We start from the raw sequence: 57,671 nt of genomic DNA on the forward strand, positions 1-57,671 counted from the left end.
GGGGTCGTCTGACTATAACGCGCCGGCGCCGGAGCTCCCTTCCGGCTTCAGCGAATTTTTTGTGGCGCGAGATGAGGATTCCGGTGAAATCTTACCTTTCAAACGCTATAGGATCACGACAAGTGAAGGCGATGTCTACGAAGGTTATACCGACGCTGAAGGAAAAACGGCCGAAGTATTCACTGCAATACCAGAGAAAATAAACATTGAGTTCATCTAATCTCTTCTATCAGAGTGATAAATACTATGACAGACAAGAAAATAACTTCTGGAAATACGGGAGCTAACTCAAAAGGCATCGATGCTCCAGCAGCAGGAGAAGACACTGTTTATTTTCATCCTGGAAGCGGAACAGTACTGATTGTGCCAGCAAAAGATAATAAAAATCTTGAAGCGGAGCAGAATCTGCTAAGCCGCCTGATGGAAGAGAAAATTGCTGCGCAAATTAATGTCGAAGAAGTGACTAAACAATGCTTGGCCTATTCTCGTACGGATAAGAACCGTGCGCAGACGCAACTGCAAGCGGCTTATGACAAGCTTAATTTGGCCGCTGAGAAATTACGGAATGAATTGAAAAATCTGACCCCGAATGTTAAAGAGGGCGAGCTCCTTGACGAAAGCGCAAAGGAGAGCGCCGTAGGGATGATGGAACTTATCCCCATGACAAAGAGGGGGGCGCATGGTTTTAAAATGACCTATGTACGCTCGGATAAAATTAAAAGCACATTCCGGCGTTACAAATTGAGCAGCGTGGATAACAAAGGAAATGAAGATAGTTTTCTTAAAAGTAATACACGCCAGGTCACGAACAGCAATGGTGAAACGAAAGAAAAAACCTACTACACAATCGATACGGAAAAATTGAAAAAACAGTTCGATGAAGTGGATAAATCGTTAAAAGCCGATCTGTCGGGCGGCGCGTTGGAAAAATATGATACGAATCTTATCATAGGTGAATGGGCTCAGGAGTTTAATAAAAGCATCTCCGATAAGCTGAAAGACATTAATTTTGATGACAACAATGTTGCTGGCGTTAGTCTTGATTCTCAAGCTCAGTTAATGCGTTTTTCCTCCGGCGTGGGAACCGAAGGAGAATTTAATCCACGCGATAAAAAAGTGTCTGCGAAAGGTAAGGCTCATGCCGGCTTTGTTCTTGCTGAAGCTAAGGCGGAGTTCAAATCTTATTTCCCTGACAGCGTAGGCTTTGAGTTGACGTATCCGAAACGAAAAATTTTACCTACCGATAGCGAAGAAGGAAGTCTCGGCTTTATTAAGGCGGCTTTAACATTAGCCGTTTCCGGCAATGTCGGCGCAAGCATAGGTATTGAGGCCGGTATAAATCTTGACTGGAGTACGGCCACGGCTCAGTCATATGGAATTAGAGGATCGAATCAGAAACTGAAAGTGAATCAGCTCCCGGGTCTTCGAAATACCAACCTTTCTATACCAGCCACGCCGGATGGGGAGTTGGGGGGAGAGCTTGGCGCGTTCGCCGGCCTTCAGGCCGGCGGCAGTATAGCCGGCGCTTTGCAATGGAAATCTCCCGAATATCAGCCAGAAGAAGGTCAGGATGACGACGGCTATAAGGATTTTGCCAAAATAGAACCTAAATTGCAGGTTCAAGCTGGCGCGGGCGGTACGGGTCATTTTTATATCACGTTCATTAATATGAAATTCCGTATTTATGTTAAGGCTGGCCTTTGCTGGGGCGTAGGTGCGAAAGGTTCGATAGGCTTTGAGGTGGATGCTAATCAGTTACTCAGTTTCTTCGAAATGTTTATTATTGCGCTTCGGAATGCAGATTACAAAAAACTACTATGCATGATTGAGTTTGAGGCATTCCAAACGCTAGCTAATATGCAAATATTATATGCTCAAGCAAAAAAAACAATTACTGAAATAGCTAATATGAGCTTGGAAGAACTGGGAGTAGAAGCTTTTCAAGCGTTAAAAGGGGCTGAAGACCGTGTAATACTTATGGAAAGTATTTTAAATAACCCCGATAAACTAAAATATTCTACTCCTGAAGCGAAAGGAGCAATTATAGCAAGCCTAATCGATATAAATATGATCGATAAAAATGACTTCCGGAACGAGAACTGGAACTTTTTAGAAGCTAATGCCTGGAAACGAGGCAAAATGAATAAACGAAAAAGGGCAGTTTTTAAATCTATGAAATGGATTCAATCAAAGGCCGAGTATCGAAATGTTCTTCAACATATGTCAACAACAGTTACTGAAAAGAAAACCAATTGGGAGGATCAACAGCGTAAGCTAATCAATTTTTTATCGATGAATGAGGATGGAGGTATTTTCAATCTCCCCCATACTAATTACGGAGAGAAAATACAACAGCTTTATGATGAATTACCAGAAAGCGTACCGGCGAATGAGCCTCTGAAACCAATACCAGATGCTAGGATGGATGAGTTCCTTGCTATGGTTGATAATGAAAAAATGACGGCTTACGCCTAAGGTGAAAGGTATAATATGCTAAAAATATTTTTACTATCTCCAATCGCACTGATTTTTATCGTAGGCTGTAACCCTTCTTCAGAAAGTAATCCAGAGGTTAAAAATTTAGTTGATAGATCCCTTAATAATATGGTTAGCGTACCCGGCGGTACCTTTGAAATGGGTGACTTTGGAACTAAGCTTAGTGAAAATCGGCCGCTTACTGGTGAGAATAACGATCAACCTTTACATAAAGTGACGTTATCTAACTTCAGTATCTCTAAATATAAGATAACCTATCAAGATTATGACATTTACACAGAAGCTACCGGAAAAAAGAAATTAGACCCTGGCGCTATTATTGAAATGTCTAATAAATTTCGTAACCCCGACGTAGCTGCGGCTTTGGATTGGCAACAGAGTCGGGATTACTGTTTATGGTTAGGAACTCAGGCCAATAAAAAAATTGATTTACCTACGGAAGCACAATGGGAGTATGCGGCTCGCAATCGAGGGCAATATGTTATTTATGCTACAGATAACGGTAAATATGAAGAAGGGCGCAATATTCCTAATAGCGAACAAAGAACAGCCTTGATCGGTTATAATTTATTCAATGTACCTATTGGTAACTATCCTCCTACGCCTTTAGGACTCTTTGATATGGCTGGGAACGGCACTGATTGGATGCTCGATTGGTACAGTGAAGATTACTATGCACGTTCGCCTGAATTTAACCCGCAAGGGCCCGACAGTGGCACAAGCAAAGTAACACGCGGTTTCCAAATAGGTGGAGGTGAGTTCTCTAACCAAACCGTTTTTCGCCAATATAGCGTGCCTAATATTAATGAAGGTAAAAATTACTCTATTCCCACAAAAAACGCGCGTTGTGTTGTTAATGAGTAACTATGGTTTTTCATGATTTAAGATATATTGTTATTAACTATAATGGGGAGGTTGTTATTGCCATTCTGAAATGATTTTCTGGGATATAGTGATTTTCCTTGTATGGCAATAATATAAAAATCTATTCCAGATGGTTATATTTTATATTTCTGAGTAAAGGATTCTACTGTGTTAAAAAAAAGCTTAATATCTTGTTTGGTGTTTTTAGCTTTGGCAGGTAGTCATCCATCAAGTTGCGCTGCTGATCGCAAAGACGTTGACATTTTAGTTAAGCGAACGCTGAGAGATATGGTGCCTATCCCTGGCGGTACCTTCGAGATGGGGGACTTTGGCAGCAAAATAGGGGAAAAACGACCTTTAACAGGAGAAACAGACGATCAGCCTTTGCATAAAGTGACACTGTCTGATTTTAGTTTTTCAAAATACAAAGTTACTTATCGAGACTACGATATTTTCACTGCGGCGACAGGGAAGAAAAAAATTGACCCCGGCGATACGCTTCTTATGTCCAAACACTTTCGCGATCCGGACATGGCGGCTGCGCTAGATTGGTATCAAAGTAGAGAATATTGTCAGTGGTTGGGCAAACAGGCGAATAAAAAGATGGATATTCCTACCGAGGCGCAATGGGAGTATGTTGCAAGAAATAAAGGAGAGTATGTCGTTTATGCCACTGATAATGGCGAATTCATTGATGGGCATAATATACCAACTAGCGATCAGAAAAGAAAATATACAAACTTTGGTGATTTGAACATTCCGATCGCTAAACTTCCGCCGACGCCCCTTGGCATTTTTGATATGGCGGGAAACGGCACTGACTGGGTGATGGACTGGTATAGCCCGGAATATTATAAAAATTCTCCTGAAAAAGATCCTCAGGGGCCCGCTGATGGTAACGAAAAGGTTATCCGCGGCTATCAGGCAGGAGGGGGGGCTTTCTCCAATCAAACGGTATTTCGCCAGCATGCTTTACCCGACGTGAATAAAGGTCAAGATTTCCTTGATCCTACGATGAACGCCAGATGCGTGATTAATGAATAACTTGATAATAAAAATATTCCCATACGCATTACGGGGAAAAAATACCACAGCGTTAAGGTGAATTATACAAAAGCGTACCGACGGATGGATCTCTGGAACCTCCAATACCAGATACTCGGATGGATGAGTCTCTTGCTATGGTTAATAATGAAAAAATGACGGCTTATGTTTAAAATGAAAGGTATAAAATGCTCAAATTGTTTCTATTATCTCCAATAGCACTGATTTTTATCGTAGGCTGTAATCCGTCAGGCCAGGCTGAAAATAATTCTGATATTAAAAATCTAGTGAAACGATCATTGGATAATATGGTAAACATCCAAGGTGGAAGTTTTGAAATGGGCGATTTTGGTATTAAAATCGGAGAAAAACTGCCTCTAACTGGCGATGTAAACGATCAGCCACTGCATAAAGTCACTCTTTCTGACTTTAGTATTTCGAAGTATAAAATTACTTATCGAGATTATGATGTATACACATCTGCAACCGGTAAAAAGAAACTGGATCCTGGCTCAACATTGGAATTATCTAAAAAATTTCGCGATCCGGATGTTGCCGCCGCGCTGAATTGGCAACAAAGTAGGGATTATTGTCAGTGGTTAGGAAAGCAAGCTAACAAAAAAATTGATCTTCCTACTGAGGCTCAGTGGGAGTTTGTCGCTAGGAATCGTGGGCAATACGTAGTTTATGCCACTGATAGTGGGAAATATGAGGAAGGTCATAATATTCCTACTAGTGAACAGAAAATGGAAATAATGGGGTTTAATGATTTTAATATTCCAGTAGGTAAACTTCCACCAACGCCATTAGGTATTTATGATATGGCTGGTAATGGCACTGACTGGGTTATAGATTGGTACGATGCGGATTATTATAAATATTCGCCGGAAAATGATCCTCAGGGGCCTGATAGCGGTAATGAAAAGGTATATCGTGGGTTTCAAATGGGGGCAGGTGCAATGGCTAACCAAACTATATTTAGGCAGTTTGCAGCACCAGATATCGATAAAGACAAAGATTATGTTGTGCCGACGCGTAATGCTAGATGTGTTATAAATTAATGAGTGAAGGAGAACCGAGATGCTCTTTACCCAGTGCCCATCTTGTTCTCAAATCAATCAAAGAAAATAAGGTATCTATGGCAAGGCCATAGATACCCTGAAATTGAAGTGCTGAGCAGTCGCATTCCTGTTAATGAGCCGAGAAAGCCAATTCTAGCGTCAAGACTAACTGAATATTTAGCTATGATCGATGTTTATGAAACCTATCGGAATATAGCCTATATGTAAGGGGTGGCCATGTTAAAACAATTCTTAATACCCAGCTCTATATTTTTAGTCCTGGCGGGTAATCATCCTGCAAGTCTTGCTGCTGATCGCAAAGACGTTGACATTTTAGTTAAGCGAACGCTGAGAGATATGGTGCCTATCCCTGGCGGTACCTTCGAGATGGGGGATTTCGGCAGCAAAATAGGGGAAAAGCGACCTTTAACAGGAGAAACAGACAGTCAGCCTTTGCATAAAGTAACACTGTCTGATTTTAGTTTCTCAAAATACAAAGTGACTTATCGAGACTACGATATTTTCACTGCGGCGACAGGAAAGAAAAAAATTGACCCCGGCGACACGCTTCTTATGTCCAAGCATTTTCGCGATCCGGATATGGCCGCTGCGCTAGATTGGTATCAAAGTAGAGAATATTGCCAATGGCTGGGTAAACAGGCGAATAAAAAGATGGATATTCCTACCGAGGCGCAGTGGGAGTATGTCGCGAGAAATAAAGGAGATTATGTTATTTATGCTACGGATAATGGAAAATATACTCAAGGGCATAATATACCAACCAGTGAACAGAAAAAAAATTATACAAATTATAGTAGTTTAAATATCCCCATTGCTAAACTTCCGCCGACGCCCCTTGGCATTTTTGATATGGCGGGAAACGGCACTGACTGGGTGATGGATTGGTATAGTCCGGAATATTATAAAAATTCTCCCGAAAAAGATCCTCAGGGGCCCGCTGATGGTAACGAAAAGGTTATCCGCGGCTATCAGGCAGGAGGGGGGCCCTTATCCAATCAAACGGTATTTCGCCAGCATGCTGTACCTGACGTTAATAAAGGTCAGGATTTTCTTGATCCTACGATGAATGCCAGATGTGTGATTAATGAATGATTCAATAAGCTTATTATCATAAGCGTCTTTTGCTATGACATAAAAAATTTGAAGATCGGCTTTTAACTCTATTCAAATTTTATTAATAGATGAGGAATACGGTATTTTTAATCTTCCCCATATGCATTACGGGGAGAAAATACCACTGCGTTAGGGTGAATTATACAAAAGAGTACCGGCGGATGAACCTCTGAAACCAATACCAGATACTTGGATGAATGAATTCCTTGTTATTATAATTTATAACTTACATTTCAATAAGCTAGAGAATATGATGTTTGCCGATGGCGGTGCGGCGATGTCGTCCAGGGCCGTGTGGCGGCGGATAACCGCGACTCGCTGATTTTCAGAGGATATGAGGGTTGATCCGCCCGTTGGAAAAAGCGAAAGTAACGCCCGGCGGCCGCTGCGCCGGGCGTTGATGAAGACGAGGGATAATCCTCGGGGTTGATACCGCTGAACATGCCGTCCGTATCCGAACTCGCCTCCTGCCTTCGGCATAATTGATAAGGATGCATACATAGATGTTGCAACAATTAATCACCAGCTGTTTCGGGCAACGCGACCCGCTGGCGGAAACCCGTAAATGGGTTAACGGCTGGCATCGTTGGCTGCAACCGATTGACGGCGCGTCTCCGGTGGGCGAAGACCCCGCTTATGATGACGATTTTCAGCGGATGCGCGATGAGGTGAATAAGCTTTCCGGGGTGGATACCGATCTGGTTTGTCAACTGGCCGAAACGCTGCTTACCACCCGCTGCAAAGACGTGCGCGTCGCGACTTACTATATCTGGGCGCGGCTGCATCGCGATGGCGAAGCGGGGTTGGCCCAGGGGTTGCTGCTGCTGGCGGGGCTGGTTTCGACGTTCGGCGAGTCTCTGCTGCCGACGCGTAAGAACAGCCGCCGTCTGGCGCTGGAGTGGTTAACCGGCGGTAAATTGCAGGATAGCCTCTATCTTTATCCGGAGGTCGCGGCGGCGGATTTCGAAAAAATAGTCGGCGCGCTGGCGCTGCTGGAGCATCTGTTCGCCGCGTGGAAAGAGGAGAATCGGCCGGCTTTGCAGGGGCTGGCGGCGGCGATGCACGAACGGCTGCTGCGTTCCGGCGGCGCGCCCTCCACCGCGCAGCCCGCAGGGGATCCGGCGTCGTCCGGCGAGCCGATGGTTCAATCGGCGCCCGCCCAGGCGGCGCACGGCACTCCGCCGCCGAGCCAGCGTATTCAATCCGGCCGCGATCTGCTGGATCAGGCGCGGGAACTGTCGCGCTACCTGCGCGATCAGCCGCAGGGGTGGCTGTCCAGCGCCCGCCTGATGCGGAGTTTGCGTTGGGATACCCTGCATCAGCTGCCGCCGCAGGATGCTTCCGGGCATACCCGCCTGATGCCGCCGCGCAGCGAACTGCGCGCCCAGCTAAAACGCCTGCATCAGCAGCAGAACTGGCTGGAGCTGCTTGAGCAGACCGAACGCATGTTTGCCGAGGGCGTTAACCATTTTTGGTTGGATTTACAGTGGTATACCTGTCAGGCGTTGAGCAAGTCGGGCCATCCCTATGAGCAGTGGGGAGATATCATCAAGCGCGACCTCGGTATGTTTCTCGAGCGTTTGCCCGACCTTGAACTGCAAAGCTATAACGACGGTACGCCCTTTGCCGATGAAATTACCCGTCAATGGATAGATCAGCACGTGCAGGGCAATCGGGTTCCCGTCGAGCCGGATCTTCAAGCTAGCGCATCCCATGACGATAACGATATTTTAGCGCAGGAGAATGAAGCGCTGGCGCTGGCGGAGAACGACGGCATCGATGCCGCGCTGGCCTGGCTGGGGGAACTGCCCGAGGTGAAGACCCAGCGTCAACGCTGGCTTCAGCGCCTGCTGATGGCGCGCGTGTCGGAGCAGGGCGGACGCGCGGACATCGCGCTGCCTTTGCTCAATGAACTGAATAGTTCGCCGCAGCCGTTGCAACTGCAACACTGGGAGCCGGAGCTGATTTTCGAGGTGCGGGCGAGATTATTGAAGATGTTGCGGGTGAAGATGCAGCGCAGCGAGGGGGATAAAGCCATGCTGGCGCAGCAGATCGATACGCTGATCGCCGGTCTGGTGGCTATCGACCCGGTTAAGGCGGCGTTGGTGTGCGGCCAATAGCTTCGCGCGCGGCGCTCCGTTAAAATATTTCATCTGCCATTATCGAGCGGGTAAAAATATCATGAGAACACCATGGATGATCTAACTCTGCGCTATTTTGAAGCTGAAATGCGCTACCTGAAAGAAGCGGCGAAGGAGTTCGCGCAGGCGCATCCGGATAGGGCGGCGATGCTCAATCTGGATAAAGTCGGCGATCGCGATCCCTATGTCGAGCGTCTGTTCGAAGGCTTCGCCTTTATGATGGGGCGGCTGCGCGAAAAGCTGGACGACGATCTGCCGGAGCTGACCGAAGGGCTGGTCAGTTTATTGTGGCCGCACTATCTGCGCACCATCCCGTCGCTCTCTATCGTGGAGCTGGCGCCGGCGTGGCGCGATATGAAAACCGCCGATGAGGTCAAGGCCGGGTTTGAGGTTATCTCCCGTCCGGTCGGCGCGCGCGGCACCCGCTGCCGCTACCGCACTACGCGTCCTCTGCTTCTGCATCCTCTGCATCTGGCTCAGGCCTCGCTGCATAGCGAGTCGGACGGGCGTTCGGTGATCCGCCTGCGTTTCGAGTGCAGCGGGCTGGCGGACTGGCGTGGCGAAGATCTGAGCCGGTTGCCGTTCTATCTCAACGCGGATGCTCCCATCAGTTCGGCGCTGCATCTGGCGTTTACCCGTCAGGCCCAGGCGATATACCTGCGTCACCCGGGGCTGGGCAGTGAACGCCGCCGCTTGAACGGACATTTTTCGCCCCAGGGGTTCGGCGGCGACGATCTGCTATGGCCGAAAGGTGACGCCGCCTTTAGCGGCTACCAGCTTCTGCTGGAATACTTCACCTTCCGTGAAAAATTTATGTTCGTCGAACTCAATGGCCTGGAGACGGTCGATTTTCCGGATAACCTCTCCTGGTTCGAACTGGATGTGGCGCTGAATACGTCATGGCCGCATGAATTGACGTTTAACCAGGAAAATATTCTGCTGCACTGCGTGCCGGTGATTAATTTATTCGAGCTGGATGCCGATCCTCTCACCATTTCCGGGCTGGAGAATGAGTATCTGCTGCGGCCGCTGCGGGTGCAGGACGGACATACGGAAATCTATTCCGTGGACAGCGTGCGTTCCTCGAAACGGGTAAAAGAGCAGGAATATGTGCCTTTTACCAGCTTCCGGCATCGCGGCGGCATGTTGCGCCATACGGCGCCCGAGCGCTATTTTCATACCCGCGTGCGGCGCGGGCCGTCCGGGCTGCACGATACCTGGCTGATTCTTGGCGGCGATGCGTTCGAAGCGGATAAGCTGTTCCCGGACGAAACCTTGTCGCTGCGTATGACCGGCACCAACGGACAGCTGCCGCGCAAGGCGCTGCGCAGCACGCTGTTGGACAGCGCGCTGCAATCGGCGCAGGTGCCGTTGCGCGTGCGTAATCTCTGCGCGCCGACCCTGCCTTGCTATCCGCCGGCGGAGGACCGTTTCCACTGGCGCGTGCTCAGCCACCTGGGGTCGAACTTTCTCAGCATGATGGATAACGCCGAGGTGCTGCGCGGTACGTTGGCGCTCTATGACTGGACCGACAGCGAGATGAATCGGCGGCGGCTCGAGGCTATCGTCGACGTGAAGCACCATTTGGTGCAGCGCTTCGAAAAAGGGTTTATGTTGCGCGGCGTGGATATTGAAGTGACGTTGAACAAGGAAGGATTCAGCGGGGAAGGCGATATTTGCCTTTTCGGCGAACTGCTCAATCGTTTTTTCGCGTTGTATGCCGATATTCACCTGTTCACTCAGCTAACGTTAATTTTACAACCGAACGGAGAGTGCCTGCGATGGAAAGAGAATCACAGTCAGCGCATACCCGGTTGATCGCTGTGTTGCAGGAGCGCCTGCCCAAGGCCAATTTTTATCGTTTTTGTCAGTTGCTTGAGTTCGCACAGGGGGACGCGCCGCCGCTGGGCTCTACGCTGACGCCTAAAGACGATCCGGTGCGTTTTCGGCCCCATCCGGGCATGGGATTCCCGGCCGGCGAGATCAAAGGGGTTGAGCGCGACGAACGGCGGCCGGATCTGCCGCCGACCGTTCGCACCACTTTCCTGGGACTGTACGGCGTCGACTCGCCGCTGCCGACCAGCTATCTTGACGATATCGCTCAGCGACGCGAGGGGCACGAGGCGCTGGAATCCTTTCTGGATATTTTCAACCATCGCATCCTGACGCAGTTTTATCGTATCTGGCGTAAATACTCCTATCCGGCGTCGTTTGAGCCCGGCGGGCGCGATAATACCTCCCAATGCCTTCTGGGACTGATTGGGCTGGGCGTGCCGGGCGCCGCCAAACACATCGCCACGCCGATTTCCCGTTTTCTGGCGCTGTTAAGCACTATGCGTATGCCGACGCGGAGCGCGGAAGGTGTCGTGGCGCTGGTCAAACTGCTGTCGCCCGAAACGCGCGCCGAAGTGCGGGCGCACTATCCGCAGCGGGTCGCCATTAACCAGCGCGTCGCGCTTGGCGGCAAGACGCCGGTGAATTTGTCTCAGCGCCAGGTGCTTGGCAAAAGCGCGATCGATGCGAATAGCCAGTTTGAACTGACGCTTTATCCGGCGACGCCCGAACAGGCCAAAGCCTGGATGGAGAACGGCCAGCTTCATACCGATCTGATGGTTCTGCTGCGTGTTTATCTTGGTTGGCGCTGCACCGCCAGATTACGTCTGCGGGTGCCGCGCAGCGTATTGCCCGCCGCCACGCTTGGCAGCCGCGAGGTGTTGCTCGGTCGCAACAGTTTGCTGAGGGTAAAAAAATCGCCGGGAGCGATTTTCCACAAAAACAACATTTCACAATCAGGGCTCCCGGAGGATGTTACAGTCCATCTGGGCATCTATCGCGGCCTGGAGCCCAATACCGTTAAACGAGAGGCCATTGATGGCGGTTATCACTTCTAAATTTAGTATCGCGCAGGCGGCAATACCTTTGATTTTGGCCACTACGCTCACCGGCTGCGGGTTAACGCAAAGCGTTTCCGACGGCACGGTTTCGATGACGAGGTCGCTGTTTTATAAGACCATAAAAACGCTGCATCTTGATTTTATCACCCGCAGTACGGTCAACGCCGATGACAATAACGCGCCGCTGGCGACGGTCATTCGCATCTATCAGTTACGGGATCGCAAGGCGTTCGATCGGGCGGATTACCAGACGCTGCTGGAGAACGCCAACGAGGCGCTCAAAGGCGATATTCTGGCGGAGCGCGATGTGACGGTGATGCCCGAAGGTTCGGCGGCGCTGGATATGCCGATGGAGCAGGACGCGCGTTATGTCGCGGTGCTCGGGCTGTTCCGCTCCCCGGACATTCAGGGGAATAGCTGGCGCGTGGTCCTGGAACGCAACGATCTGGATCCGGACGAAGCGCGGCGTATTCAACTGGAGAATGGCGGCCTGAAACTGTTGCCTGAGGACTAATGGCGCCATGAATCCTTCGCTGTATGAGATGCTGACCTTCAATTTTTCCGGCGAGTTGGATATCCATCAGGTAGACGAACGCCAGCAGGTGATTATGTCGGTGCTGGATAATATGCAGCGTATTCTCAACAGTCGCGCCGGTACGCTGGCGCACCTGCCGGATTACGGTCTGCCGGATATGAATGAGATCTTGCAGGGGCTGCCGGCGACGTCGCATCTGCTGATGGCGACCATGCGTCTTACGCTGCTGAAATATGAGCCGCGCTTAAAGCAGGTCACGCTGACCCTGCTGCCGGAAATTGCGCCGGGCCACCTGCGCTATACCATTGAAGCGGAACTGAAAGAGGTGGGGCTGGTACGTTTCGGCACCGAGTTTATTCCCGAGGGGCGCGTTCTGGTCCGGCATTTGCGCCAGCAAGGGCAAATGAGCTGACGCCGGCAAGCCGCGGGCGGCGATCCATGGCGCGGCGTCAATCAATCCTATTGCAGCAACGCAATCCGTGGCGTGCGGCGGCAGCCGCGGCCTACATAAACGGTCTGCGTCCCGTCGCCTACCAGCGGCCCGAGGCGCCGCCGCCGCCGCTGGAACCTCCGCCGCCGCCACTGGAGCTTCCGCCGCCTCTCGACGAGCCGCCGCGGGAAGAACCGCCGATGCGAAAGGTTCCGACCAGCTGTTTTCGCGTGATGGTGGCGGTAAATATAAACCAGAACACTAAAATAATGCCGGACATGGCAAAGACGAAAACATAGTTATTGGCCGGACTAAGTCCCTGTTCGCCGGCGGCGTCCAGCAGCGCGTCGCCGGCGGTAATCACCAGCGCGCATTTGGCGGCGCGGGCGAACAGCGTGCGCCGACGAAAGACCAGCAGCGGCAGCAGCACCATCGCCAGAAGCCAGAGACCGACGCCGGACGAGGCGAGGTAAATGGTATTTTTATTTTCGACCGGCGCCGGAGTCTCATCCGTATCGGCGGCGGACGGCGTCGCCGCGCCGGAGGAAATAGGCTGGCCGGTCGCCGCCAGCGTCAGATCGCTCACCCCCCGCAGAATCCCCTCGCCGTAGCTGCCCGCCCGAAAATATGGCGTGATGTTATCGCGGATAATACGCCCCGCCACCGCGTCAGGAATTGCCCCCTCCAGCCCGTAGCCCACTTCGATTCTCACGGCGCGGTCGTTGAGCGCCACGATAACCAATACGCCGTCGTTACGCTGTTTGTCGCCCAGTTTCCAAACGTCAAACACCCGGATCGCGTACTGCTCGATGCTGTCGGCACCGGTGGTCGGCAGCATCAGCACCGCCAGTTGGCCGCCGGTCTTCCGATCGAATTGACCGATAGCCTCGTCGATACGCTGTTGTTGTAGCGGCGAGAGTTGGCGGGTCAGGTCGATTAGCCGGCTGCTGAAGGGCGGCACCGGAACGGTGTCGGCCTGCGCCTGTCCGGCCGCGCCGCCTATCAGCAACAACAGCATTAGCCAAAACGTTCTCATTATGCCTGCCTCTTTCAAGGGCGCTGCGCGGCGCCGGTATCAAAGTTGACGATAGGCGCCTGTTTGACGGCGGCTTCGTTTTCCGGCTGGAAGTTGGGTTTGGGGCTGTAGCCCATCACTTTAGCGATAAGTACGCCGGGGAATTGGCGGATCTGCGTATTGTAGTGCTGCACGGCCTTCACATAGCGACCGCGCGCCACTGCGATGCGGTTTTCCGTGCCTTCCAGCTGTACCATCAGATCGCGATACAGTCCGTCCGTTTTCAGTTCGGGATAGCGTTCGCTGACGACCAGCAGACGCGAGAGCGCGCCGCTCAACTGCCCCTGCGCCTGCTGCCAATGCTGCAGCGCCGCCGGGTCGTCCGGCTGCCGGCCGAGCTGCTGGGTGGCGCCGACAACCTGGCCGCGCGCCTGCGTCACCTGAATCAGCACCTCTGACTCATGGCTGGCGTAACCCTTTACCGTCGCCACCAGATTGGGCACCAGATCGGCGCGCCGCTGGTACTGGTTGAGCACTTCGGCCCAGGCGGCGGTCACCTTTTCGTCGCTGCTTTGTATATCGTTGTAGCCGCAGCCTGAAAGCAGAAATATGCTGAGAACAAGCCAAAAAATACGCTGCATATCGCTATCCTTGAGCGTGGAAATAAAAGAGAAAGGGGAGTGTGCCGCCAGTCTATCGCACCCGAATGGTAAGGTTCAATAACCTGATGTTTTCGCTGCTATTTGAGAATAAGTAATCTTGGATCGCGCTTATTTGCGGTATGCGAACGCTATATCTTCCGGCATCGCCGCCCTCCCGGATTAAATTATTCAGTGCACATAATTATAATAATGATTATTATTTTCATCGCTTTTGTTTCTGTCTGCCGCCAGTATCCGCGCCGCCGAAGCCGTTTGCTGGGGGGCTGAACGTCAAGAGGCTGCCGCGGCAGCCTTACCGTTTTTAACCGGGTAACCGGGCCGCGTATCGCCGGTCCGGCAAAGATAGGGCTTATGCAGGACAACTACCATCATCGCGACGCAAGATTTACCTTGTCGGAGGTGAGCTTTTCCATATCGGACCGCATGCTGTTGCAGCCGTTGTCGCTGGTTTTTCCGCAAGGGAAGGTGTGCGGCCTGATCGGCCATAACGGTTCCGGAAAATCCACGCTATTGAAAATTCTCGGTCGCCATCAGGCGCCAAGCGCGGGCCAGGCGTTGCTGAACGAGCGGCCGCTGTCGCAATGGGGTGACAAGGCGTTCGCCCGCCATGTGGCCTATTTGCCGCAGCAACTTCCCGCCGCGGAAGGCATGACGGTACGCGAACTGGTGGCGGTCGGGCGCTATCCGTGGCATGGCGCGCTGGGACGTTTTGGCGCGGCCGATCGCCGGCGGGTTGAAGAGGCGATCGAACTGGTCGGTCTGCAGGGGTTTGCCGGCCGACTGGTGGACAGTCTCTCCGGCGGCGAACGGCAGCGGGCCTGGCTGGCGATGCTGGTGGCGCAGGACGCGCGCTGTCTGTTGCTGGACGAACCTACCTCGGCGCTGGATATCGCCCATCAGGTGGAGGTGCTGGCGCTGATCCGGCGTTTGAGCCGTCGGCATGGGTTGACGGTGATCGCCGTATTGCACGATATCAACATGGCGGCGCGCTATTGCGATCGCCTGGTGGCGCTGCGCGCCGGCGCCGTTATCGCGCAGGGCGAGCCGTTGGAATTGATGCGTCCCCCGGTGCTGGAGCAGATTTACGGCATTTCGATGGGAACGCTGCCGCATCCGCGCGGCGGGGCGCCGGTGAGCTTTGTCTACTGATGAATGAATATCCTTACTCTCCATTACGCCGCCGTCTGCTGACGGCGCTGGCGCTGTCTCCGTTTATCTACGCCGCGCCCTGCCGAAGCGACGCCGGCGCCGCGCCGGATTTATCCCGCATCGCCGCCCTGGAGTGGCAGACGGTGGAGTTGCTGTTCGCGCTTGATATCGTGCCGCTGGCGGTTGCCGATATTCCCAATTATAACCAGTGGGTGGTCTCTCCCCGCCTGCCGGCGTCGGTGATAAACATCGGGCAGCGTACCGAGCCGAACCTGGAGCTGCTGCTGCAGTTGCGCCCGTCGCTGCTGCTGCTGGCGCAGGGCTACGGCCCCTCGCCGCAGACACTGCGACCGATAGCGCCCAGCATGGCGTTCGACTTCAGCGACGGCGCCGGCAAGCCGCTTAGCGTCGGCAAACGTTCCATAAGACAGCTGGCGCAGCGCCTGGGAGTGGACGAGCGGGCGGAACGGCACCTGGCGCAGTTCGACGATTTTTTACAGCGGGCGCGCCGACGGCTACAGGCCTATACCGAACAGCCGCTACTGCTGTTTACGCTGATCGACGCCCGGCATGTGCTGGTCATCGGGCAAAACAGCCTGTTTCAGGAAGTGCTGGGCGAATTGGGCATTCGCAACGCCTGGCAGCAGGAGACCAGCTTCTGGGGAACGGCGGTGGTGGGGATTGAACGCCTGGCCGAAGTGAAACGCGCGCGCGCTATTCTCCTCGAACATCATGATCAAATGCTGTTTGACAACGTCAGCGCCACTCCGCTGTGGCGGGCCTTGCCGTTCGTCCGGGAGAATCAGTTCAGGCGGATGCCGGCCGTGTGGTTTTACGGCGCGACCTTATCCGCCATGCGTTTTTGCCGTATGTTGATGCAGGCGCAGGAGGTCGGCCGATGAACGCGCGTATGCGGATTTTCCCCCTGGCGACGCTGGGGCTGCTGCTGGCCGCCGCGCTATGCCTGACGTTTTATAACCTGTTGCAGCAGTTGCCGATGGCGCAGTGGCGGCAGGGCCTGTTTGCGCCGAATGTCGATAATATCGAGCAAATGTTATTTCACTACAGCCTGTTGCCGCGCCTTGTCGTTTCGCTGCTGGTGGGGGCGGGGCTGGGGCTGGTCGGCGTGCTGTTCCAGCAGGTGCTGCGCAATCCGCTGGCGGAGCCGGCGACGCTGGGCGTTTCCGCCGGCGCCCAGCTTGGCCTGACGGTCGCCACGCTGTGGCTGCTGCCGGGGGGGGAAGTCACCCGGCAACTGGCGGCGATGCTGGGCGCGTTCGTCGTTGGGGGGCTGGTGTTCGGCGTCGCCTGGGGCAAGCGCCTGTCGCCGGTGACGCTGATTCTGGCCGGGCTGGTGTTGGGGCTGTATTGCGGCGCGCTGAGCAGCCTGCTGGCGTTATTTCATTATGATGAGATGCAGGGCGTGTTTCTGTGGGGGACGGGGGCCCTGAACCAGCAAGGCTGGGGGACGGCGGCGTTTTTGCTGTCCCGGCTGCCGATCGCCGCGCTGTTGGCGCTGCTGCTGCTGCGTCCGCTGACGCTGCTCGGGTTGGATGACGGCGTGGCGCGTAACCTGGGATTGGGGTTGAATGCCGCGCGCGCGGGCGCGCTGGCGCTGGCGATTATTTTCAGCGCGATGCTGGTGAATGCGGTTGGCGTGATTGGCTTTATCGGTCTGTTCGCTCCGCTGATGGCGAAAATATTCGGTGCGCGTCGTTTATCGCAGCGGATGTTCCTGGCGCCGGCGCTGGGAGCGCTGCTGCTCTGGCTGACCGATCAGATAATGCTCTGGCTGACGCAGATATGGCGTGAGATCCCGACCGGCTCCGCGACCGCGCTGATTGGCGCGCCGCTGCTGTTATGGCTGCTGCCGCGCCTGCGCGCCGCGGCATCGCCGCCGGTGATGGCGCCGGCGCAGGAGACGCCGCCGGAGCGGCGCAGGCCGCTGATCGGGTATGCCGCGGCGGGCGCCGTGCTGCTGGCGGTCTGCGCGCTGGCGTTGGCGTTGGGCCAAAACGCGTCGGGCTGGCACTGGAGTCAGGGCGCCGAACTGGATGCGTTGATGCCGTGGCGCTGGCCGCGTTTGGCCGCCGCGCTGGCCGCGGGGATGATGCTGGCCGTGGCGGGAACGCTGATCCAGAAACTGACCGGTAATCCGATGTCCAGCCCGGAAGTGCTGGGCATCAGTTCCGGCGCGGCTTTCGGCGTGGTCGTCATGCTGTTTATGGTGCCGGGCGACGCCTTCGCCTGGCTCTTGCCGGCGGGCAGCCTGGGGGCGGCGGCCACGCTGCTGATTATTATGACCGTCGCCGGGCGCGGCGGTTTTTCAACCGAACGCATGCTATTGGCCGGCATTGCGCTCAGTACGGCGTTCTCCGCCGCAATGTATCTATTGCTGGCCAGCGGCGATCCGCGCATGGGCGGGCTTCTGACCTGGCTTTCCGGTTCGACTTACGCCGTCGACGCGCGGCAGGCGGCGCGTACCGCACTGCTTGCCGCGGCGCTGATTGCGCTGGCTCCGCTGTGCCGGCGCTGGCTGACGATCCTGCCGCTGGGCGGCGTGGCCGCTCGGGCCGTAGGGGTGGCGCTGACGCCGGCGCGTTTGGCGCTCCTGCTGTTGGCCGCGACCTTGACCGCGATGGCGACGCTGACCGTCGGGCCATTGAGCTTTATCGGTCTGATGGCGCCGCATATGGCGCGGCTGCTGGGTTTTCGCCGCGCCATGCCGCAAATGGCGATGGCGGCGCTACTGGGCGGACTGCTGATGGTGACGGCGGATTGGTGCGGGCGGATGGTGATGTTTCCGTATCAGATCCCGACCGGGCTGTTGGCGACGTTTATCGGTGCGCCTTATTTTGTTTACCTGCTGCGGCGCCAGTCGTTTTGAACGGCGTCGGCTCCGGCGATAGTCGCGCGATGCGATGGTTTTTTTCCGTTAACGCATTATTCCAGCCAGGCGCGCAATGCCGCGCGCGATTGCTGCAACACGGCAAGGGCGACCTGCGGAGGAACGGGCGTTTGCGCGCGCACCGGATAGCTGTCGGCGCGGCGATGCATACGCAACGGAATTTCCAGGCTGCAGGGGATCGATTTTTCCGTTAGCGCGTCCAGCAGCGGAGGATAATGCAGTTCGCCGGCGCCGATGGCCGGGAAATGGTACTCTCCTTCACGTTTGACGACGTCTTTTATGTGGCAATGGGCGGCGCCTGGAAGCATCGCGATGGCCTCGGCGATCGCGTCAGCCTGCGGACAGAGGGATACGATGTTGCCGGCGTCGATATTGAAAGCGAGCGCCGGGTTGTTAACGGCCTCAAGCAGGGCGAAGCCGTCCTTGGCGAGCGTGAACACGTCATAATTGGGATCGCCGCCGTTTTCAATACAGATTGTACAGCGGTGCGTTGCGGCGACGTCGGCCAGCGCTTTTAACCGTTCGGTAATGATTGCCCGATCGGCCCGGCGGCCCAGACAGACGGTCAGACGCGTGGCGCCAATCATCGCGGCGAATTTGATGCGTATACAGAAAGCGTCGAAGGCGTCGTCTGCCGCCAGATTCATGGTGGCGCCGAGGGTATGGGTCGCCAACTGATATTTTTCCAGCAGATGGCGGATTTGGGCGGCATGTTGTTCGCTGAACAGCGCCGGGTTCAGATTGCCGACATACCCCTGATTGTACGCCAGCTCCACGGATTGAAAACCGGCCTCTTTGATGGTTGCGAAAGCCGTCTCCGTATCTAGACCGTCAAACATGGCGGTATTAACTCCCACAAGCAGACTCATTCTCTCTCCTCCTTCGCCGTCACCGTCATCCGCCGGCGTTCGTTATTGATGCGATAAAAACGCCGTGCGTTGTCATAAAATAGCGCCCGTTGCGCCGCTGGCTCCAGATCGGAGACGATCTGTTGAAACGCCAGGTATAGCGAATCAAGCTTTACGCACAGACTATCAACGGGAAAATTACTGGCGAACATGCAGCGCTCTACGCCAAATATCGCCAGCGTTTCGCGCACGATCCCGCGGTTGCTCTCCACGGTCCATGGCGTGGCCTTTTGTCCTAAACCGGATATTTTCACCGCCACGTTTTCTTGTTCCGCCAGCGCGCTCATCGCGGCGCGCCAGCCTGCCAGCCCTTCCGGGCTGCGATCCGCCGGCAGCCCGGTATGGTTAAGAATAATTTGCGTATCCGGAAAATCGCGGGCCAGGCGGGCGGCTTCATTCAGATGCCACCAGGGCGTTTGCAGATCAAAATGCAGTTGATGCTTATGCAGCAGGGCAAAGCCCTGTAGCCAGCGTTCATCGCTCATCAAAGAACGACTCCCGGCCAGCGCTTCCTGCGGCGTGGCGCCGCCGCCGGGCTTGTGGCGAACGCTCCTGACCAGCGGCCACTGCGCCTGCATGGCGAGTACGTCGGCGATATCGGGATGATGCAGCCATGCCTGGGCGACCACGGCGTTCGGATAATCATATTGCTGCGCCACCTGATGGATATAGCGTGTTTCGCCCAGCGGGTCGCGGGGATCCCATTCGGCATCAATATATACGCTGGCGACAATCCGGTGTTCTCCCGCATCGCGCAGATAGTCGGGCGGCAGATAGCGACGCTTGATTGCGCTGTAATCGCCATAGCGAAAGGGAATCAGCACGTCTTTGGCCAGCCAGGGGTGGGGATTTATCTCCGGTTCCCAGAAATGCTGGTGGGCATCGATTATTGGGCCGTTATACATGAGTTCTCCTTGGTGGCAGCATGAAGGCTGGCAGTAAAACTGCCAGCCATATAAATCAATGAACAGGCGGCGAAAAACCACAGTACGGCCTGATAGCCGCCGCTGGTTTGCAGGACTAAACCGACGATAATGGGCACGGCGATCCCGCCGATACTGCCGGCCATATTCATTACGCCGCCCATCATGCCGACATTCTCTTTGGCCACCAGCAGCGGGGGCAGGCTCCAGTAGAGACTGCCCCACATCAGGAAAAAGGCGGCGAGGCTCAGTACCGTGACGGCAAGCGCGGCGTTGGTCAGCGCGGGCAGGGAGATAAACGCGGCCAGTACGATCGCGCCGGAACAGAGCAGCAGCGTTTTCAGCACGCTGAATTGACGATAACCCGCCTTCACCAGCGCATCCATTAAAAAGCCGCCGCACAGCGAGCCGGCGGCGCCGGCCATAAAAATAAAGAAGGTGGCGTTGCCGATAGCGATCAGATCAAAGCCGCGCCCCTGCGCCAGGTAGTTTGGCCCCCATGTCAGCAGGCCGAAGAACATCATCGCCCAGGCGGCGCGGCCAATAATAATCGACCAGAGCGTGCGGCGCGGCACGCCAAAACGCCCTACGCCGCTGGTCTGCCGCGGTGAAGCGACGCTATTGGCGATATTATGCTCAATCTTCTGTAGTTCGCCCTGATTAACGGCGGGATGCGCCCGCGGATCGTCGCGCAGATAGCGCCAGGCGACCCAACTCAGGGCGACGGTGGCGATGCCGGCAAGGGCGAAAACCAGCCGCCAGGAGTTCAGCAGTACCAACAGGTGGGCGATAATGAGCCCGCCCAGCGCGGCGCCCAGAGGGCCGCCGCAATCCATAATCACCGCGCCGCGGCCGCGTTCGCGCGTGGAGAGCCAGATAGCGTTCAGTTTTGCGCCGGCCGGGAAAAGCGGCGCCTCCGCGGCGCCGAGCGCAATGCGGGTAACGAGCAGCGACCAGCCGCCGCTCGCCAGCGCCGCCAGCGTCTGGAAACTTCCCCAGAAAAAGGTGGCGCCGGTGATGATCCTGCGCGGGCCGAAACGATCGATCATCCAGCCGCCGGGGATTTGCAGCAGGGCATAGGCCCAGAAAAAACTGCTGAGGATCACTCCCTGCATCGCGGGCGAAAGGTCAAATTCGCGGGCGATGGTGGGCATGCCGATGGACAACGAGATGCGATCGATCAGATTAACGACGACCAGCAAAAAAATGATGGAAAAGACTTTCCACCGTACCCTGGTAGCGTACGCGGAACCGGCGCTGTATTTTTCACGCATGATGACACCTTTACTGTTGGGAAAAGGTTGCGGAACCTGCCCGATGCGCCGGCGCATGTAAGGCGGCAGCGTATCGGGTGGGGTTATAGGTTATTGATGACCTGTCCTTGCGGCGTCTGAGCGGACTGCCGGCTTCCTTTCGCCATACGGATCGCCAACAAGACGGCTTGTTCAAAGGCCGACGGCGTTGCGGCATTCTGGCCGTACAGGTTGTAAGCCGTACCATGGTTGGCGGTGGCGATCGGCACGGGGAGACCGCCCTGGACGGTCACTCCGCGTTCGAAACCAAGCATTTTTAACGCGGTGGCGAACTGGTCGTGATACATCGACACCACGGCATCCAGTTTTTCCGTTTCCACCGCTTTCCAGGTGGTATCCGCCGGATAGGGACCAAATACGGTGATGCCGCGGCTGCGCGCTTTCTCCATCGCCGGACGGATAATGGTTTGTTCTTCGTCGCCAAAAAGGCCGTTTTCGCCGCCATGAGGATTCAGTGCCTGCACCGCGATGCGCGGGGTGGCGAATCCGGCCTGCCGTAAGGTGTTGTGCATCAGCACGATAGTATCCAGCACCCTATCGACGGAGAGGTTGTTGACGATATCGCGGAAGGGGATATGGGAGGTGGCGCGCCCGGCCCAGATATTATCGACGACGTTGACCTCGCAGCAGAATTGCGGCCAGTTCAACTGATGGGCGAACCAGTGCAGTTCATCATTGAACGGCAATCCGCCCAGATGCATGGCCTGCTTGTTTAACGGCGCGAAGCAAATTGACTGGGCAATGCCGGATTGCGTTAGTTCCAGCGCTTTTTGCAAGGTTTCAAGAATATAAACGCCGCTCTGCGCCGTCGCTTTGCCGTATTCAAACGCCGCCGGATGGCTGCAGCGATGGTGAATCAATAGCGGTTCGCCGACGGTGAAATCCGCCTTATCCGCCGTTTCCACCTCCCGATAGGGGAAAGAAAGTTCGGCGATCGCCATCCCTTTTTGCAGTTCGCCGCGGTCGGCGATGATGATGAAATGCGCCTGCCGGCGCAGGGACTCGTGCGACAGCACCTTCGCCACAAGTTCCGGCCCCACGCCGGCAGGATCGCCGAGCACCATAGCAATAACAGGTAAAGAAGACATAATATTTCCTCACTGTGCGGATGTAACCGATGGCTTATCTTGTTTATGCGCATGAGCGCCGCCGCCTTGTTCGTGCAAGGGAATGTCCGGACGCATAAAGAAGGTCAGGATAATGCCCACCACCAGCAGGACGATGGAGCCATAGAACGGCAGGCTCCAGTTGCCGGTTTTATCAATGATGATGCCAAACAGAATCGGCGAAATAATACCGGCGACGGCGGATCCCGCGTTCATCAGGCCGCTGGCGATACCGACATGTTTAGGCGTAATGTCCATCGGTACGGCCCAGATCGGGCCAATGGTCAACTCCAGGCAGAAGAAAGCCACCGCTAGGCACAGCGTCACCACGGTCATGGATGTAGAGAGAATGACCGGGATCAGCAGCAGCAGCGCGCTCAGAAAGCTGAAGATAATGACGTTGCGCCGCGCGGAGACGACATTCCCGCTACGTTTATAGAGATAATCGCTCACCATGCCGCCCACGGTATTTCCCACCACGCCGGAAAGAAATACGCCGGATGTAAACAGCGCGGAGGCTTTAATATCCATGCCCCGGCCATTCATAAAGAAGGTCGGCAGCCAGGTAAAAAACAGCCAGCCCGTCCAGCCATAACAGAAGTAGACGCCCATGGTCGGTCCCATGCGTTTTAACAGCGCGCCCCATGGCGTCGGTTCTTTAACCTTGGTCGCCACCTCCGGGTCGGGTTGTGGATATTGCGCCAGCTCTTCTTTACTTAATTGCGGGAATTGGTGCGGCGTGTCGCGGAACCAGGCAATCCACATCATTAACCAGACCGCGGTAATTACCCCGAGCGCGATAAAAGAGAAACGCCAGGAGTGGGCCAGCACCAGCAGGGCGACCAGCGATGGCGTTACGGCATTGCCGAAGCGCGAGAAGGAGTGAGTTAGCCCTTGAACAAAACCGCGCTTCTCCTTTTTAAACCAGAAGGTTATGGCGCGAGCCTGCGAGGGCAGCGCCGCACCTTCGCCGATCCCCAACAGCAGACGGCTAAGGAAAAGCGAGACGAATCCGCCGACAAAACCCGTACAGATAGTTGCGACCACCCAGATGCTGCCGCAAATAATAATCGTGCGTTTGGCGCCGAAACGATCGCAAAACCAGCCGCCGATAATCTGAAAAACCATATAGGTATAGGCAAAAGCCGAGAAGATAATACCCAGCTCCGTATTATCAAGCCCGATTTCTTCTTTAATCAGCGCCGCGGAGGCAGACAGATTGACCCTGTCGACGTACATCAGAAAAGAGAGAGCACAAAATAAAGCGAGAATTTGCGTGCTCTTATTTTTTATAAGATTCATAAGCGTATCCTGCAGTATGGTCATTGCGAGAATCCGCACCCCGTCGAATAATTGCCGGGGAAGCTCGCGATTGTTATTTATCAAACGATTTTTTTATTCATTTGATTGTAGGGTGCAGCAATTTTTCACATCGCATGATGGTTTTGCGCCGCGTCCATGGCGAGTACGCGTAGCGTATGGCTCAAAATCTTACGCGATGGCATCTGAAGTCTCTCTGTTGCGTAGCGCCTCTGTGAGCATGGCTTCCAGTTTTTCCTGATCGCGGGCAAACCGCCGGATCCCTTCCGCCAGTTTATCGACCGCCATCGGATCCTGATGATGCAGCCAATAGAACTCCGATTCACTCAGCGGTGAAGGCGGCGAACAAGCCTCGACAGGCGGCGTGAGTACGCCGGCAAGTTCGCCTTCGCGATGCGCCAGTTCTTCCAGCAGCGCCGGGGAAATTGTCAGGCGATCGCAGCCGGCGAGAGCGATAACCTGTTCCGCTTTGCGAAAACTGGCGCCCATGATGACGGTGGGATAGCGGTGCGTTTTGTAATAATCGTAAATGCGGCGTACCGAAAGCACGCCGGGATCCTGCTGCGGATCTTCATCTTTCAGCAATCCCCGTTCGCGATACCAGTCATAAATACGCCCGACGAAAGGGGAGATAAGCCAGACGCCGGCTTCAGCGCAGGCCCGGGCCTGGGCAAATGAAAACAGCAGCGTCAGGTTGCAGTGGATGCCTTCGCGTTCAAGCTCTTCCGCGGCCTTGATGCCCTGCCAGGTGGCGGCCAGTTTGATCAATATCCGCGAACGATCGAAACCCTGTTTTTCATACAGGCGGATCAGTTTCCGCGCTTTGGCGACGCATAATCCGCGATCGAACGACAGCCTGGCGTCGACTTCGGTCGAGACTTTGCCGGGCACCTGACGCAACAGGGCAATGCCAATATTGACCGCCAGTCCATCGCTGGCGTTAATCAGTTGGGTTTCGTCGTTTCCCCGCTGTTCACGCGCCCACGCCACCGCCTGCCGAATGAGCGGACGATACAACGGCTGCTCAGCCGCTTTCAGGATTAAAGACGGGTTGGTCGTGGCGTCTTCCGGCTTGTAATGGCTAACAGCGGTGATATCGCCGCTGTCGGCAACGACGGTAGTGACCGCCCTGAGTTTTTCCAGAATAGTCATCGTCATTACTCCCTTATTTTGGTGGCGCAGTTGGGATGAACAAGGGTTTCGTAATAGTTGATACGTTGAACTTTCGGCGCGGAGCGGCCTGCCTCAAACTCCGCTTCCAGCCAGAGATCCACCAGCATTAGCGCCAGCTCGCCGCCGATAACGCGAGCGCCCATAGTCATGATTTGCGCGTTATTGCTTTTGCGCGCCCGGGCGGCGGAATAGGCGTCATGGCACTGCGCCGCCCGAATGCCGGGAACCTTATTCGCCACGATGGCCATCCCGATCCCTGTGCCGCAAAGCAGAATGCCGCGTTCAAACGCGCCTTCCCGGATCGCGGAGGCGAGATTAAACGCGATATCCGGATAGATTTGTTCGTTGCCCGTCACGCCGCGGCTGAAGTCGACCACTTCAATCCCCCTGCTTTGCAAGTGTTCTTTTACCTGATTTTTCAGTCCGGTAGCGGCATCGTCCGCGCCGATAGCGACTTTTAACATATTCATTCCCTCACTTATCTGCGTCATTGTTCTGAACATTTGTTATATATGGGTGCATGTGATTGATGCTGTGCGGGGTATGATTGCACCTTATCGAACTAAAGTTCATGGTGTGTTCGTATGTAAAATGATTATTAGCAACAAATAAGCGGCTGAAAAGCCTGTTTGGCGAGAAATTGAACAAAATTTATGAAATTAAGAGGATGCTCACATTTTCATGTAGTGAATATTTGTTCATTCCATGTGAACTGATAGTGTGCATTTGTGATGATGTGCCGAGGGCCGTTGGCCTGACGACCGGGGAATAATACCAACACTCTGGAGAGAGAAACATGACCTGGATTTTTAATCGTCCGTCGGATTTTGCGAAAGAAACGGCGGCGGGTTTCGTCAGTGCTCACGCTTCGCTGATACGCCAGGTACCGGGCGGGGTGGTTCGCAATACGCAAAGTAAGCCCGGCGGCGTAGCGATTGTCATCGGGGGCGGTTCCGGACATTATCCCGCCTTTGCCGGTCTGGTGGGGCAGGGACTGGCGCACGGCGCGGCGATGGGGAACCTGTTCGCCTCGCCTTCGGCGCAGCAGATCTGTTCCGTCGCCCGGGCCGCGAGCAACGGCGGCGGCGTACTGCTGGCGTTTGGCAACTATGCGGGCGACGTTCTGCATTTCGGCCAGGCCGGCGAAAGGCTGCGGGCGGAAGGGATCCCCTGCGAAACGCTGGCGGTGACGGATGATATTTCCAGCGCCGTTCTGTCAGAACAGGAGAAGCGCCGGGGAGTGGCGGGGGATTTAGTGGTCTTTAAAGCCGCCGCCGCCGCCGCGGAGCGCGGCGATTCATTGGCGGAAGTGCTGGCCGTGGCCCGCCGGGCGAATCAGCGGACGCGAACGCTGGGCGTCGCGTTCGGCGGCTGTACCATGCCCGGCGCGGAGCATCCTTTATTTACCGTCTCCGATGGGATGATGGGTTTCGGCATGGGGATCCACGGCGAACCGGGGATCAGCGACATTCCCGTACCTTCCGCCGATACGCTGGCGGCAATGTTGACCGATGCGTTGCTGACGGAAACTCCGCCGGACATAGCCAGCCGGCGCGGGGCGCGGGTCGGCGTCATCGTTAACGGACTGGGGGCGGTCAAATACGAAGAACTGTTTGTCCTCTGGCATTATGTCGAGCCGCGGTTGCGTGACGCCGGCGTGGTGATTGCCGATGTTCAAATCGGTGAGTTTGTCACCAGTTTCAATATGGCGGGCATGTCTCTGACGCTGGTATGGTTTGATGAAGAATTGGAATCATTATGGCTGGCGCCGGCCTGCGCTCCGGCCTTTATTCGAGGTTCGGCGCTACCGCATCAGCCGCTGACGGCGGCGCAGCTTGACAATGGCCTGACGCCGTCGGCGTTGCCGCAGGGGAGCGCGGCGTCGAAGGCGACGGCGGCGAAAGTAATGACGATTCTTGACGCCGTAGCGGAGACGATTATCCGAAATGTTGATGAACTGGGGCGTATTGATGCCATTGCCGGCGACGGTGACCACGGTATCGGGATGGAAAGGGGCGTACGCGCCGCCCGTAGCGCCGCCGAAGGCGCATTGCGTCAGGGCGCCGGAGCAGGCGCTCTGCTCCAGTGCGCGGCCGATGCCTGGGCGAACGATGCTGGCGGTACCTCCGGCGCTATTTGGGGCGTGATTCTTAATACGCTGGGAACGGCGTTGGGCAACCAGGATAAGCCGGACGCCGGACAGGTCGCTCAGGCGGTGGCGCAGGCGAGCGCGAGCGTTATGCATTTCGGCAAGGCGAAGCCGGGAGATAAAACGTTGGTCGATGTGTTGCACCCCTTCAGCCAGGCGCTGCTTGCCGCGGCGGCGGAAGGGCGGGCATTAGGCGATGCCTGGCGTAAGGCGGCGGAAGTCGCGCGGCGGAGCGCGGAAAATACCGCGCAACTGGTGCCGAAAATTGGCCGCGCCCGCCCGTTGGCGGAGCGTAGCCTGGGGACGCCTGACGCCGGCGCCGTCTCTCTGGCGCTGATCGTCGCCACGGTAAGCGACTGTCTGGCCGCCGCTGACGCAAACGAATTCCCGCAGGATAAAGTATGTCCGTGAACCTGATTGTCGGTATCAGCCATAAAACCTATTTTGGCTATCGCCATACGCAGGAGTGGTGTCGGGAAGTGGCCGCCATGTTGCGGCGGCAGCCGCAAGCGTTTCGTTCAGGGGTCGAGCTATTCACTTTCCCGGCGATGCCGACAATATCGCTGGCGTTGCGGCATTTTGCCGACACCGCGATGGCGACAGGGGCGCAGAATGTTTGCGCCGCGCCCGCCGGCGCATGGACCGGCGAAACCAGTGCGACGATGTTGCAGGAAATGGGCTGTCGCTATGTCGAGATCGGCCACGCGGAGCGTCGCCGCCATTTCGGCGAAACGGTGGCGATAATCAATCAGAAGATCGATATGGCCTTTGCTTGTGAGCTGATCCCGGTCATTTGCATCGGGGAAGAGCGGCGAATGAGCGCGGAAGAGGCGGCGGATTTTGCCATCGGACAGGCGCGGGAACTGCTGGAACACCGGCAAACGCCGCTGCCGGCGCTGATTTTCGCCTGGGAGCCGCAGTGGGCGATCGGCGCGCCCGCGCCAGCGAGTGATGATTATATTCGCCGCGTTTGCAGCGCCTTGCGTGATGATTTACTGCGCCGTCATGGACCGCAATGTCGCGTCATTTATGGCGGCAGCGCGGGACCGGGACTGCTTGGCCGCCTTTGGCCGGACATCGACGGAATTTTCCTGGGCCGTTTTGCCCACCGTCCGGAAGCGCTGGCGGCGATTTTGGAAGAGGCGCTGCGCATTGTCGGCGCTTGTAGTCGGAAGTAGGGCGGAATGCGCCGGTATCAGCCTCTGGCCGCCGATGCCGGCGTGCATAAAAGAAAACAGTTTTGATATAATACCGCAAATGTTCACCCTCTAAACAAATCTACCGGCCAGGAGAGTACGACTGAATGGAAAAATCCAGTGTGTCGAAGGAATTCGAGTTACTCACTGAGATCGCCGTCGCTTATTATTGTGATGAAGTGACTCAAGAAGAGATCGCGAACAAGTTTGGTTTTTCTCGCATCAAAGTCGGACGACTGCTGAAACGGGCGAAAGAAGAGGGCATCGTCGAGATCAGCGTCCGCTACCATCCTATATTCAGCACTCAACTGGAAAAACAGCTTAAAGAGCGTTTTCCCATTAGCCGCGCGCTGATCGCCCTCGATCATCAGGATGAGGAAGAACAGCGTCGGCAAGTCGCTTCGTTGGTATCGGGACATTTGAATAACGTGCTGAAAGATAACGTTGTCGTCGCTGTCGGGCAGGGACGCAACGTCGCGGCGGTGGCGGAATCATCCGGCTCGATCCAGGCTCGGGACTGTCGCTTCCTCTGCGGTATCGGCGGTACCCATCGCCCCGGCGACATCATCAATGCGGATCATATCAGCCGCCTGCTGGCGAAAAAATTCGGCGGCAGCAGCGAATCCCTGTATGCCCCCGCCTATGTTGAAAACATCCGGCTTAAAGAGCTTTTGCTGCAAAACGGCACCATCAAAGAAACCCTTGACCGCGCGCGTAAAGCCGATATCGCCCTGGTGGGGATTGGCGATATGAATGAAGAAAGCTATATGGTTAAGCTGGGATGGTTTACCCCGCAGGAGATCAATGACGCCAGTTTAAATCAGGGCGTTATCGGCGATATCGCCGGTTATGACTTCTTTAACGCGCGCGGCGAGCACGTTAATACCGTGATGGATAATCGCGTCATTGGCCTGAGCGTCGAAGAGTTACGGCAAATACCGTGCGTTATCGCTATTGCATCGGAAAACACCAAGGCGATGGCGATTATGGGCGCTTTGCGTACCGGCGCCATTGATATCATTGCCACCAGCGCCAGAAATATTCGCACCATCCTGAGCATGAGTCAGTAGTATCTTATTGCATGGCGTTTCCCGGTCAAACGCTGACTTTATCAGATAACATCCTGCACCGGCGGCGCTCTTCGCTTTCACCGTTCGCTGCCGCCTATCCTATCCGACCGTATGACGATGTTCGGTTAACGCCATAGGGCGCGCCGGCATGGTCATTCCCCTGGTAACAAGATCTCCGCGAGAATAACCGTAACGCCAATCGGGCGAAAAAATCTCTTCGCACATCAGGCGGTTGCCGCATGGCAATCGCCGCGAATGATGACAGTACGATGAAGATCTTTCGTGAATACGCGTGGCGAAAATATCTCGCTCTGTCTCGCTTCATTTTTCCTACCGCAAATGTATTTCGGCGTTTCGTGCGGAGAACATGCCGCTATTAGCGTCAATAGCGCCCCGCGGCGGCGATTAGCCGCGTTTGGGTCTTGAGTGAAAACCCCGCCGTTTACCCTAAAAACCCTCTTCCTTGTAATCAGTATTGTGAAATATTTTGTTTCCAATTTATTACAGTGCTTACTAAACATATTTCATATGATAATGTTAGTGATTATTATTTGTATTTAATAATTTGAACGCTGCGATTTTTAATCCGCTTTCGCCACATCCGGCGAGTTTCTTCACCGAAACCCTCATTTGTGGCGCCAAAACTAGAATGCTAACGAGGAAGTGTCATGTCTTGCAAACAGGTCCGCGGCGGAACGCCCGGCGTAACAGGGTTGAAGCATTATTTCTCCGTCTCGATTATCGCGCTGTGCGTGACGAACGCGCTGGGCCTCACCGCCGTCCGCGCGCAGGAGAGCACTTCTGCGTCCGCTTCCGCCGAGGCTTCGCGGCGCGATAATGGCGATACGATAGTCGTAAGCGCCGGCGGCGCGGAGAGCGGCGCCAGCCAGCAAGAGCGGGACTATACCGTGCCGGTCACCCGCGCGGGGACGAAACTTAACCTGACGCCGCGCGATATTCCGCAGGCGGTGAGCGTGGTCACGCAGCAACGTATTAAAGATCAGAACCTGCAGAATATCGGCGATGTGCTGCAAAACGCCGCCGGTATTTCAACATCGCAGAACGACACCGAACGTTTTGATTTTTATTCGCGCGGGTTTTACATCAACAACTATACCTTTGACGATATCCCCACTACGCAAAATGCGTCCTGGAACTTCGGCGATACGGATGAGGATACGGCGATCTACGAACGCATTGAAATCGTGCGCGGTTCGACCGGCCTGATGACCGGAACCGGCAACCCGGGCGCCGCCATCAATATGGTGCGCAAGAAAGCGGAGAGTAAAACTTTTAGCGGTAATTTAAGCGCCAGCTACGGCAGTTGGAACGATCAGCGCTATGTCGCCGATCTTTCCGCTCCGCTGAATCAGTCAGGCACGGTACGCGGCCGCGTGGTGGCCGGCTACCAGGATAAGGACAGCTGGCTCGATCGCTACCATCAAAGTAAAAAATTCCTGTACGGCACCATTGAAGCCGATCTGACGGATAGCACCACCGTTGATGTGGGGTATAGCTATCTGGAGCGGAATACCGGCAATCCCACATGGGGCGGCCTGCCGGCCTGGTACGCAAACGGCGAAAGAACCCATTACGATCGCAGCTCCAACCCCGCGGCGGACTGGGCGCATTACAATATTCTCTCGCGCAAGGTTTTCGCCAACGTGACCACCAACTTCGATAACGGCTGGCAGATGCGCCTGCACGGCACGCACGCGGAAACGGATTTTGACAGCAAACTGTTTTACGTCGCCGGATTCGCGAATCAAACCACCGGGCGGCTTACCAGTGATAGTTCCGCCTATGGCGGCTGGTATGACGGCCTGCGCAAGCAGGACGCCATCGACGCCTATGCGACGGGGCCGTTCGAATTGCTGGGGCGGCAGCATGAGCTGGTCGTCGGGCTGGATTACAGCCGCCAGCGCAACCGCTACTATGGCCGTTTTACGGCGATAAGCGCCAACGATGTAGGCAATACCAACGGTTGGAACGGCAACGTTATAGAACCGGATTGGGGAGATTGGGCGCTTAACGGCGATGATACCATTCGCCAGAGAGCCGGCTATGCGGCGGCGCGTTTCTCTCTTACCGATCCGCTATCGCTGATCGTCGGCGCGCGTTATACGCAGTACAGCACCAACGGCATCACCGCCAATATGGATAAGAACAACCTGACGCCGTACGGCGGGCTGGTTTATGACATCAACGAAACCTACTCCGCGTTTGTCAGCTATACCTCTATTTTCCAGCCGCAGACTTATCGCGATCGTCAGGGCGCCTATCTGGAACCGGTGATCGGAAAAGATTATGAAGCGGGAATTAAATCCGACTGGTTTAACGGCCGGTTGACGGCAGCGCTTTCGGTGTTCCGCATCGAGCAGGAGAATCTGGGCCAGCAGGACGGTACTCTCCTTGTGCCGAACAGTTCGGAATACGCCTACTATGCTTCTAAAGGCGTGGTAAGCCGGGGCGCGGAGTTCGAAGTGAATGGCGCGGTCACCGATAACCTTATGCTGACGTTCAGCGCCAGCCGCTATGTGGCGAAGGACATTAATAACGATCGCGTTAATTCCAATCTGCCGCAAACGCAGCTGAAACTATTTACCAGCTATAACCTGCCGACGCTGCCGCAGCTGACGGTTGGCGGCGGCGTTAACTGGCAGAATCGGACCTTCAAGGATCTGACTGGGCCGGCGGGCAACAGTGTTCGTTTGTATCAGGGGAGCTACCCATTGGCTAACCTGTTCGCGCGTTATCAGGTGGATAAGAACCTGTCGGTGCAGGCGAACGTGAGCAATCTGTTCGATCGTGAATATAACACCGGGCTGTCGAGCGGCGTTATTTACGGCGAGCCCCGCAATTACTCGGTCAGCGTTAACTATGCTTTCTGATCCTGTTTATACCCTAAGTCATTCGCGCTGCAGGACAAAGACGCCGAAAGCGTTTTTCAACGGCGCTTGCGCCGGCCCCACGGATGGGGCGAATCGCAAAGCCGACGCACAGGCAACTTGACGTATGACCGCTATATTTCGTAAATCAAGAGTAAGGGAAGTTTATGGCCGAAGTTCAGGGCTACCGCCTGTTTAACGTTCGACTGGCGCGCAAGAGCGCCGTTTCTCCTTCGCTGCTGAAGCTGGTATTCGGCGGCCCGGAAGTGGCGCGCATGAAGTGCGACGCGCCGGATCAGCGCATCAAAATACTGTTTCCCGCCGCAGACGGCACGCCGCCGTCTCTCCCCGCGGAGGGGCGGTGGTATCAAATCGCGCTGTCGCTGCCGAAAGAGAAGCGCCCGGCGATCCGTACCTATACGCTGCGCCATGTCGATCGCGAGCGTCAGGAAGTGACGGTGGAGTTCGTCAGTCACGGAACCGAAGGCCCCGCGTCGGCGTGGGCGCTTAATGCTATGCCGGGCGACGCCGTGCAGATGGTGGCGCCGAACGCGGAGTATAAAGAAGACAGCGGCGGCTATGAGTGGATGCCTCCCGCCGGGCTGCGTAACGGGCTGATTATCGCCGACGAAACGGCGCTTCCCGCGGCCCGGGGCATTCTGGAACTGATAGCCGGTCAGGAGAATCCGCCAAAGATTCAGGCCTTCTTGGAAGTGCCGGAGGCCGGGGACTGCGTGGATTTGAGCGCGTTCGGTTTTGCGGAAATAATCTGGCTGCCGCGCGCGCCGGCCGGAGCGGCCCATGGCGAATGCCTGATTCAGGCGGTTAAAATACGGGCCCGCGTGCCGGAAAGCCGTCGGCACGATGCGGTGAAGGAAGAGGCGGATGGCGAGCTGCTGTGGGATAAGGCCACCGGCGGAAGCAGCGAATTTTATGGCTGGGTGGCGGCGGAATCGACGGCGGTAAAACTTCTGCGCCGCCATCTGATCGGCGAACGCGGCGTGGCGCGCGAGGCGATTAATTTTATGGCTTACTGGGCTAAGGGGCGGGCCCTGTAACGCGCGGCGGCATAAGTCTGAACGCCACGCCCGGCGCGGCAAGCCGATACGATACGGTTGAGAACGCGGTTTTTACTCTATCCCACCGAAGCATTTAAGCTGCAGGATAAAAACGGCAAAGCGTTTTTGAACCGCGCCGGCGCCGACCCCGGCGGAGCGAGTCACAGAGCCAGCGCGTCTGCGTCTTAAAGTATGAAGGGGGATATCTATTCAACGACAGGGGGAGCAGCCATGGTTCGCATCGCTGTTGATATGGATGAAGTCATTGTAGATACATTTCCAGCGTTGCTGGCTTGGTATCGCGATACCTATAACCATAATATTGTGCTTACTGATTGTATCGGCAAAAGTTTTACCGATCTTTTCCCCGCCGAGCAGGTAGCGAAAATGGAGGATCTGCTTACCGAAGGAAAATTTTTCGGATCGTTGCCGGTTATGGAAGGCGCGCAAACCGCCTTGCAGAAATTATCCCAACATTTTGAGATTTTTTTGACGACCGCGGCGATGGAATATCCAAACTCATGTGAATATAAATTTCGCTGGCTGCGTGCAAATATGCCGTTTATCGACCCGCTGAATATCGTATTTTGCGGCGATAAAAGCATTATTCATGCAGATTATTTAATTGATGATAATGTTCGTCATTTTCAACGTTTTGGCGGACAAGGGATCTTATTTACCTCACCACAAAATTCGCTGCTGGAGTGGGCGCCGCGAGTTAATAACTGGCAAGAGGTATTAGCGTTCTTTGGCGTGAGTGAAGCCGGAAAAAACTGATAATCTCAGCAGCGCGCGTCCTAAAATCCGCAACAGGATTTCCGCTGAAAGAGTGTGAAATCAGATATTTTTTGTCTGAAATTCATTTGGCGGTAGTCTGTCTGAAGAACATCGATTGAATTGATAAAATAGACGACCAGGCTTGGTATACAAGGCTCAATTCATGGAGCCTGTTTTACCTGACGTCGCTGCAAGATGGACGCCGTGCTTCGCTACGTTCGTCTTGCTGGATATTATCGGCGCCGGATTGCTGGCAAATGATTTTTCATCAGGGTACGCCATCGGGCACGTAACCAGCTTGTTATTTCAGATCAAAGGTTGACGGTGCGAAACGCAAGCCGAGCATCTTCACAACCTTTTTCCCGATGCGCGGATCAGCCGAAAACGCATCGGGAGGGCTGCTCTCGCTAACGAATTACTCAAATAACCGCGTCTATGCCAACCAGGATAGATAGGTATTCATTGTCGGTTCTATGTCCGCTGTTGTCGGGCAACAGCGGAATTTACAGAAATGGCCGGGTTTTTTGCGCGCCGATTTCAAATACGTCGCGCGCGTTCAGCCGCCAATAGCCTGGGTTAAATAGCTCCAGAGAACAGACGCCGTCATAGCCCATGGCGGTTAATTCCCGCAGGCAGCGTATCGACTCGTTGACTATATCGCGATTTGACCAACTCGCCCGGCCATCTCCGCGCCGCTCTGCTGGCGGGCGCAGCGCTGGGGACCTTGCCGGATCTGGATACCCTGCTGTTGGGGCTGTCCCCGCCGTACGGAGGCTGCAGTGGTTCAACCGCGGCTTTATGCGCGCCCGGGTCGTTGATGACCGGCTGGTGCTCAGCGATCTGCGTATGGGACTGGAGCCCGTCTACATATTTAACTTTGTCGTAGCGGAGCGGGCGGACGGACGCTGGCGGGAAATTGTGCCCGAGGAGCTGAATAGCGACGGTAGCGATAACGTTCGCCGCAGTTCGGCGGCGATATGGCGGCGTATCTGGCGCGAGCCGCCGGCGCCGGCCGGGGGCGATATACGCGCGGCGCGGCAGCGTAATCCGGGCTCGCGCGCGACGGCCGAATAACCGGCCCGCCGGCGCCGCGAAGAACAGCAGCCTTGAGCGCGATCGTCAAGATGGATTATTTGCGGGCGTCCGTCGGCGGAGCCGAGGATGCGCATACCTCGATTTTCCGGCCGGGGTATCTTTTCCTGAGCAAGCCGTCAACGTGGGTGAGCAAGGCATACTTTCAGATCCTGCGCGAAACGCTGCGCCTGGCCGTCGCGGAGCCCGGACACGGTGACCCGAATGGCCTGGGACTGCCCCTGTACGTCGAAAGCGCCCCCCAGGCGAACCAGCCAGCCTTTTTTGGCCAGCGCGTAGGCCACGTCTTTCTCATCTTTTGGCAGCGGTATCCAAAGATTGAACCCGTCCGAGGCCGGCGGTACGTCGATCCCCTGGGCGAGCAAAGCGGTACGCAGTTCGTTGCGACGGCGCGAATAGTCTGCCCGTGCGTCATCAATCTTCCGGCGCACCGCCGCGGAAGCGAGGCCGCTACTGACGAACGCCTGAAGGATATGGCTAACCCACGTCATGCCCGGAGCCAGGCGGGTGCGCAGCCGCCGCGCCGTTTCTATATCGCAGGCGACGAACGCCAGGCGCATGTCCGGCCCCAGGCCCTTGGATACCGAACGCACCAGCGCCCAGCGCGACGTCGCCGCGGGGATAATAGAGTGATAGGGCGTTTCGGCCAGCAGAGCGAAATGGTCATCGACGATAACCAGTACGTTAGGGTGGTCCGCGAGGATCCGCTTTAATGCCTCCGCGCGTTTCCTGGACAAACCGCATCCCGTAGGGTTGTGCGCGCGCGGCGTAATCAGCACGGCCTGCGCGCCTGTGTTCAGGGCGGAGTGCAGCGCTTCCGGCCGCATGCCCTCATCGTCGATCTCGACCCCCGCCGCCTGCATGCCCGCCAGCCGCAGCGCGTTGATGGTGCCGAGAAAGCACGGATCCTCCACCGCCACCTTATCGCCCGGCACCAGATGAGCGGCGGCCAGGCGTTCAATGGCGTCCACCGCGCCGTACGTCAGCTCTAGCTCGCAGTCGGCGGGGCAATCCGCGTTGAGCCACGCCATCCCCTGCCGGCGCAGCTCGGGCAGAATAGTCTCTTCGCCGTACAGAAAGGGCCTGGGCAGGCTCCCGCTAAGCAGCGTCGATACATCCGGCAACCACTGCGGATTGGGATTGCCGTCGGCGAGATCGATCAGCGCCGTTCCGGCGCTCAGGCCTTCCTGCTCGCCGGCGCGGGGCGGTTCGCAGATTGTTGTGCCCAGGCGGCCCTGGGTAATGGCGATGCCCGCCTTTACCAGCCGCTGGTATGCCGCCGCCACCGTATTGCGGTTGACGCCAAGCGTATCCGCTAATTCGCGTACGGGGGGCAACGAACGGCCGGGGGACAGGTCGCCGCTTTGCACCATGGTCCGAACGCAGTCAGAAATCTCCTGTGCGGTTTTTCCGGTGATCTTCACTTTTGTCCCATGACAATATATGGTTTGTTAGGCGACAATTTTAGCATCGAGTCAGAGAAATAGCATAGCGTGATTCCCGCGCCCGGAAATCTCGCCACCGGCCATTTGGGGCCGGCAACGGAACTCCGCCGCGCCGGCTTGTTTCGCGGGGTTTTTCTCTGATTGCCGGCGTTGCGGCCCAGACGATCGGGTCGTCTTCGAGGCGCGCAACCTCCGATAACCCATGCGCAGCATGGCGCGGGTTATCCCTATCCATTGATACAAGGAGTCTTCACGATGTTGTTTTCCGGCCTTAGCGCATTTCCTCTGACCCCCATGACCGAGAGCGGTATTGACGAGGTCTCGTTTATTCGCCTGATTGAGCGGCTTGCCGACGCCGGCGTGGATGCCATCGGCGCGCTGGGCTCTACCGGCAGCTACGCCTATCTCACCCGGGCGGAGCGGGGACGTATCGCCCGGCTCGCCGTGGAGCACGCCGGCAACGTGCCGGTTATGGTGGGGATCGGCGCGCTACGTACGCGTGACGTGTTGGCGCTGGCGGAAGATGCGCAAAAGGCGGGGGCGGGCGCCGTGCTGCTGGCTCCGGTGTCGTACCAAAAACTCTCTTCCGATGAGGTCTTCGGCCTTTATGAAACGGTCGCCCGCACGCTGTCCGTGCCGCTGTGCGTCTACGATAATCCCGGCACTACGCATTTTGAGTTCAGCGATGAACTGCACGGGCGCATCGCGCAGCTGCCCAACGTGGCCTCCATCAAGATCCCAGGCGTTCCCGCCGAGGCCCATGAGGCGCGCGCCCGGGTAGAGCGGCTGCGCGCTCTGCTTCCGTCGCACGTTACCCTTGGCGTGAGCGGCGATGCCTGCGGCGCGTTGGGCCTGAACGCCGGCTGCGAGTCCTGGTATTCGGTGACTGGCGGCGTGTTTCCCCGAACGACGCTGGCGATCGCGCGCGCGGCGCAGGCGGGAGATGCCAAGCTGGCCTTGCGCCTGTCCGAACGTCTGAAACCGCTGTGGGATCTGTTCGGCAAGTACGGCAGCCTGCGCGTGGCGGCGTCGGCGGCAGAGCTTATGGGGCTGGTTGCATCCCCTTGTTTGCCGCTGCCGCTTAACGCGCTGGACGGCGCCGATCGACGGCGGCTCGCCGCGCTGCTCGACGAACTGGCGCTGGCGTGACGCAGCGCGTTCCGGCATCAGCCGGCGGCATCGCCTCCGGCTGTAATCGCCCACGCGGTCGCCCCGTCAGGATGGTCAGTGCGGAGGACATGTAATCTGGACGGGCATGCTGCCTTCCCGACAATTTCTTTCTTTTAACGCTGTTGCTGCAATAGAATAAAATTTTCTGCCATATATAGAGCGAGTTTATCTCGCTGTAGCGTACTTTTTCTGAAGTTAGCATTAGCAAGATGATCCCTCTTCATCGAAAAGTAGTTAATCAGTGAAACATTATTTTGGGGCACCTAATGTCTCTCAATCAATCGCAGGAGACGGCAAGAATATTTCATCTGTATCCTCATCAGAAAAAAGAGCATTTGTTATAACTCTTTAAAGTATTCGAAAGATGATGTTTCACAATATTCAAGGTGAAATCAATTCACCGATAGATAGCCATGTGGCATTGAAGGTATAAGGTCATTTTTAGCATCTTGGATAGCTCGGAGATGTCATGTTTAAATGCAACCAATCGACTTTTTATTAGGCTGTATCCCGCAATTTAATGCGTCCTACTTGCGGTCAGTCAGCCAAAATAAATTGAGGGTCGCAGTCCAGTGCTTATGCAAACTTAATCATCCCCTTGTAGAGTTTTCCGACATTCACGAGAAGCATGTTCTTTTCATTTCGTTTACATACACCATCGTAAGTTGTTTGTTAAACTCCATTTTTGAGAATGAACGTTCATTATAAGGTTACCATGATGGTTTTTCAGCGGTATGTTATTGCGGGCATGGTGTTTTTGCTTATCGCTTGCGACCAGAGTGCAGAGAACAATTCCGGCTCAGTGGTCACGGAAGTTGGCGTAAAAACGCTTCAAACAGAACCGGTTACATTAACCAGTCAATTAACGGGACGCGTCACTGGTACCATGACGTCAGATGTGCGTCCGCAGGTCGGCGGCATTATTCAGAAACGGCTGTTTACCGAAGGGGATGAGGTAAAAGCCGGGCAGGTTCTCTATCAAATCGATCCCGCCAGTTACCAGGCCAGCTATGACCAAGCCGTTGGTCAATTGAAAAATGCCACTGCGGTGGTGAAAAGCAGCAAATTGAAAGCCGAACGTTACGCGGCGCTGGTGAAAGAAAACGGTGTATCCCGTCAGGATGCGGACGATGCAGAAGCCACTTATCAGCAAAATGTCGCCTCGGTAGCGCAGTACAAAGCGGCCGTCGAGAGTGCGCGTATTAATCTGAACTATACCCGGATCAAAGCACCGATTAGTGGTCGTATCGGTATTTCATCGGTGACGCCCGGCGCGCTGGTGACGTCTGAGCAAACCACGGCATTGGCGACGATTCGCGCGCTCGACCCGATTTATGTCGATCTGACCCAGTCCAGCGTGTAGTTGCTGAAGTTGAAGCGTCAGCAGGCCTCTTTGCATCGGAACGGTGATGACGTGCCGGTAACGGTGCAACTGGAAGACGGCTCGACCTATGGTCATACCGGGAAGCTGGAACTGACGGAAGTTTCGGTCGATGAATCAACCGGCACCGTCACGCTGCGTGCCATTTTCCCTAACCCCGATCATCAGCTACTGCCTGGCATGTATGTGCGCGCCACCGTTAGCAATGGCGTGAAAAATGATGTGATCCTGGCGCCACAACAGGGCGTTACCCGCGACGCGAAGGGCAATGCCACCGTGCTGATTGTGGATAAAGACAATAAAGTCGCAAGCCGTGAAGTGGCGACCGATCGTGTGATCGGCAGTAAATGGCTGATCGACAGCGGCCTGCAAAGCGGCGATAAACTGATTGTCGAAGGCACCGGTAAAGTACACGTAGGCCAAACCGTGAAACCGGTAGAAACGGGCGCCGCGACTTCCTCTGACGCCAGCGCGAACGCCGCCGGAGGGAACTGATTATGTTGGCTCAGTTCTTTATCCGACGGCCGGTATTCGCCTGGGTAATCTCCATCTGCATTATGCTGTTCGGTATTCTCAGCATTAAAAGCTTGCCGATTGCGCAATATCCTGATGTGGCGCCGCCGCAGATCAGCATTCAGGCCACCTATACCGGAGCCTCGGCGGAGACGCTGGAAAGTAGCGTGACTCAGGTGATTGAGCAGCAGCTTACCGGTCTGGATGGGTTGCTTTACTTCTCCTCCACCAGCACCGCCTCTACCGGACAGGTCAAGATCACCGTCACCTTCGAGCAGGGCACCGATCCTGACATCGCTCAGGTGCAGGTGCAGAATAAAGTGCAGCAGGCGGAAAGCCGTTTGCCGGACGCCGTAACGCAGCAGGGGGTGACGGTTGAGAAAGCGCAAAGCGATTTCTTGCTGATCATGGCGTTGTACGACAAAAACAACAAAGCGTCCTCTTCTGACGTGGCCGACTACTTGGTCAGTAATATGGAAGACACCCTGGCGCGTTTGTCCGGTGTGGGCAGCGTGCAGGTGTTTGGTGCGGAATATGCAATGCGTATCTGGCTCGATCCAGCCAAACTGGCTTCCTATTCGCTGATGCCGTCTGATGTGGAAACGGCGCTGGAAGCGCAAAATACCCAGGTTTCCTCAGGGCAGATCGGTGCCCAACCAGCCAGTAAAGAGCAGCAATTGGTGGCGACGGTACGTTCGCGTTCCCGTCTACAAACGCCGGAACAGTTCCGCAATATCGTGCTGAAAAGTCAGGCGGATGGCTCAGCTGTGCATCTGAGCGATGTGGCGCGTGTAGAGATGGGCGATGATGACTACAGTTCCAACGTGCTGGCGAACGGTCATCCAGCTTCCGGTATAGCGATTCAACTGGCGTCCGGCGCCAATGCGCTCTCCACTGCTGAGAACGTGAAAAAGACTGTCGACGAGTTCCGTTCCAGCCTGCCGAGCGGCTATGACATTGCTTATCCGCTCGATAGCACCGACTTTGTTAAAATCTCGATTGAAGAGGTGGTCAAAACCCTCGGTGAAGCCATCGTTCTGGTGGTGATCGTGATGTTTATCTTCCTGCAAAACATCCGTACCACTCTGATCCCGGCCATTGCCGTACCGGTCGTTCTGCTCGGCACTTTCGGGGTGCTGGCTCTCTTCGATTACTCCATCAATACCTTGACGATGTTCGGTGTAGTGCTCGCCATCGGGTTGCTGGTGGATGACGCCATTGTGGTGGTGGAAAACGTTGAGCGCGTGATGCGCGAGGAGCGGCTGCCGCCACGCGAAGCAACAGAGAAATCGATGAAGGAAATTACCGGCGCACTGATCGGTATTGCGCTGGTACTGTCGGCGGTATTCCTGCCCATGACCTTCTTTAGCGGTTCAACCGGCGTTATCTACCGTCAGTTTTCCATTACCATCGTTTCTTCGATGATTCTGTCGGTGGTGGTTGCGCTGACGCTGACCCCAGCACTTTGCGCCACCCTGCTGAAACCGCACGACCATGAAAGCGGTCAGAAGGGCTTCTTCGGCTGGTTTAACCGTAGTTATGAAAAAATCCAGGCGCGCTATCACCAAAAAGTCGGGCACGTGATCCGCAGCTCGGTACGTTACCTGCTGCTGTACGCGATACTGCTGATTGGCTGCGCCTTTATGTTTTTGCGCTTGCCGACCGGCTTTTTGCCGACGGAAGATCAGGGCTATATCATGGTTCAGTATACCCTGGCCCCGGGGGCGACCGAAAACCGTACCAGCGAAGTCCGCCGTCAGATTCAGCAATATTTCGCCACTCAGGAGAAGGACAACGTTAATGTCAGCATGTTGGTTAACGGATTCAGTTTTGCCGGTAGCGGGCAGAACGCCGGTATCGGTTTTGTCTCGCTGAAAAACTGGAGCGAGCGTAAAGGTTCGGAAAATACCGCCGATGCTATTGCCGGTCGCGCCATGATGAATCTCTCCGGCATCCGTGATGCACAGGTGTTTGTACTGTCGCCCCCTTCGATTTCTGGTTTGGGACAGTCAAACGGCTTTACCTTCGAGTTACAGGCTCGCGGCGGCACCGGCCGTGATGAGTTGCTGACGTTACGTAACCAACTGATTGCCGAAGCCAACCAGGACCCGGTGCTCAGCAGCGTGCGAGCCAACACCCTGCCGGATCTGCCCCAGTTGCAGGTGGATATTGATGACGAAAAAGCCCAGTCGCTTGGCCTGTCGATTAGCGATATCAACACCACGCTCAGCGCGGCGATTGGCGGTACTTATGTCAATGATTTCACCGATCGCGGCAGGGTCAAAAAGGTCTACATGCAGGGTGATGAAGCGTTCCGCAGCAAACCGGAAGATATCGATAAATGGTTTGTGAGCGGTACTGATAACGAGGGTAACACTACTATGGTGCCGTTCTCGTCCTTCTCATCGTCCCACTGGTCATATGGGCCGGATGTGCTGTCGCGCTACAACGGCTTGTCATCGTATGAAATCGAAGGCTCCGCGGCATCGGGTAAAAGTTCCGGCGACGCGATGACCGCAATGGAAAAACTGGCGAGCAAACTGCCGGAAGGCACCCGTTATGCGTGGAGCGGCTTGTCCTATCAAGAACGCCTGTCGGGCAATCAGGCGACGTCGTTATATGTCATTTCGCTGGTTGTGGTGTTCCTGTGTCTGGCTGCGCTGTATGAAAGCTGGTCGGTGCCGTTCTCGGTGATGATGGTGGTGCCGCTTGGCGTGTTTGGTTCACTGCTGGCTGTCACGCTACGCGGACTGGAAAACGATGTCTATTTCCAGGTGGCGCTGCTTACCATTGTCGGTCTGTCGGCGAAGAACGCCATCCTGATTGTCGAATTCGCCGAGGAGAATTACCGCAAGGGGGAAAACCTGATAAAAGCGGCAGTACATGCGGCATCAATGCGTCTGCGCCCGATCATCATGACGTCACTGGCCTTTACCGCCGGGGTGCTGCCTTTGGCTATATCGAGCGGCGCCGGGGCGAACAGTCGTATCGCCATCGGTACGGGCATCATCGGCGGCACGATTTCCGCTACGTTGCTCGCTATTTTCTTAGTCCCGCTATTCTTTGTGCTGGTCCGCCGTATCTTCCCGGGGCTGCCGCATAGTCATGCGAGTCACACCGAAACTGCTGCGAAGACGGGGGAATAATATGTCAGCAAAAATTTTGGCGGTCTTTCTACCCGGTTTCCTGGCGGGATGTGTGTCGCTGGCTCCTGACTATCAACGTCCGGATGCATCTGTCGCCAATACTTTGCCTCCGGGAGACGCGTATCGTTCGTTACAGGGGACGCAAGCCGCGAACTATCGGGATATTGGTTGGCAGGAATATATTCTTGATCCAAAGCTGCGCCAGGTCGTGGCGATGGCGCTCGACAGCAGTCGTGATTTGCGTGAAGCGGTCGCCAGCGTTAAGGCTGCCCATGCGCAGTATGGCGAAGAACGTTCTGCACTGTTTCCGACCATCAGTGCCGGTGTCAGCGGTACGCGGTCGCGTGCGCTGACCGGTGAAGGCAACCAGACCGCCATCAGCAACAGTTATGAAGCCGAGGGCAGCGTCAGTTCGTTCGAACTGGATCTGTTTGGCAAAAATCAGAGCCTGACGCGCGAGCAGTATGAAACCTACCTCGGCACGCTGGAGGGGGCACGCAGTACGCGCCTGACGGTATTGTATAATACGGTGGATTACTGGCTGACGCTGGCGGCCGACCGTAGCAATCTGGAGATAGCCAAAGAGACGGCGGAAAGCGCACGCCAGTCGATGGAAGTGACGCGCAAACAGATGGAGCATGGTACGGCTTCACTGGTCGATGTCTCCTCAGCGGAAACGACCTACCAGTCGGCGATGGCCGATGTCGCCAACTACACCACCAGTGTGGCGCAGGATAAAAACGCGCTGGACCTGGTGGTGGGCCGTAGCGTGCCGGATCATCTATTACCGGATAATATTGATGCGCTGGAGCAGGCGTTCCGCAAAGTGCCGGCGGGCATTTCGTCCGATGCGTTGTTTAATCGCCCGGATGTGCTGGAAGCGGAGCATAACCTGAAGTCTGCCAATGCCAGTATCGGCGCGGCGCGGGCGAACTTCTTCCCGAGCATCTCATTGACAGCCAGCGGCGGCGTTGGCAGCTCCGCGCTCTCCTCGCTGTTCAAAAACGGAGCCGGAATCTGGTCATTTGCGCCGAGCATTTCACTGCCGATTTTCAGCGGCGGCTACAATGTGTCATATCTGAAGTACACCAAAGCGGAGAAGGAGTACTACGTGGCGGCGTATGAGAAAGCGGTGCAGACTGCTTTCAAGGAAGTCGCGGATGCACTGGCGCGGCGCGGCACCATCCAGGATGAGTTGGCCAGCCAGCGTAACAATGTGGCGGCATCGCAGACTTATTATCATCTGGCGGATCTGCGTTACCGTAATGGAGTGGATACGTACCTGAACGCGCTGACCGCGCAGCGTACGCTCTACAGTGCGCGTACCGGCCTGGTCAGTACGCAACAGGCGTATTATCTGAACCTGATTACCTTCTACAAGGTGATGGGCGGCGGAACGGCATTGAAAGAATCAGAACTGAATCTGTAAACCACATCGCGTGGGCTGATTTTTTCTCGACGCGCGGCTAAGTATTAGCGGATCTTTGTCATGTATATCGACAAAGATCCGTTTTTTTATATGATGCCGTAACTTCATAATGTATGTTACTTACCCAGTAAAACTGGACACCGCCTTACTCCGCGATCGCGGCATCAGTTTTCTTATCATAGCCCATCAGACGCAGCGTCGGCGACGCGGTTCCCGGCTATGCAGCCAAAGTGACGGCGATTTCCGCCGATCGGGTGGCGCTGGAATACCAGGGGCGTTATGAAGCCTTACGTTTACGTTTATACGACGATGCCGCGCCGGCGACGGCAGGCGGAGATCCCTCCGTAGCGCAGTTAAAGGCGCGGCTGCAGGATAAGTCGATGCAAGTGATGGATTACATCACGATTTCTCCGGTGATGAGGGGGACAGTCCGATCTTTCAAAGTGTGGATGCAATCCCCTCCAGTTGAACCGCCGGCAACAACGCAAAGGCCGTTTTCATTTCCCGCGCCTCCTTTCCGGGGCTACGCCCGAAAGTGCGTTTGAACTCGCGGTTGAACTGCGACGGGCTTTCATAGCCGACTCGCGCGGCGGCGGCGGCGGCCGTCAGATTATCTCGGATCATGAGCAGTCGAGCCTGGTGCAGACGGACGGATTTTATGTACTGGATCGGAGAGGTTCCCGTTACCTCTTTAAAGCGGGCATGAAACGTAGGCGTCCCCATGCCCGCTTCGTGTGCCAGCAAGCCTACGTCCAGAGCCTGTGAATAATCGCTGTGAATACGCTTAAGCGCGCGCGCGATCCTGCCAAAGCCGCCGTGACTGGCTAATGCCGCGCGTATCGCCCCCCCTTGCTCGCCCTTAAGTACGCGAAAATAGAGCTCTCTGATGATGCCTGCCCCGAGTATTTTGGCTTCAAGGGGAGAGGTTAGCGCTGTTAAAAGCCGTAAGGCCGTATCGGCGAGCGGGCAGTCCAAGGGGGTTGAGATAATCCCAAGCGGCTCCGCCAGCGAGTCACTGGCCGAGTGGTCAACGTCTATCATCAGGTCGGCGATATTCATCATATTCAGCCGTACCGAGATCCCCAGCAACGGCTCTTCCTGGCTGGCGCAGGTTTCGGTCGAGAACGGCAAGGGCACCGAGAGCACCAGGTAATGCCGGGCGTCATAGTGGTACACCCGGTCGGCCAGGTAACCCCGCTTACTTCCCTGGCAGACGATCACGATGCTTGGCTCATATAACACGGGCGTTCGCCCCAAAGGCCGATCGGCTCGCATCAGCCGAACGTCATCCAACAGCGTGCTCGTATAGCCTTCATGGGGCGCCAGTTGCTTAATCAGGCGACTCATCTCTGCTTGCTGCTCGCCCGCTGAAATAAACATGACGCAAAGCCCCTTTATTAGACAAATGTGCAGTTATTGTCGCAAAAAACATTTTATATAAATAGATTCATATAGGAATAGGCAATGATTCAATAGTTCCAGGCCTGGTTCATTCGGTCTCGCCAGCCTAAGCTTTGTTCAGTAATTCATTGAACAAGACGGAGTATCACCCCATGCAACAACAAACAAAAACTGAAAATGTCTGGTTTATTACCGGCGCCGCGCGCGGCATCGGGTTGTCGCTGGCCCGCCAGGCGCTGGCCCTGGGCGATAGGATTGCGGCTACCTCGCGTTCGCTCGCCAGCCTTAACAATGTGTTCGGCAGCGACAATCCGAGACTGCTGGCGCTGGAAGTCGATCTGTGTAGCGAAGCAAGCGTGAAGGCGGCTATCGAAAAGACCATGACGATATTTGGCCGTATCGACCGCGTGGTAAATAATGCCGGCTACGGTCAGCAGGGGGCGGTCGAAGCACTCACCGATGCCGAGTTGCGGCGTAACTTCGAGGTCAATGTGTTCGCGCCGTTGCATGTGCTGCGCCACGCGCTGCCGCATCTGCGCAAACAGCGCGGCGGCCATATCTTCAACATCGCTTCTATCGTTGGCTTCCAAGGGGGATATGCCGGCTGGGGAAGTTACGTCAGCAGTAAGTTCGCGCTGGCGGGGCTGACTGAAACGCTGGCCGCCGAAGTGGCCGAGTTGGGCATTAAGGCCACGGTGGTCTATCCAGGCCCGGTGCGTACCGGCTTTTTGTCTAAAGATAGTCTGGCGGTCGCTCAACATTCGATCGCGGATTATACCGCAGTACAGGCTTCTCTGGCGCTCCATCTCAATGAGCTGGATGGCCAGCAGGCTGGCGATCCGGAAAAGGTGGCCGCCCTGATCCTACAAGCGGCTACAGCTGCAGAATCCCCGGTTCACTTATTTGCCGGGAAAATCGCCAACACGCTTGCCGAGCAGAAAATGCAGGCCGTACGTAAGGATCTGGATGTGTGGCGTGGCGCTTCCGACGCGACGGATTTTAGCGATTGACAATTAAGGCAGATCCTTAACTGTCCTGATCTGCTTTTTACTCGTTACTTATGGCCGGTTTGGATTGGGGGATGTAAATGCGGTTTTGTTTACGCCAGACTATTTTTTATCACTCATTATTTTTATTTAATGCGTGTTGAGTCGGTGATTACCTGATTCTTACTGCGATACCGCCGTTCGGCGGCGGCGCGGGGATTTCAGTTGCCGATATCATCCACATCTTGTTCGCTGTCGTGGGTATTTCCGCGATTATTGCTGCATTGGCCACCCTGTTCGGCATCATAAAATATCTGGGGGCGATCTATTTGCTCTATCTTGGCGTCAGGGCCATCAGGCAGAGGGATACGGCTATACCGGCGCGGGAACCGGTACGCTTGTCGGCGGGGCTGGCCTTTCGACAAGCGATATTAACCGAGTTGTTTAATCCCAAAACGGCACTCTTCTTTCTGGCTTTTTTGCCGCAATTCGTACGCCCGGAAAACGGTGTCGTTTTCCTACAGCTTCTGTCGCTAGGCATACTGTTTACGATGATGGGGTTCGGGAGCACGCTTATCTTTGCCCTGGGGGCGGGTAAAATGGGGAATTTCCTGCGCCGTTATCCGAGGGTGGTAAAGTGGCAGGGCAAAGTAGTCGGCTGTATTTACTGTGGTCTCGGGATCCGACTCGCGCTTCAGCAGCGTTAAATTAATGAGCGGCGTAGATTCCACTACCGGCCATCGCCCAGAGACGGCCAGGTATCCAAGAAAACCGGTGTGGTTTAAAACAGTCCTTCCACTATGCCAGGCTCCGGTCACGCTTTCCGGTACGGATATAGGCGTTGGCCATGGCGGGCAGAATCGTCAGAATTGCCAGGATCGCCATTACAATGCCAAGAATCAGCGTCGAGTGAAGGCCGTAGCGCTCGATCAACGACGAGCCTAACGCACTGCTGATAATGACGCCGAGGGTGATGAAGGATGAGTGGACGGTATTCACCAGTGGTGAAGCGTTTCCTGCGCGCTGCACTCGTACCGTCATGGCTGGATTCATTGTGACGCCGACAAAACCGATAGCGATCATTAAGATAAGTGCGACGGGGGCGATCTGAGTCCACAACGCGAGTCCCGTAAGGAACAGCGCGTTCAGGATTGTCCCGCCGAGCAGCGCCACGACAGTGTGGCGATCTGCGAGGCGGGCCACGATGCTGTTTCCGATGACCGTCGCGGCGCCGTAGGCGAATAGAAGCCATGGGACGGTGCCAAGGTCGAATCCAGAGAGCGTCGTCAGAATCGGGGTGAAGAAGCTGAATACAGCGAAAGTGGCGCCGATGATAAGCGTGCTTGAAAGCAGCGCCAGCAGCAGTTGAGGACGCATGAACACCAGCGCCTGTTCCTTGATTGATTGGGCGGATTCCGGCGGCTGACCTTCGGAGCGCGGGTTGTGGACGAAGAGCAGGGTTAAGACGCCGGCCAGAGCGGTGGCGATTGCGATTGCCCAGAAGGCCGATTGCCAGCCGAAATGTTCGCCGATCAGCGTGGCCGCGGGAAGACCGAGAAGCGTGCCGAGCATGAGTCCGTTCATTGCGACGCCGATCGCCCGTCCTCGGCTGTTCTCATCAACGAGGCGTACGCACAGGGAAATCGCCACGCCGAAAAACGCTTGTGAAGCGACGCCTGTGACAATGCGCGCCACGACCATAACGCCGTAGCTGGATGCGAAGATCGCAATGACATTGCCGATGAGAAAGATCGCGAGGATCGTGAGCAGACTCGCCTTCGGCGGTACGCGACGGAGGAGGAAGACGAACACGGGCCCGCCGACGGCCATGGCAACGGCGAACGCGGTGACGAGATAACCTATCTGGACGATGGTGACGTTAAAGCCCGCCGCGAGTTGCGGCATGAGCCCTGCGACGGCGAACTCGCTCATAACCATGGCAAAGATTCCGATTGCCAATATGTATACGGCGCCGGGAACTTTCTTAATAGCATGTGACTGTTGCATTCATTGAGTCCTCTCCCCGGCGTCTTATCCGGGTTGTTGCTTGGGATTAAAAATCACACTATCGCGGCAAGGGGGGTACGCCAGTCGACGACTCGTGTGCGTAGCTCAGCGTCTGCCCGGAAGCGTCGGTCCCGTACTGTCATTGGCTTCTCCGATCAACGTGATGTCGTGTCGCGGTACCGGTCTAAGCGTCGACAAAATCAGGGTTCTTGCTGTTTAGTATTGTATTTTAAAATACAAAACTGCTTTTATTGTATTTTATAATCCAAAAAAAGCAACGCGTTTGAATCACTCCGACTTTGGGAGAGCGTTAAGTGTGGGAGCGGATACGGCGCGAGCTGAACTGATAGGTAACGGGGATGTGTCATGTCGGCCACCCGCTTGGCTGGCTGATGGTGGAAAGCCAAGCGCCGCGCCGGTGATAGTTTTACGCGGCCCCTTCGGCTATGCGCGCCGAGCACGCGTTCTGTATATTACTATACAGAATATGCTAAGCTCACCGCATGGGTAGACCACGTTTATTCGATACAGAGACGGTACTGGACTTTGCGGCGGCAGAGTTCCGCGTTCATGGTTTCGCCGACACTTCCACAGAGCGGCTGTGCGAAGTCGCCGGCGTGCGCCGCAGCAGTTTGTACAATGCCTTCACCTCGAAGGAAGAGCTGTTCGTGCAGGCCCTGCGTCGATACGTCGAAGTCATGGCGCAACGGCAGGAGACGGTACTCGCCGATGCTGAGCTTGATGGCGGTACGCGGCTGTGGCGGATCGTCGAGATGGTGATCGACGAGGAGCGGACGGCGCGTAAGGCGGGGCATGCAGCCGGATGCATGACCGTGCATACGTTTATGTCGCCGGATATACGGTGGAGCGATCGCCGGGTGCAAAGCATCCTGGAGCATGACCTGAACCACCGTATTTCTCTCCTGGCCCAGGCCGCGAAGGTCGGGCAAGCCGACGGCAGCGTGCGCCCCGAATCCTCGCCCGAGGACGTGGCTACGCTGATTGTCACCGTAATCTCTGGCCTGCGGGTGTTCGCCCAGACCGGCGCAGAACCGGCGCAACTGCTTAGGATCGCACGAATGAGTCTGGGGTCGACGCTGGCCTGATCGCCTTACGCCATGTCGCGAATGAACCGCCTGCATAGTCCGCCCGAGAAAAAACAGCCGTTTCGGCGTTATAACCCATTAGCCGCAGCGCCTTGTTGACCGTGTTTTCGCACTTTGGTTTATACGGGTTATGGTCGCCGGAGAGCGCCAGTAATCACAAATGGTGCAGGATGGTTTGTTTGTCCCATGCTGCCAAAGCCCGGAAAAACGACAGACTCAATGAAACAACGCCGATCGTTTAAGCATCGAGATACACGGGGCGACCACCGGGGTGAGGCGTCCCTACGGGAACCTCCCCCGGTGTTTCCCCTAAAAACCGGCTTAAGTGAACGGCATTAGACTCAATGAAAGGCGTTTCTTTTGGGAATATTTTGGGCGGGGAATCAACGAAGGGATCGATGATTTTCATGAAAACGTTTTCTCGCAGAGAACAGAAAATAATCAACTTAACAAGTAGGGAAAGTATCTCACCTATTTTTTTGAGATCTGGCTGCTGATGATCTCATCTGTAATATTATAAGCATATTTGTTTATTTTATAAACATTGCCGTATGTGTCCCGTAATGGACAATAGGTGGCATGTATCCAGAAAGGCAATTTGTTTTTACCCACTCTTTTAAAACGCTCATTAACAAAATCACCTTTACGCAAATTCTTCCACAACTCTCTGTATTCCGAAGAATTGACATATTCTTCTTCACACAGTTCTTGATGATGAAGTCCCTTAATTTCATGGAGGCTGAACTTGCAGATTCGCAGGAAATTTTTATTGGCCTTTAGAATACAACCATTAACGTCAAATTCAATGATGCCCTGAGCTATATTAATCGCCCTGGATTTGTAACGCTTTTCCAGTTCCTCTAATCTGGATACTGTTATGTTCTGAGCAACTTTAATGATCCCGGTGCATTCACCATTCTGATTTATAACTCTGGTGTAGGTTGCATGAATCCAGAATACAGAGCCATCTTTTTTCTGCCTTATGAATTCTCCTTTTTTAACCTTTCCTGACAGCAGTTTACCCCACCATATACCATGTCCACGAATTTCTCCGTCAATGAGTGGTTTCTGATGATCTTTATTTTTTAGTTCACTTCTGGTATATCCCGATCTTTTACAAAAGATATCATTAACATTTTTATTATACCGTTAATATCGAATTCAATGACAGCATACGCATTATTTATTGCCTGAAACTTGGCCAGTTCGGTGTCATTTAAAACATTGATATCAAATTTTGCATACTCACCCCGTCGGGGTTGCATATGTACCACGGAAAAAATATCAGTATTCATGCTACCTCACGAACCTCTTCTGCTTATATAATGCTCTCCTGAAGAAATCAAGCGTTATTGTCAATGAAGCACTCATATAAATCGTGCAGTTAACATTGTCATATCAAATAAGATATTTTTGTTTTATATTTACATACATCATTTTTTATATTTTACAGAAAAGCAGTGAGCATGAATAAGGGGATCTGATTCCGTTTTCAGTATAAAAATTAGCGCGTTAAATTTTTATTTAATCACATCTTTTGCGCTCATTCATACATCGCCGCCTCCCTGCGGTCATACCTGTTTCTTTCCTGTAAAAGTATGGTGAATCTCATTTCGGCACATGGTAATGTGAGGCTCATCCCGTGTTCCATATCATTCGCATGCATACGTACTTTACCACTGGAAGTGGACTGAAGGATGCTGGATTGATTATGGCATCAGTGGTCTCTTTTTAACATTGCAGATTCAAGTCTTATTCCTGAAGGAAGTAAATGTATGCTGACCACACTGATATACCGCAGTCTGATGAGTCCCGACTTTCAGCAGGACTGCCTGCATACGCTTGTAGACGAGGCCCTCGGTAAAAATAACGCGTGTCATGTCACAGGAGTACTGTTGTTTGATGGTTCGGCGTTCTTTCAGGTTCTTGAGGGAGAGGAAAGTGTGATCAACGCTCTCTTCGGACGGATCAGCGCTGACATGCGACACGGCTCTGTGGTGCAACTGATGCAGGACTATGCAGCTTACAGGCGTTTTCATGATACCGGTATGCGGCTGTTTGATCTACGCAGCCAAACTGCGGATGCCATACTGGAGGATATCCGTACCCTCAGCCATTTCAGGGGGGACTGTCCTCAGGATGATCGAATATTCAGGTTTGTCATGACATTTCTCGCCTACCGGGGGCGACATACTATACCGGCAGAGTTCAGTGCTCTGCAGTGGGACCGGGAAGGCAAGGAACTGTTTACGCTTACTCAATGGCCGCACAGAGACCCGGAACACCCCTGTCAGTTCGCCCTGCAGCCCATAGTGGAAGCCTTGACAGGCAGAATATCCTCTTACGAGGCCCTTATTCGCAGTCCTTCAGGGGCATCTCCTGCCGAAATGTTCGAATCTGTTCCTGTTGACAGGCTTTACAACTTTGATCTCGAGACAAAAGCATATGCATTTATGTTGGGGGGCAGGATGCTCAAATGCAGTGAGAAACTGTCAGTTAATCTCCTGCCCGGAGTCCTTCACTCCGTCCCCGGTGCTGTGGCAACGCTGATAAAACAAATCAGGGCAGCAGGTCTGAGACCCGATCAGGTCATTATTGAAGTAACTGAAACGGAAGTCATCACGGAGCCGCGTGCATTTTACCAGGCGTTAAAAGAGTTGCGCATTGCCGGGATAGGGCTCGCTATTGATGATTTTGGTGCCGGATATTCAGGACTGACATTACTCGCCCGGTTTCAACCCGATAAGATAAAGATAGATATGGCTCTGATAGAGGACATACATATCAGTGGCGTCAAACAGGCGATAGTGCGTGCCATTGTCCAATGTTGTGACGACCTTGGAATTCATGTTGTTGCAGAGGGTGTGGAGAAAATGGAAGAGTGGTGCTGGCTGGAATTTGCCGGGATCCATCTGTTTCAAGGATTTCTTTTTTCCCGCCCCAGCCTGAATGATGTCGGTCACATACGGTGGCCCGTCAGGATCCAAGCCACTTAACCGATCTTGGCCCACATACGATCTTTCTGTTTGTAATCCCACGGACCATGGTTGCGAACTTGCTGATAAAACCAGTAATACGTTTGCGGCGTTGCCATATTAGACGGCGTTTCCGTTCATGCGGGCTTCTCTCATGTTTTGATGCAAAAGAGAAAAACCACCTGAAGGCATAAGGGGAATAACTGCCATGATTTCCTCCATTTAGGGCTAAGCATTCCTTGTGCGTCGAGCTTTTATCGCAGAGAAAAAGGAATAAACCAGATGAGAAACGAATATTGAGAATATTCTCGCTCTCGTTGGTGTGTAGTGAAGAAGGGTGAATGTTTTTTGAACCCTGGTTAACGATGTGTTGGCGCGATGAATATGCGGTTAGTATTCAAATAGGGCTGCTATTCCCCTCTTTCTTCTCTATTTTCCTGATGGCTTGTGGATTCCGAACGGTAACGGAAATGGAGATCCAGCAGACCTTGGGACGCGAGATGGAACAGGAGCGGTGGACGAGCCTGGATCGTACGCTGCAACGCGAGGTGGCCGTGTTCGAACCGGGCGACGATGGCCGCAGCGTCATCGGCCGCGTCGCCGCGAAAGGGCTACAGTAGGAGCGAATCAGAGGGGCAGGGATGCGGTTACTCATTGTTGAAATTCGGGGCATGCTGCTGCATCAATTCAATGATCCAATCAATAAAAACTCGCAGTTTGGCGCTGACATGGCGGTTCGGTGGAAATGCCAAGTACAGCGGCATTGGATTAAAACGCCATTGTTCAAATAATGGAATCAAGGCGCCACAAGCCTGATGTGCTGCCGCCATATAGACTGGCAGCGCAATCACGCCTAACCCCGCTAACCCAGCTTCGAGGTAGGCATTGCCATCATCCACTGCGAGCACATAGTTGCTCTTGATTTCAATATGTTCACTCTCACAGTGCAGTGCCAGAGGCGCAATCTTACCGGTGCGTGAGGACAGAAATCCCACTATGCGATGGTCGCTGTTTTCCAGCTCTCGCGGATGCGCAGGGGCGCCAAGGCGTTCCACATAGCTCGGTGCGACATAGGCGCCGATTTGCAAATCGCCGACATGGCGTGCGATCAGGGACTGGTCGTTGATTTCGCCGCCGCGCAAAACGCAATCCACGTTGTCGCCGATCAGATCCACCACCCGGTCGCTTACGCCCATGTCGAGCTGGATATCAGGGTAGCGCGCGTGGAAAGCAGGTAGCGCCGGCACCAGGACGAGGCGGGCCAGCGGACTGGGCACATCCACCCGTAGCCGCCCTCTGGGCGTAATCGCCGCACTGGACAGGCTGGTTTCAGCATCGTCCATATCCGCCAAGAGGCGGATGACGCGCTCGTAGTAGGCCGCTCCATCGGGAGTGACGCCGAGCTTGCGGGTGGTGCGATGGAGCAACTTGACGCGCAGGCGCGCTTCCAACTGCTGAATGAGTTGCGTCACCGTAGTTTTGCTCATATGAAGCGTTTGGGCAGCCTTTGTGAAGCTACCCGCCTCTACCACACGAGCAAAGGCGCGCATCGCATCGAAGCGATCCATTCCTTATCCTCTCTTTTCATAGATTGTTTGGATTTTACAAACAATGATGGACAAAGTCGCTTGTTTATCCACCCGACCCAGCACCTGTAAAGTGCCTTTTTGTTCATTGGGCAGATTTCGCCCCATTGCAAAGGTACAAACATGACAACACGCGAAGCAGTATTTCCCTTTGGCCGGCAGGCGCTCTATGAGCGCAATCAGTATTCACCGGCCATCAAATCTAACGGCTTCTTATTTGTTTCGGGGCAGGTTGGCAGCCGCGAGGATGGGTCGCCTGAACCCGATATAAAAACACAGGTCAGGCGGGCATTCGATAACCTTAATGCTGTTCTCACGGCTGCGGGCTGCACATTCGGCGACGTGGTTGACGTAACCCTCTTTGTCGTCGATCCCGAGTCGAACCTCGACGCTATCTGGCGTGTTCTGCCAGAATATTGGGGGGAGGCGCCTTACCCCGCTTTGACCGGGATAGGCGTGACGTGGCTTTACGGGTTTCAGTTTGAGATTAAGGTGATTGCCAAGCTGCCCTAAGCGCTACGGGTTTTTCGGCTTAATCATCCGCTATGGCAAGGCGCCAGATAACCTGCATGATCCATTTGTCACCGAGTCGCGTGCAGATTCCGTGCGATGGAATTGGCTGGAAGGATGAATATTGAGGAAAGAATATGACATTCTCATTTTTTTCGAGCTCAATCATGAACGAAGTACATCGCCCCATCATGGTTTTCGGCGCCACCGGACGACAAGGCGGAGCGGTGGCCAAAGCGCTCCTGAAGGCTCACTGGCCCGTTCGCGCTTTGGTACAAGATCCATCCGAACCCGCGTCAATCGCGCTGCGGGAAGCCGGCGCCGAACTCGTGCATGGGTCATTGGATAATGTCGATGTCATCTCGTCGGCCATGACGGATGTGCATGGCGTCTTCAGCGTGATGCCAGCCAACCTGTCGGCAGAGGATGAGGTCTGTTATGGCACATGCATCGCTGATCTGGCAGCAAAAAGCCGCATCGATCATTTCATCTATTCCTCGGGTGCGAGCGCTGGCGACAAACTGACAGGTGTCCCGCGCTTCGACGCCAAGCCTCGTATCGAGGCACACATCCGCGGACTGCCGCTCGCGGCAACCATCGTCCGTCCTATGATCTTCATGGAGATGCTCGTGCGACCTGGCTTTGGCCTCGATGAAGGGCGGTTGTTTTCCCTTATCCACCGCGATCGTTCAATCCAGCTCACTGCCGTGCAAGACATTGGGAAAATCGTTGCCGCTATGTTCGCGGACAAGGCGCGGTTTGCCAGGATGACGTTGAAGATTGCCAGCGATCGCGTGACGGGCCATGAACTGGAGTCGGCCTTTTCGCAAGCCGCTGGCCGACCTATCACCTATTCCCGCTTCCCGGATGAGCTTCTGGCCGCCAATGCCGATCTGGCGCACATGGCATCAAGCCTGGAAGATGGCCCGCTCGCAGAGCGAGTAGACCTCGATTTGATGCGAGAAATCAATCCTGAACTCGTCTCGTTGCGTTCATGGCTGCTGGGTAGTGGACGCGAAAAACTTGAAGAAGCACTGCGCAGGAAACAAGCGTAGGCAGGCTACACTAAGTAAGAGGGAGATGCACACAGATGGCGTTTCGCCGCCTTCGCCGCTTCCGCGCCGTAACTGAAGAACTGCCTCAAAGAACGCTGGCAATATAAGACGGATCGCGCCACGCGACTCGAAATCCTAAAGCAGTTCGGTTGAGGGAAACCATGAAAGCAGTTGTCTACGATCAACCCGGATCACCGGATGTCCTTCGTTATACGGACGTTCCCGACCCGCTCTGTCCGCCCAACGGTGTTGTCATTCGGGTGGAGGCTGTCGCCCTCGAAAGAGGGGATCTGATCAACCGCGCGTCATCGCCGCCGCCTTATCCCGGCTACGTCATCGGCTATGCGGCGGCAGGCGAGGTCGTTGCAGTAGGTCGTGATGTTCACGACCGTCAGGTCGGTCAGAGGGTCACGAGCTTCGATATGTCGGGCTCGCATGCCGAATTGCGCGCCGTAGCCGCTAGTAAGACTTGGCGGGTACCGGAGGGGCTCGACATGGTGGTTGCTGCAGCACTGCCAATCGCGTACGGAACCGCGCATCATTGCCTTTTCGCGCGCGGCGGCTTGAAGCGCGGCGAAACCGTCCTGATTCAGGCGGCGGCCGGCGGCGTGGGAAGCGCTGCCGTACAGCTCGCGCGTCAGGCTGGTGCAACCGTGCTCGGGACGGTATCCGGCGTGGAAAGAGGCAAACGCCTGGCGGCACTTGGACTGGATCACGCAATCGACCGTCGGATGGTCAATGTGGTGGAGACGGTCATGCGCCTGACCGAGGGACGAGGTGTCGACCTGGTTGTGGATCCGGTTGGAACGACCTTGCAGGACTCCCTGGCGGTGCTGCGTCCGGAGGGGAGATTGGTCTTCGTTGGCAACGCTGGTGGAGCGACGCTGCAGGTTGATCTGTGGCCCGCGCTTCAGGCGAATCAGTCGTTGCTTGGCGTGTTCATGGGAACGCAGCTTGAAAAACCCGAGGTGCATCAGACGGTTTCCCGGATGCTGGAGCAGGCAGCCAATGGGAGCCTCGAGGTGCTCATAGACCGGGTCTTTGCGCTTGCGGATGCGGCGCAGGCCCATGCGTATGCCGAAGGCACACCCACGCTCGGACGTGTCGTACTTGTCTGCGGCTGATCCGCCATCGGTCCGGGCGTCGGCTTCACATATAGCCGCGAGCCAAGAGTCAGGCGTGGTCGCTGGCGAATCAATCTCTACTGCTTACGACCTACCTGCTCCGATAAGCTGGGCTTTACTCTGGTTGAGGGACACGCCGCAGCCTGGCAAGCGCTGGGTTGCAGTTACCCCAAACCCGCCCGTGAGATTGGTCTGCATAACTCTGAGCTCTATACTTGGCGCACTAAACAACGCCAGCAAAGTACGGCTTCCGAACGTTAGCAATAACTGGCCACGGAAAATGCCCGTCTTAAACGTCAGCTCGCCGAGCATGAGGAAGAACTGAGTGACCATGTACTCATTCTCTGCTGCGCCGCGCGGACGCGGTGCAGCTAGTGGGGATTATCATTTGGCCATGTAGAGACGCTGTTCCAACAGCGCGCTGCCGCGCAGACGGCGTGCCGTTTTGGCGATGGCCAGCACGGCCAGATCGACCAGCGGTTCAACGATGATGACGGACAGGTAGGCGCCGCCGAACGACAGCACGCTGGT

General features: G+C 55.2%; 48 protein-coding genes and 3 pseudogenes (1 of these 51 running past the window's edge). 35 read left to right on the forward strand and 16 right to left on the reverse strand.

The window, feature by feature from the left end:
• From VSX58_RS20005 to tssE, 11 genes and pseudogenes are all read left to right on the forward strand, one after another.
• Positions 1-220 (forward strand): annotated as a pseudogene (locus tag VSX58_RS20005) (DUF2345 domain-containing protein); the annotation flags it as partial.
• Positions 221-246: 26 nt separating this feature from the next.
• On the forward strand, positions 247-2,475 hold the full coding sequence (locus VSX58_RS20010; RefSeq protein WP_327619638.1) for a hypothetical protein: 2,229 nt from the start codon (positions 247-249) through the stop codon (positions 2,473-2,475).
• A 15-nt stretch (positions 2,476-2,490) separates the two neighbouring features.
• Complete coding sequence (locus VSX58_RS20015; RefSeq protein ID WP_327619639.1) at positions 2,491-3,360, forward strand: formylglycine-generating enzyme family protein; 870 nt, start codon at positions 2,491-2,493, stop codon at positions 3,358-3,360.
• A 168-nt stretch (positions 3,361-3,528) separates the two neighbouring features.
• Positions 3,529-4,404, forward strand: a complete 876-nt coding sequence (locus VSX58_RS20020; protein WP_327619640.1) for a formylglycine-generating enzyme family protein — start codon at positions 3,529-3,531, stop codon at positions 4,402-4,404.
• Between the two features lie 188 nt (positions 4,405-4,592).
• Positions 4,593-5,465, forward strand: coding sequence for a formylglycine-generating enzyme family protein (locus VSX58_RS20025; RefSeq protein WP_327619641.1), 873 nt, complete (start codon positions 4,593-4,595; stop codon positions 5,463-5,465).
• Positions 5,466-5,702: 237 nt separating this feature from the next.
• Positions 5,703-6,578 (forward strand): formylglycine-generating enzyme family protein, encoded by an 876-nt coding sequence (locus VSX58_RS20030; protein ID WP_327619642.1) that lies wholly within the window; start codon positions 5,703-5,705, stop codon positions 6,576-6,578.
• Positions 6,579-7,102: 524 nt separating this feature from the next.
• The gene (gene tssA / locus VSX58_RS20035) at positions 7,103-8,719 is read left to right on the forward strand and encodes a type VI secretion system protein TssA (protein ID WP_327619643.1); all 1,617 of its coding nucleotides are present in this window, start codon (positions 7,103-7,105) and stop codon (positions 8,717-8,719) included.
• A gap of 72 nt (positions 8,720-8,791) precedes the next feature.
• A complete protein-coding gene (tssF, locus tag VSX58_RS20040; RefSeq protein ID WP_327619644.1) occupies positions 8,792-10,558 on the forward strand; it encodes a type VI secretion system baseplate subunit TssF in 1,767 nt (588 codons plus the stop codon).
• Positions 10,522-11,631 carry a type VI secretion system baseplate subunit TssG gene (tssG, locus tag VSX58_RS20045; protein ID WP_327619645.1) on the forward strand — a complete coding sequence of 370 codons (1,110 nt, stop codon included), beginning with the start codon at positions 10,522-10,524 and terminating at the stop codon, positions 11,629-11,631. The genes tssF and tssG overlap by 37 nt, the downstream gene beginning before the upstream one ends.
• A complete protein-coding gene (tssJ, locus tag VSX58_RS20050) occupies positions 11,612-12,148 on the forward strand; it encodes a type VI secretion system lipoprotein TssJ (RefSeq protein ID WP_327619646.1) in 537 nt (178 codons plus the stop codon). Before tssG ends, tssJ begins: the two co-directional genes overlap by 20 nt.
• Before the next feature lie 7 nt (positions 12,149-12,155).
• A complete protein-coding gene (tssE, locus tag VSX58_RS20055; protein ID WP_327619647.1) occupies positions 12,156-12,581 on the forward strand; it encodes a type VI secretion system baseplate subunit TssE in 426 nt (141 codons plus the stop codon).
• 118 nt (positions 12,582-12,699) lie between these two features.
• Here the strand turns inward: tssE and VSX58_RS20060 are convergent, their stop codons facing one another.
• Together VSX58_RS20060 and VSX58_RS20065 are read right to left on the reverse strand one after the other, a co-directional pair.
• Positions 12,700-13,635 carry a TPM domain-containing protein gene (locus VSX58_RS20060; RefSeq protein ID WP_327619648.1) on the reverse strand — a complete coding sequence of 312 codons (936 nt, stop codon included), beginning with the start codon at positions 13,633-13,635 and terminating at the stop codon, positions 12,700-12,702.
• 14 nt (positions 13,636-13,649) lie between these two features.
• Complete coding sequence (locus tag VSX58_RS20065) at positions 13,650-14,255, reverse strand: LemA family protein (protein ID WP_327619649.1); 606 nt, start codon at positions 14,253-14,255, stop codon at positions 13,650-13,652.
• Between the two features lie 372 nt (positions 14,256-14,627).
• Between VSX58_RS20065 and fhuC the strand changes: the two genes are divergently transcribed.
• From fhuC to fhuB, 3 genes are read left to right on the forward strand one after another with little or no spacing between them, the layout of a single operon-like run.
• Complete coding sequence (gene fhuC / locus VSX58_RS20070) at positions 14,628-15,425, forward strand: Fe3+-hydroxamate ABC transporter ATP-binding protein FhuC (protein WP_327619650.1); 798 nt, start codon at positions 14,628-14,630, stop codon at positions 15,423-15,425.
• Positions 15,425-16,327: a Fe(3+)-hydroxamate ABC transporter substrate-binding protein FhuD gene (gene fhuD / locus VSX58_RS20075; protein ID WP_327619651.1), complete on the forward strand. Its 903-nt coding sequence runs from the start codon at positions 15,425-15,427 to the stop codon at positions 16,325-16,327. Before fhuC ends, fhuD begins: the two co-directional genes overlap by 1 nt.
• Positions 16,324-18,312: a Fe(3+)-hydroxamate ABC transporter permease FhuB gene (fhuB, locus tag VSX58_RS20080; protein ID WP_327619652.1), complete on the forward strand. Its 1,989-nt coding sequence runs from the start codon at positions 16,324-16,326 to the stop codon at positions 18,310-18,312. Before fhuD ends, fhuB begins: the two co-directional genes overlap by 4 nt.
• A 56-nt stretch (positions 18,313-18,368) precedes the next feature.
• Here the strand turns inward: fhuB and VSX58_RS20085 are convergent, their stop codons facing one another.
• From VSX58_RS20085 to rpiB, 7 genes are all read right to left on the reverse strand, one after another.
• The gene (locus VSX58_RS20085) at positions 18,369-19,202 is read right to left on the reverse strand and encodes a sugar phosphate isomerase/epimerase family protein (RefSeq protein WP_327619653.1); all 834 of its coding nucleotides are present in this window, start codon (positions 19,200-19,202) and stop codon (positions 18,369-18,371) included.
• Entirely contained in the window at positions 19,199-20,146 is a 948-nt protein-coding gene (locus VSX58_RS20090) for an amidohydrolase family protein (protein ID WP_327619654.1), read from the reverse strand. Before VSX58_RS20090 ends, VSX58_RS20085 begins: the two co-directional genes overlap by 4 nt.
• The gene (locus VSX58_RS20095) at positions 20,128-21,438 is read right to left on the reverse strand and encodes an MFS transporter (RefSeq protein WP_327619655.1); all 1,311 of its coding nucleotides are present in this window, start codon (positions 21,436-21,438) and stop codon (positions 20,128-20,130) included. The genes VSX58_RS20090 and VSX58_RS20095 overlap by 19 nt, the downstream gene beginning before the upstream one ends.
• 83 nt (positions 21,439-21,521) lie before the next feature.
• On the reverse strand, positions 21,522-22,565 hold the full coding sequence (locus VSX58_RS20100; protein WP_327619656.1) for a 4-hydroxythreonine-4-phosphate dehydrogenase PdxA: 1,044 nt from the start codon (positions 22,563-22,565) through the stop codon (positions 21,522-21,524).
• Positions 22,566-22,574: 9 nt separating this feature from the next.
• Positions 22,575-23,885 carry an MFS transporter gene (locus VSX58_RS20105; RefSeq protein WP_327619657.1) on the reverse strand — a complete coding sequence of 437 codons (1,311 nt, stop codon included), beginning with the start codon at positions 23,883-23,885 and terminating at the stop codon, positions 22,575-22,577.
• A gap of 189 nt (positions 23,886-24,074) precedes the next feature.
• A complete protein-coding gene (gene tal, locus VSX58_RS20110; protein WP_327619684.1) occupies positions 24,075-25,055 on the reverse strand; it encodes a transaldolase in 981 nt (326 codons plus the stop codon).
• A gap of 5 nt (positions 25,056-25,060) precedes the next feature.
• Positions 25,061-25,540, reverse strand: coding sequence for a ribose 5-phosphate isomerase B (rpiB, locus tag VSX58_RS20115; RefSeq protein ID WP_327619658.1), 480 nt, complete (start codon positions 25,538-25,540; stop codon positions 25,061-25,063).
• A 332-nt stretch (positions 25,541-25,872) separates the two neighbouring features.
• On the opposite strand from rpiB, the gene VSX58_RS20120 reads away from it, so the two are divergent.
• The 8 genes from VSX58_RS20120 to VSX58_RS20160 all read left to right on the forward strand — a co-directional run bounded on the left by VSX58_RS20120 (position 25,873) and on the right by VSX58_RS20160 (position 35,288).
• Positions 25,873-27,636: a dihydroxyacetone kinase family protein gene (locus VSX58_RS20120; RefSeq protein WP_327619659.1), complete on the forward strand. Its 1,764-nt coding sequence runs from the start codon at positions 25,873-25,875 to the stop codon at positions 27,634-27,636.
• Positions 27,627-28,403 carry a triose-phosphate isomerase family protein gene (locus tag VSX58_RS20125; protein ID WP_327619660.1) on the forward strand — a complete coding sequence of 259 codons (777 nt, stop codon included), beginning with the start codon at positions 27,627-27,629 and terminating at the stop codon, positions 28,401-28,403. Before VSX58_RS20120 ends, VSX58_RS20125 begins: the two co-directional genes overlap by 10 nt.
• A gap of 125 nt (positions 28,404-28,528) precedes the next feature.
• Positions 28,529-29,491 (forward strand): sugar-binding transcriptional regulator, encoded by a 963-nt coding sequence (locus tag VSX58_RS20130; protein WP_327619661.1) that lies wholly within the window; start codon positions 28,529-28,531, stop codon positions 29,489-29,491.
• Positions 29,492-30,159: 668 nt separating this feature from the next.
• Entirely contained in the window at positions 30,160-32,382 is a 2,223-nt protein-coding gene (fhuE, locus tag VSX58_RS20135; protein WP_327619662.1) for a ferric-rhodotorulic acid/ferric-coprogen receptor FhuE, read from the forward strand.
• Positions 32,383-32,546: 164 nt separating this feature from the next.
• On the forward strand, positions 32,547-33,437 hold the full coding sequence (locus VSX58_RS20140) for a siderophore-interacting protein (protein ID WP_327619663.1): 891 nt from the start codon (positions 32,547-32,549) through the stop codon (positions 33,435-33,437).
• Positions 33,438-33,668: 231 nt separating this feature from the next.
• Positions 33,669-34,214, forward strand: a complete 546-nt coding sequence (locus VSX58_RS20145) for a 5' nucleotidase, NT5C type (RefSeq protein WP_327619664.1) — start codon at positions 33,669-33,671, stop codon at positions 34,212-34,214.
• 163 nt (positions 34,215-34,377) lie between these two features.
• Positions 34,378-34,536 carry a hypothetical protein gene (locus VSX58_RS20150; RefSeq protein ID WP_327619665.1) on the forward strand — a complete coding sequence of 53 codons (159 nt, stop codon included), beginning with the start codon at positions 34,378-34,380 and terminating at the stop codon, positions 34,534-34,536.
• Between the two features lie 476 nt (positions 34,537-35,012).
• Positions 35,013-35,288: a hypothetical protein gene (locus tag VSX58_RS20160; protein ID WP_327619666.1), complete on the forward strand. Its 276-nt coding sequence runs from the start codon at positions 35,013-35,015 to the stop codon at positions 35,286-35,288.
• Positions 35,289-35,425: 137 nt separating this feature from the next.
• Here the strand turns inward: VSX58_RS20160 and ptsJ are convergent, their stop codons facing one another.
• A complete protein-coding gene (gene ptsJ / locus VSX58_RS20165; RefSeq protein WP_327619667.1) occupies positions 35,426-36,730 on the reverse strand; it encodes a MocR-like B6 salvage transcription factor PtsJ in 1,305 nt (434 codons plus the stop codon).
• Between the two features lie 279 nt (positions 36,731-37,009).
• Between ptsJ and VSX58_RS20170 the strand changes: the two genes are divergently transcribed.
• The 4 genes and pseudogenes from VSX58_RS20170 (at position 37,010) to VSX58_RS20185 (ending at position 44,390) form a co-directional block, all read left to right on the forward strand.
• Complete coding sequence (locus tag VSX58_RS20170) at positions 37,010-37,900, forward strand: dihydrodipicolinate synthase family protein (protein ID WP_327619685.1); 891 nt, start codon at positions 37,010-37,012, stop codon at positions 37,898-37,900.
• A 736-nt stretch (positions 37,901-38,636) separates the two neighbouring features.
• Positions 38,637-39,797, forward strand: a pseudogene (locus VSX58_RS20175) (efflux RND transporter periplasmic adaptor subunit).
• Between the two features lie 2 nt (positions 39,798-39,799).
• Positions 39,800-42,961 (forward strand): efflux RND transporter permease subunit, encoded by a 3,162-nt coding sequence (locus VSX58_RS20180; protein WP_327619668.1) that lies wholly within the window; start codon positions 39,800-39,802, stop codon positions 42,959-42,961.
• A gap of 1 nt (position 42,962) precedes the next feature.
• Positions 42,963-44,390, forward strand: a complete 1,428-nt coding sequence (locus tag VSX58_RS20185) for a TolC family protein (RefSeq protein ID WP_327619669.1) — start codon at positions 42,963-42,965, stop codon at positions 44,388-44,390.
• 438 nt (positions 44,391-44,828) lie between these two features.
• Here the strand turns inward: VSX58_RS20185 and VSX58_RS20190 are convergent, their stop codons facing one another.
• Positions 44,829-45,770 (reverse strand): AraC family transcriptional regulator, encoded by a 942-nt coding sequence (locus VSX58_RS20190; RefSeq protein ID WP_327619670.1) that lies wholly within the window; start codon positions 45,768-45,770, stop codon positions 44,829-44,831.
• Positions 45,771-45,943: 173 nt separating this feature from the next.
• On the opposite strand from VSX58_RS20190, the gene VSX58_RS20195 reads away from it, so the two are divergent.
• The gene (locus VSX58_RS20195) at positions 45,944-46,801 is read left to right on the forward strand and encodes an SDR family oxidoreductase (RefSeq protein WP_327619671.1); all 858 of its coding nucleotides are present in this window, start codon (positions 45,944-45,946) and stop codon (positions 46,799-46,801) included.
• Positions 46,802-46,995: 194 nt separating this feature from the next.
• Complete coding sequence (locus VSX58_RS20200) at positions 46,996-47,484, forward strand: LysE family translocator (protein WP_327619686.1); 489 nt, start codon at positions 46,996-46,998, stop codon at positions 47,482-47,484.
• Positions 47,485-47,575: 91 nt separating this feature from the next.
• On the opposite strand, the gene VSX58_RS20205 is transcribed toward VSX58_RS20200, so the two are convergent.
• Positions 47,576-48,784: an MFS transporter gene (locus VSX58_RS20205; RefSeq protein ID WP_327619672.1), complete on the reverse strand. Its 1,209-nt coding sequence runs from the start codon at positions 48,782-48,784 to the stop codon at positions 47,576-47,578.
• 503 nt (positions 48,785-49,287) lie between these two features.
• On the opposite strand from VSX58_RS20205, the gene VSX58_RS20210 reads away from it, so the two are divergent.
• Positions 49,288-49,890 carry a TetR/AcrR family transcriptional regulator gene (locus VSX58_RS20210; protein WP_327619673.1) on the forward strand — a complete coding sequence of 201 codons (603 nt, stop codon included), beginning with the start codon at positions 49,288-49,290 and terminating at the stop codon, positions 49,888-49,890.
• 471 nt (positions 49,891-50,361) lie between these two features.
• Here the strand turns inward: VSX58_RS20210 and VSX58_RS22540 are convergent, their stop codons facing one another.
• Together VSX58_RS22540 and VSX58_RS20215 are read right to left on the reverse strand one after the other, a co-directional pair.
• Positions 50,362-51,015, reverse strand: coding sequence for a PAS domain-containing protein (locus VSX58_RS22540; RefSeq protein ID WP_349825812.1), 654 nt, complete (start codon positions 51,013-51,015; stop codon positions 50,362-50,364).
• Positions 50,976-51,185, reverse strand: a complete 210-nt coding sequence (locus tag VSX58_RS20215) for a hypothetical protein (RefSeq protein ID WP_327619674.1) — start codon at positions 51,183-51,185, stop codon at positions 50,976-50,978. The genes VSX58_RS22540 and VSX58_RS20215 overlap by 40 nt, the downstream gene beginning before the upstream one ends.
• 480 nt (positions 51,186-51,665) lie before the next feature.
• Here VSX58_RS20215 and VSX58_RS20220 point away from each other — a divergent pair, with 480 nt between their 5' ends.
• Positions 51,666-52,886: a diguanylate phosphodiesterase gene (locus VSX58_RS20220; RefSeq protein ID WP_327619675.1), complete on the forward strand. Its 1,221-nt coding sequence runs from the start codon at positions 51,666-51,668 to the stop codon at positions 52,884-52,886.
• 320 nt (positions 52,887-53,206) lie between these two features.
• Positions 53,207-53,485 carry a hypothetical protein gene (locus VSX58_RS20225; RefSeq protein WP_327619688.1) on the forward strand — a complete coding sequence of 93 codons (279 nt, stop codon included), beginning with the start codon at positions 53,207-53,209 and terminating at the stop codon, positions 53,483-53,485.
• A 27-nt stretch (positions 53,486-53,512) separates the two neighbouring features.
• Here VSX58_RS20225 and VSX58_RS20230 read toward each other — a convergent pair whose 3' ends face one another.
• The gene (locus VSX58_RS20230) at positions 53,513-54,433 is read right to left on the reverse strand and encodes a LysR family transcriptional regulator (RefSeq protein WP_327619676.1); all 921 of its coding nucleotides are present in this window, start codon (positions 54,431-54,433) and stop codon (positions 53,513-53,515) included.
• Positions 54,434-54,574: 141 nt separating this feature from the next.
• Between VSX58_RS20230 and VSX58_RS20235 the strand changes: the two genes are divergently transcribed.
• From VSX58_RS20235 to VSX58_RS20250, 4 genes and pseudogenes are all read left to right on the forward strand, one after another.
• Complete coding sequence (locus VSX58_RS20235) at positions 54,575-54,964, forward strand: RidA family protein (RefSeq protein WP_327619677.1); 390 nt, start codon at positions 54,575-54,577, stop codon at positions 54,962-54,964.
• A 134-nt stretch (positions 54,965-55,098) separates the two neighbouring features.
• Positions 55,099-56,016: an NmrA/HSCARG family protein gene (locus VSX58_RS20240; protein WP_407654905.1), complete on the forward strand. Its 918-nt coding sequence runs from the start codon at positions 55,099-55,101 to the stop codon at positions 56,014-56,016.
• 161 nt (positions 56,017-56,177) lie between these two features.
• Positions 56,178-57,140 carry a quinone oxidoreductase family protein gene (locus tag VSX58_RS20245; RefSeq protein ID WP_327619678.1) on the forward strand — a complete coding sequence of 321 codons (963 nt, stop codon included), beginning with the start codon at positions 56,178-56,180 and terminating at the stop codon, positions 57,138-57,140.
• Between the two features lie 171 nt (positions 57,141-57,311).
• Positions 57,312-57,467 (forward strand): annotated as a pseudogene (locus VSX58_RS20250) (transposase); the annotation flags it as partial.
• 57 nt (positions 57,468-57,524) lie between these two features.
• Here the strand turns inward: VSX58_RS20250 and VSX58_RS20255 are convergent.
• Positions 57,525-57,671 carry the 3' portion of an energy-coupling factor ABC transporter permease gene (locus tag VSX58_RS20255; RefSeq protein ID WP_327619679.1) on the reverse strand. 531 nt of this gene lie beyond the right edge of the window, so 147 of the gene's 678 nt are visible here — the last part of the coding sequence; its start codon lies beyond the right edge, outside the window — the gene reads right to left on this strand; its stop codon occupies positions 57,525-57,527.

The sequence above is a fragment of the Brenneria populi genome (assembly GCF_036016195.1).
In the GTDB taxonomy this organism is placed as follows: domain Bacteria; phylum Pseudomonadota; class Gammaproteobacteria; order Enterobacterales; family Enterobacteriaceae; genus Brenneria; species Brenneria populi.

Coding starts and splice junctions, on each gene's coding strand:
- VSX58_RS20010 (WP_327619638.1), top strand. CDS start 247: ATGACAGACAAGAAAATAACTTCTGGAAATACGGGAGCTAACTCAAAA.
- VSX58_RS20015 (WP_327619639.1), top strand. CDS start 2,491: ATGCTAAAAATATTTTTACTATCTCCAATCGCACTGATTTTTATCGTA.
- VSX58_RS20025 (WP_327619641.1), top strand. CDS start 4,593: ATGCTCAAATTGTTTCTATTATCTCCAATAGCACTGATTTTTATCGTA.
- VSX58_RS20030 (WP_327619642.1), top strand. CDS start 5,703: ATGTTAAAACAATTCTTAATACCCAGCTCTATATTTTTAGTCCTGGCG.
- tssA (WP_327619643.1), top strand. CDS start 7,103: ATGTTGCAACAATTAATCACCAGCTGTTTCGGGCAACGCGACCCGCTG.
- tssF (WP_327619644.1), top strand. CDS start 8,792: ATGGATGATCTAACTCTGCGCTATTTTGAAGCTGAAATGCGCTACCTG.
- tssG (WP_327619645.1), top strand. CDS start 10,522: ATGGAAAGAGAATCACAGTCAGCGCATACCCGGTTGATCGCTGTGTTG.
- tssJ (WP_327619646.1), top strand. CDS start 11,612: ATGGCGGTTATCACTTCTAAATTTAGTATCGCGCAGGCGGCAATACCT.
- tssE (WP_327619647.1), top strand. CDS start 12,156: ATGAATCCTTCGCTGTATGAGATGCTGACCTTCAATTTTTCCGGCGAG.
- VSX58_RS20060 (WP_327619648.1), bottom strand. CDS start 13,635: ATGAGAACGTTTTGGCTAATGCTGTTGTTGCTGATAGGCGGCGCGGCC.
- VSX58_RS20065 (WP_327619649.1), bottom strand. CDS start 14,255: ATGCAGCGTATTTTTTGGCTTGTTCTCAGCATATTTCTGCTTTCAGGC.
- fhuC (WP_327619650.1), top strand. CDS start 14,628: ATGCAGGACAACTACCATCATCGCGACGCAAGATTTACCTTGTCGGAG.
- fhuD (WP_327619651.1), top strand. CDS start 15,425: ATGAATGAATATCCTTACTCTCCATTACGCCGCCGTCTGCTGACGGCG.
- fhuB (WP_327619652.1), top strand. CDS start 16,324: ATGAACGCGCGTATGCGGATTTTCCCCCTGGCGACGCTGGGGCTGCTG.
- VSX58_RS20085 (WP_327619653.1), bottom strand. CDS start 19,202: ATGAGTCTGCTTGTGGGAGTTAATACCGCCATGTTTGACGGTCTAGAT.
- VSX58_RS20090 (WP_327619654.1), bottom strand. CDS start 20,146: ATGTATAACGGCCCAATAATCGATGCCCACCAGCATTTCTGGGAACCG.
- VSX58_RS20095 (WP_327619655.1), bottom strand. CDS start 21,438: ATGCGTGAAAAATACAGCGCCGGTTCCGCGTACGCTACCAGGGTACGG.
- VSX58_RS20100 (WP_327619656.1), bottom strand. CDS start 22,565: ATGTCTTCTTTACCTGTTATTGCTATGGTGCTCGGCGATCCTGCCGGC.
- VSX58_RS20105 (WP_327619657.1), bottom strand. CDS start 23,885: ATGAATCTTATAAAAAATAAGAGCACGCAAATTCTCGCTTTATTTTGT.
- tal (WP_327619684.1), bottom strand. CDS start 25,055: ATGACTATTCTGGAAAAACTCAGGGCGGTCACTACCGTCGTTGCCGAC.
- rpiB (WP_327619658.1), bottom strand. CDS start 25,540: ATGTTAAAAGTCGCTATCGGCGCGGACGATGCCGCTACCGGACTGAAA.
- VSX58_RS20120 (WP_327619659.1), top strand. CDS start 25,873: ATGACCTGGATTTTTAATCGTCCGTCGGATTTTGCGAAAGAAACGGCG.
- VSX58_RS20125 (WP_327619660.1), top strand. CDS start 27,627: ATGTCCGTGAACCTGATTGTCGGTATCAGCCATAAAACCTATTTTGGC.
- VSX58_RS20130 (WP_327619661.1), top strand. CDS start 28,529: ATGGAAAAATCCAGTGTGTCGAAGGAATTCGAGTTACTCACTGAGATC.
- fhuE (WP_327619662.1), top strand. CDS start 30,160: ATGTCTTGCAAACAGGTCCGCGGCGGAACGCCCGGCGTAACAGGGTTG.
- VSX58_RS20140 (WP_327619663.1), top strand. CDS start 32,547: ATGGCCGAAGTTCAGGGCTACCGCCTGTTTAACGTTCGACTGGCGCGC.
- VSX58_RS20145 (WP_327619664.1), top strand. CDS start 33,669: ATGGTTCGCATCGCTGTTGATATGGATGAAGTCATTGTAGATACATTT.
- VSX58_RS20150 (WP_327619665.1), top strand. CDS start 34,378: ATGGAGCCTGTTTTACCTGACGTCGCTGCAAGATGGACGCCGTGCTTC.
- VSX58_RS20160 (WP_327619666.1), top strand. CDS start 35,013: ATGCGCGCCCGGGTCGTTGATGACCGGCTGGTGCTCAGCGATCTGCGT.
- VSX58_RS20180 (WP_327619668.1), top strand. CDS start 39,800: ATGTTGGCTCAGTTCTTTATCCGACGGCCGGTATTCGCCTGGGTAATC.
- VSX58_RS20185 (WP_327619669.1), top strand. CDS start 42,963: ATGTCAGCAAAAATTTTGGCGGTCTTTCTACCCGGTTTCCTGGCGGGA.
- VSX58_RS20190 (WP_327619670.1), bottom strand. CDS start 45,770: ATGTTTATTTCAGCGGGCGAGCAGCAAGCAGAGATGAGTCGCCTGATT.
- VSX58_RS20195 (WP_327619671.1), top strand. CDS start 45,944: ATGCAACAACAAACAAAAACTGAAAATGTCTGGTTTATTACCGGCGCC.
- VSX58_RS20205 (WP_327619672.1), bottom strand. CDS start 48,784: ATGCAACAGTCACATGCTATTAAGAAAGTTCCCGGCGCCGTATACATA.
- VSX58_RS20210 (WP_327619673.1), top strand. CDS start 49,288: ATGGGTAGACCACGTTTATTCGATACAGAGACGGTACTGGACTTTGCG.
- VSX58_RS20215 (WP_327619674.1), bottom strand. CDS start 51,185: ATGAATACTGATATTTTTTCCGTGGTACATATGCAACCCCGACGGGGT.
- VSX58_RS20220 (WP_327619675.1), top strand. CDS start 51,666: ATGCTGACCACACTGATATACCGCAGTCTGATGAGTCCCGACTTTCAG.
- VSX58_RS20225 (WP_327619688.1), top strand. CDS start 53,207: ATGTTTTTTGAACCCTGGTTAACGATGTGTTGGCGCGATGAATATGCG.
- VSX58_RS20230 (WP_327619676.1), bottom strand. CDS start 54,433: ATGGATCGCTTCGATGCGATGCGCGCCTTTGCTCGTGTGGTAGAGGCG.
- VSX58_RS20235 (WP_327619677.1), top strand. CDS start 54,575: ATGACAACACGCGAAGCAGTATTTCCCTTTGGCCGGCAGGCGCTCTAT.
- VSX58_RS20240 (WP_407654905.1), top strand. CDS start 55,099: ATGACATTCTCATTTTTTTCGAGCTCAATCATGAACGAAGTACATCGC.
- VSX58_RS20245 (WP_327619678.1), top strand. CDS start 56,178: ATGAAAGCAGTTGTCTACGATCAACCCGGATCACCGGATGTCCTTCGT.